Source organism: Bradyrhizobium sp., from assembly GCF_016213215.1.
Lineage (GTDB): Bacteria > Pseudomonadota > Alphaproteobacteria > Rhizobiales > Xanthobacteraceae > Bradyrhizobium.
This window is the reverse complement of sequence record NZ_JACRAW010000080.1, coordinates 1-50313: the sequence shown is the minus strand read 5'-3', so window position 1 is coordinate 50313 and position 50313 is coordinate 1. Positions and strand designations below refer to the sequence as shown.

Below are 50313 nucleotides of genomic sequence, written 5' to 3'. Positions count from 1 at the left end.
CATGGCGTCGATCAGGTCGACGGCCTGCTCCTTGCCGTGCAGCTTGACCTTGCCGGCCTCCATCGGTCCGCCCGACACAAAGACCGAGGGAATGTTGAGCCGCAGCGCGGCCATCATCATGCCCGGCGTGATCTTGTCGCAATTGGAAATGCACACCAGTCCGTCGACGCAATGCGCGTTCGCCATGTACTCGACGCTGTCGGCAATCAGTTCTCGCGACGGCAGGCTGTACAGCATGCCGTCGTGGCCCATGGCGATGCCGTCGTCGACCGCGATGGTGTTGAACTCTTTCGCGACGCCGCCCGCCTTCTCGATCTCGCGCGCCACCAGCTGGCCGAGATCCTTCAGGTGGACGTGTCCCGGAACAAACTGCGTGAACGAGTTGACGACAGCGATGATCGGCTTTCCGAAATCCGAATCCTTCATGCCCGTTGCGCGCCACAGGCCACGCGCACCCGCCATGTTGCGTCCGTGGGTGGAGGTTCGGGATCGGTAGGCTGGCATGGCTCAACTCCCTTTCGCGTCCGGCAACGCGGCGCTCAGCTCGGATTTTTTGCGGATATTTCAGACGCTTGCCGTCTGAACGACCTCACCGGAGCCATAGTGCAGAACCGGCCCTTTCTCAATAGGCATCAGGCATCAGCGGAGGGGCCATCTGCGGATCCGGCCCGGAAGGAACCAGTCGGCGTCAATGGTCCTCCCGAAATGCGCGTGAGATCGTCCCGGCATGGCGCTGGCGCGAGCTTGAACCGCGTTAGATGACGCTGATAGTTTCGCGAACTCACCGAATACGAACCGGAGCAACTGCATGTCCTTCACCCCGGCCTCCCAGGCGCTCGCGCGTTTCAAGGTTCTGGACCTCACGCGGGTTCGCGCCGGCCCGACGGCAGCGCGGCAGCTGGCGGACTGGGGCGCCGACGTCATCAAGATCGAAATGCCGGCGGGACTGGAGGAAGGCGATATGGGCGGTCCACGCCATGGGCCGGACTTCCAGAACCTTCACCGCAACAAGCGGAGCATCACGCTCAACCTGAAGGAAAAGGACGGCATCGCGATCTTCAGGAAGATGGTGGAGACGGCCGACGTCGTGATCGAGAACTACCGTCCCGACGTCAAGTTTCGCCTCGGCATAGACTATGAGATCCTGCGCGCGATCAACAGGCGCCTCGTCTACGGCTCGATCTCCGGCTTCGGCGAGGACGGTCCCTACCGCGAGCGGCCGGGCTTCGACCAGATCGCGCAAGGCATGGGCGGGCTGATGTCGATCACCGGCCTGCCCGGTCAGGGTCCGGTCCGCGTCGGCATTCCCGTTGCCGATCTCGGCGCCGGGATCTTCTGCGCGATGGGCATTCTGATCGCGCTGCTGGAGCGCGAAGTGTCCGGCGAGGGCCAGTGGGTGCAATCCTCGCTGCTGGGCGCGCAGATCTCGCTACTGGATTTCCAGGCCGCACGCTGGCTGATCGCGAAGGAAGTGCCTGGGCAGGCCGGCAACGACCATCCGACCAGCATCCCCACCGGCGTATTTCCGACGCGCGATGGTCACATCAACATCGCCGCTTCCGGCGCGCACATTTTTTCGCGTTTTTGCCAGGCGCTGAAGCTCGACGAACTGCTTACCGATCCGCAGTTTGCCATCGATTCGGCCCGCTCCGCCAACCGGGTTGCCCTCAATCGCAGGATCGCGGAGGTCACGATAGAGCACACCAGTGCCGAGCTGATCGATCTGCTCAACAAGGCCGGCGTCCCCTGCGGTCCGATCAACAGGATGGATGAGGTGTTCGCCGATCCGCAGGTCCAGCATCTCGCCATGGCGGCACCGGTCCGCTCCGGCAAGCTCGGCGACATTGCGGTTGTCAATCAGCCTGTCCGGCTGAGCCGGACGGGCAACCGCATTGCGCGCGCCACCCCCGAAAAGGGCGAGCACACCGCGGAGGTGCTCCGCGAATACGGCTACGACGACGAGACGATTGCCGAGTTTCACGCGCGCAAGATCGTCTAAAGGGAGATTGGTTTGAATTGTGGCCGCATCTACGGTCCACCTCTCCCTTCGGGAGAGGTCGGCGCGGAGCGCCGGGTGAGGGGCGCAGTCTCTCGTGGGACCTGAGGCCCCTCACCCGATTTGCTGCGCAAATCGACCTCTCCCCGTCGGGGAGAGGTGACCGGTTTCGCGGCCGACGAAAACTCACTCACGCTCAAGCTGCAATAAAGCCGCAAGCAAGCACCTGGGAGGGCCCCGTGAAGACAAGCACCGAGCGAATGATTGCCAGGAAGGAGGGAGCGGTCGGCTGGATGCAGTTCAACAATCCCGCCCGACACAATGCCGTGTCCGTCGACATGTGGAGAGCCGTCCCCGAAGTACTGGCCGAGTTCGAAAGGGACGACGAGATCCGGGCAGTCGTCCTCAGCGGTGCCGGCGGAAAGGCATTCGTCTCCGGCGCCGACATTTCGGAATTCGAAGAGAAGCGCTCCTCGCGCGAGGCCGTCCTCGAGTACAACAGGATCGCCGGAGCAGCGAATGCAGCCATCATCGGCTTCTCCAAGCCGACCATCGCGATGATTCAAGGCTACTGCTTTGGTGGCGGGGTCGGCGTCGCGCTGTGCTGCGACCTACGGATCGCGACGGACAACTCCAGCTTTGCCGTTCCCGCCGCGAAGCTCGGACTGGGCTACGGATATGACGGTCTCAAGCGCCTCGTCGACGTCGTCGGCCCCTCCTTCGCCAAGGAGATCTTCTATACGGCCCGCCGCTTCGACTCTTCGGAAGCCCTCGCGATGGGACTGGTCAACCGCGTTGTCCCCGCTTCGGATATTGAGACCTATGTGCGGGACTACGCCGCGATGATCGGCGGCAACGCGCCGCTGACCATCCGCGCCGCCAAGATCTGCGTCAACGAAGCCACCAAGGATCCCGCCGACCGAGACCTCGCCGCCGCCCAAGCGGCCGTAGACGCCTGCTTCGCCTCCGAGGACTATATCGAAGGACGGAGCGCGTTCAGCGAGAAGCGCAAGCCCAACTTTCGTGGACGGTAATCCGCGTCAGGCAATCTGGAAAGTTCACGCTACCTGCGCTACGCAAGCCGCGATCAGCAAGGGGGGTGCCCAGATGTCGACGAAGTCGCTGCAGCTTATTCTGGCCTCCGTGTTCTTCGTCCTCGGCGGCTGGTGCGTCATCGCACCTGGCAGCGTGATGGCGCTGGGTGTTCGGCCCGAATACCATTCGGATGCGCCAATCGTCCCTTTCCTGGTGGCCTGCTTCGGAGCGCAGGCGCTGATCTCGGGCCTGTTCGCGGCGACAGCGCAGTTCACCCGCATCACTTTCCTGGCCTACGGCATCGCGCTGCTGCCGTTCTTTGCCTTTGATGTGTACTTCTACGCGGTCAGGCCTGTCTTGACCGAAGTCGGCCTGCTCGACCTCGTCGGCAACATCGTTATGCTGGCGATCTGCTGGCTTGGCTGGCGACGAGCGCCTGCTGCAGCGTGAGCGCCGCAACGTCTTTTCCGCCAAGTATGTTGTTGCCGATGTTGCGTCTGATCGTAATGACGCGCCATTTTCCTGGGTCGACAGGGCTGCATTAACGGAGGCGTTCGAGCTCGTCTGTCGCCTTGGGCCCAGCTTTGTCGCCTTCGAATTGCCTGCGCTTGTCGAAGATTTCGAATTGTCCCAGTTTGGCATAGCCTTGCCATATGTCGTCGAACACAGCCAGCGCGTCGAGAACATGCGCCTCGTAGGCCGATGCATCTTTCTCTGGATCGAGAAAATAGGAATGGTTCTCTGGACCGAGCCCCATCACGGAGATGGTTCTCTCGCCATTCCCCCACAGATAGTTGTGCACCAGGGCAAATCCGGATTGACGATCGCGCAGATATCCGGCGAGCCCGCGTGCCACGGCAAAAAAGAACACGATGTCGTTGAGGTTCTCCGAGAAAGTGAGGGTCCCGAAAGTGAACCGACCAGTCGCCTCATCATAGGAGCATCGGCCAAGCGCAGGCGCCTCGGATGGCTCCAACACCCCACGCACCGCGTGCCGGTAGGAGTCTCCAAGCCACGAGTCCACCCTGGCGAACACTTTCGGAAGATCCGATTCCCACGAGAATCCGTGCCAGCGGCCTGCGATCCTGTTCCAGTCGTCCCATTGGGACGCCGCTCGCGGCCGCGCATCGAGATATCGTATCAGCGCAGGTCGTTCGATTGTGACCTGCGCCAGGGCAGCGAATGGCTCGGACATGTTTAACTCTCAAATGACGGTTCGCCGTGCTAAATCGACCCGCCCTGTATAGTCGCATAGGCCTGCGGGTCCGTTCAAACAGCGAGCGGAGTCAAGCAAATCAAGAATGTCAGGAAACCGGGATCGAAACACGCCGCCGCGTCGTCGCGCGTCATAGCGCGCCGACCGCTCCCCGATTCATTTGCTGAAGCACCAGGAAGACCCTTGCCGAGAGGGGGCCGTCCATAAATGACGCGGGGCTGCGTTGGTCAGCGCCCGCTGAAGCGGGCGGGCCGCTTCTCGCGAAGGGCGGCAACTCCTTCGGCGAAATCGTCAGTCCCGAACGCCGCCGCCTGCGCAAGAGCCTCGGTCTGAAGGAACTGTTCAAGGGGCGTATCGTGGGCGCGCCGCAGCAGCTCCCGGGCAAGTCCCATCGCCGCCGTCGGCCCCGACGCCAGTGCTTCGGCCGCACGCATGGCCTCCGGCTGCAGCTCGTCCGCCGGAACGATGCGCGCCACCAATCCGATCCTTTCGGCCTCTTCCGCCTTCACGACACGGTTGGTCAGGATGATGTCGCTCGCGCGCTGGAATCCGACGGCCCGCGGCAGGGTGAAGGCAAGACCGAGGTCGGGCACGGCCCCAAGGCCGAGGAAGGCGCTGCGGAATACCGCAGCGTCAGACGCGATCACAATGTCGCCGAGCAGCGCAATCGCCAACCCGGCACCGACCGCAAGCCCGTTCACGGCGGTAACGACCGGTTTGCCACCGTTGAGCAGCTGTCGCATCCAGCCGTGGTGCGTCTCGACCAGGGCTCGCACCGCGCCAGGACGGCGATCATCCATGGCGCGAACGTCGCCGCCGGCACAGAACGCCCTCCCCGTCCCGGTGAGCAGGATGCAGCGCACCGCGGCATCCTCCACCGCGGCGGCAACGGCCCGGGACAGTTCCTTGGTCAATTGAGAGCTCAACGCGTTGAGCGTGTCCGGCTCATTGAGCTCGAGCCGCATAACGGCCCCGACACGCTCCGCGATTAAGGCAGGCATCCCCGTCCTCCAGCCTTCACTGTGCCGCGCTGTCCTGGCCGTATCGCTCGACCAGCAGGAACTTCTGCACCTTGCCGGTGGGCGTGCGCGGCAGAGCCTGGGTGTCGAAGATCACCGTGCGCGGGATCTTGAAGCCGGCGAGCCGCTCGCGGCAGTAGGCCTGGAGCGCCTCGACGGTCGGCACTTCGCGCGCCGCGTCGACAACGACGAGCGCTGCTACCCGCTCGCCCCACATCTCGTCGGGAAGCCCGAACACCGCGCAATCGGTCACGCCGGGGAATGTCAGGACCGTTTCTTCGATCTCGGCGGCATGGACGTTCTGGCCGCCCGAAATGATCATGTCCTTGAGGCGTCCACGGATGAACAGGAAGCCCTCCTCATCGATCATGCCGAGATCGCCGGTATGGACCCAGCCGCCCGCAAAGGTCTCGGCGGACTTCGCCGGATTGTCGTAGTAATGGGTGACTGCCGTCGGCGACCTCGCGACGATCTCGCCAAGCTCTCCCGGCGCGGCCGTGCTGCCGTCGCTGCGCTCGATGCGAAGCTCCACGAACGGAAGCGGCAGGCCGATCGAGTCCTCCCTCACCGCGCGGTCCGCGGGCGTCGACGTGGTGAGCGCGCCGGTCTCCTGCATGCCGTAATATTCGTAGATGCCCGGGCACAGTCGCGCGGCGATGCGCTCGCGCAAGGGCGCGGGAAACATCGAACCGGCAAAGACCAATCCGCGAAGCGAGCTCAAATCGGCCTTCGCAAGCGTGGGCTCGGCCAGCAGCATCGCCCCCATGGTCGCGACCAGGTTCATGATCGTGACCCGCTCCTGGCCGATCAGACGCAGCACCTCGGCCGGGTTGAAGTCCATCAGGACGTTGCGGGCCCCGAACTGAAGCCCAGCGGCGATCCAGCCGTAGCCGACCCGGCCGAAGGCCGGGAACACCGTCATGAACACATCGTTCGACGTCGTGTCGAACGACTCGAACATCGGACCCATCGCCGCATTGTTGAAATGGGTCAGGGTGTAGCACTTGGGCAGCCCGGTCGTGCCTGAGGTGAGGTTGTAGTAGAACGCATCGTGCTCCTCGACTTCTGCCTCGGGCTCGGCGGTCGAGGACCTGGCGAGCAGGTCCTCATAGCCCATCGCCCAGTCCGGCCGGCCGTCGCCGATCGCGATGAAGGACTTCACCGCCGGCAGGCTGGAGCGAACCTGTTCGGCGGCGCCGGCAAATCGCGTCTCGAACAGCAGCGCCTGCGCCCCCATCGCCCGCGTCAGCTCGACGATTTCCGCCGGCGCCAGACGGTAGTTCAGCGGGATCCCGATCAGCCCGAGCTTGGCGATCGCGAAATAGATGTCCATGAGCTCGGCGCGATTGTTGCAGAGGAACGCGACGACCGTCGGCTTCTTCAAGCCCAGTCCGTCCAGCGCGTTCGCCAGCCGGTTGCAGCGCTCGTTGCACTGACGATAGGTGAACCTGCGCCCGGTGCCGACGCAGTAGATCGCCTCGCGATCACGAAAGCGCTTGGCCGCCGACGTGATCAGGGTGCCGACCACCATCTTGCCAAGTGCGCGCTGCGGTTCGTTGCCTTGCTGTCCCGACATGCCGTTTCCCCTTCAAGCTGCTCCGTTGGCCCGGCCGGCGAGGCCGCCGGCCGGCTCCTTATTGATGCTGCTCAACGCCCGACGATCAAGTCGCCGATCATGTCCCAGCTCTTGCCATTGAAACGCATCATCTGCATCGCCTTGAGCGGGCCATGATCGTCCTTCGAGATGCTAGCCTTGACGCCCGGCAGCAGCATCGGAATCTCGAGATCGCGGATGCTCTCGACTGCCGCCATCAGGGATTCGCGATTGAGCTTGGGACCCGCCTTCTCCAGCGCCTTGTGCATGCCGTACGCGATGCCATAGGCATACGCGTTGAGGTAGTCGTTCTTCGAGCCCGACGGATAGTATTTGTCCATGAAGGCGTTCCAGGCCTTGAAGTCGGCGGAGTCCTTCCACTGCGGATCGCTCGGCTGCTTGGTGTAGGAGCACGAGATGATGCCGACCGACTTGTCGAGCCCGGCTCCATTGAGCACCGGATCGATCGAGCTCGAGACGCTCGGCAGAATGAACAGCGCCTTCCATTGCAGCGAATCCACGATCTGAATCGACTGCGCGGCAAATTTCGGGGTCGTGGCGCTGATGAAGACATTGGCGCCGCTGGCCTTCAGCTTGGCCATCTGCGAGGTGATGGTCGGGTCCGACAGCTCGTAGCTCGCAGTGTCCACCAGCAGGGAAATCTTGTCGCCCAGCCCCTCTTTCAATCCGGCGAGAATATCCTTGCCGTAGTCGTCGTTCTGATAAAGGATCGCGATCTTGGGATCCTTGACGTTGGCGATGATGTATTTGGCGTAGATGCGCCCCTCGGTCGGATAGTCGACATTCCAGCCCACGGTATATGGAAACTTCTTCGGCTGATTCCACTTCGATGCCCCGGACGAAATGAGCAGCTGCGGGACTTTCTTGCCATTGAGATAGACCTGCGTCGCCGAAGACGTCGGCGTGCCGATCGGCATGAACATGGCAAGCACTTCCTCGCTCTCCACCAGCTTGCGCGTCTGCTCGATGGTCTTCGGAGGCGAGAACGCGTCATCGAGGCTGATGATCTCGACCTTCCGGCCGTGAATGCCGCCCTGTTGATTGACCATGTCGAAATAGGCGATTGCGGACTTTGCGATCGTGCCGTAGGCCGATGCGGGCCCACTATAAGGGGCGGTATTGCCCAGCTTGATCGATGTTGCGGTCACCCCGGGACCGATGTCCTCGGCTTTCGCCTGAGGACTGAGAGCCAGGACAGCGGCTACGGCCAACACCAGCGCGGATTTCGACACGGCATTCCTCCAAGATAGTTACTGTAAAGCCTTCCCTCTCGCCCGCCCCTCACAGGTGGCGTGCGATGATTTCCTTCATGATCTCGTTGGTTCCGGCATAGATGCGCTGGCCTCTCGCGTCGGCGAAGGCGCGCGCTACCGGATAATCAAGCATGTAGCCGTAGCCGCCGTGCATCTGGACGCATTGATCGACCACCCGGCCCTCGAGTTCGGTGAGCCAGTACTTGCACATGGCCGCCTCGTCGGCGCCGAGCTGCCCGGCGTTGAACTTCTCGACGCAGCGCTCGAGAAAGGCGCGCCCGACGGTGATCTCGGTCTTGATCTCGGCGAGCTTGAAGCGCAGGTGCTGAAAGTCTGCGATGGGCTGGCCGAAGGCATTGCGCGTTCGCGTATAGGCGAGCGTCTCGGTGAATGCCGCCCCGGCACCCGCGACCGCCCCCATCGCCACCATCAGCCGCTCGCGCGGGAGCTGCGCCATCAGGTACTTCAGCCCCTCGCCCCGCCGTCCGAGCAGGTTCTCGGCCGGAATTCGCACCTCGTCGAAGAACAGTTCAACGGTGTCCTGCGCCTTCTGCCCGACCTTCTCCAGAACGCGGCCGCGCGAGAAGCCCTCCCGAGTGGCCTCTACCAGGAACAGCGACTTGCGCCCCGGCTCGGTGTCGTCGGCATTGGCAAACACGATGATCAGGTCCGCATGCAGGCCGTTCGAGATGAAGGTCTTCTGCCCGCTGATCACATATTCGTCGCCGTCGCGGCGAGCGGTGGTGCGCGTCGCTCTCAGATCGCTGCCGGCGCCCGGCTCGGTCATCGCAACCGAAAGCACGGTGTCCCCGCTGATGCAGCCCGGCAGCCATTTCTGCTTCTGGACCTCGCTGCCGTAATGCAGGATGTACGGCGCGATGATCTCCGAATGCGTATAGAAGCCCGGCAGGGCCACGAACGCCTTGGCGAACTCCTCGATGATGACGAGGCACGTTTCGATCTTCGCGCCGATCCCGCCATAGACCTCCGGCATCGAGGTGCAGAGCAGGCCCGCCGCTCCCATCTTGCGCCACAGGTTGCGCGGGACCGCGCCGGCACGCTCCCAGTCGCGATAATGCGGCGCGATTTCCTTCTCGATGAAACGACGCGTCGTCTCGCGCACCGCGCTGAGTTCGGCTTCGAGGCCAGGATCTGTTTCGCTCGACATGTATTCCTTGCCTTGGCTCAAGCGCCGCCATACGCCGTCCAGCCGCCATCGACGGCCACCACGACGCCGGTGACATAGGAGGCGGCGTCCGACGCCAGGAACGCCACCGTGTTCGCGACCTCCTCGGCTCTGCCGAGGCGCCGCGCCGGAAGGCGCTGTTCGATCCTGGTCCGGTCCACACGCTCGTCGGCAAACATGTCGTGAGCCATCGGCGCGTCGATGAATCCGGGCGCGACGCAATTGACGCGAATGCCGCCTGACGCCCATTCGCACGCCATGCTCTTGGTCAGGTGGATGATCGCCGACTTGGAGACGCCGTAGGCGTTCGAGCTCGGAATCGCTCCGATGCCCGCAACCGAGGCGATATTGACGATGGCGCCGCCGGCCTTGCGCGCGAGCATGTGGCGACCGACGTCGCGGCTCATCAGGTACGACCCACGCAGGTTGATGTCGATCACGCGCTGCCAGTCATCGAGCCGCTGGTCGATCGTGCGCGCGATCGGCTCCGGAATGCCGGCGTTATTGACCACGACGTCGATCGCACCAAGCAGGCCGACGGCCTTGTCGACCAGAGCGGCGACGCCCTCTTCGCCCGAAATATCGCCCACCAGTCCGAACGCGCCGCTGCCGAGGCGCGCAGCTGCGGCCGCGACGCGCTCCGCGGCAATGTCGGCCAGCACGACCTGCGCGCCAAGGCCAACCAGCCGTTCCGCGATCGCGTAGCCAATGCCGCCGGCCGCGCCGGTGACCAGCGCGCGCCGCCCCTCGAACGTGACGAACGGATCTCCCATCGTTCTTCAGCGACCTTGCGACTTGGCGCGGAAGCGCTCGACGAGAAGCTGATGATCGCGGCTGACGTTGGTCAGCGCCTCATAGGCAAGGCCCGCATCCATGATGCTGGATGCAAGCTGCTTCAGCGCGAGATTGACGGTGACCTTGGTAAACCGGATCGCCTTGGTCGCGCCCGCGACCATTCGATCGGCAAAGGCATCGACAGTTGCCGACAACTCCTCGGCCGGTATCGCGCGATTGATCAAACCGATCTCGGCGGCGCGCCTGGCATCGATGCGGTCGCCCGTGAAAAGGAATTCCTTGGCGCGGGCGAAGCCGATCAGTTGCGGCCAGATCACCGCGCCGCCGTCGCCGGCGACCATTCCGATCGAGACATGCGGGTCGGACAGATAGGCGTTCTCGGCCGCGAAGCTGATATCGCAGAACAGGGCAAGCGTCGCCCCGAGCCCGACGGCGGGTCCGTTGATCCTGGAAATGGTGGGCTTCGGACAATCCAGCAGCGAGAAGATGATGGACTTGGCTTCGGCCATCGTCACTTCGAAACTATCGGGATTATCGATTGCATCCTGCATCCAGCCGACGTCGCCGCCGGCGCAGAACGCGCGGCCGGCGCCGGTCAGCACGATGACATCGGAGTCGGGATCATTCGCCGCGTCGACGAAGATGCGCGAGAGCTCCGTGTGGAGTTGGGCATCGACGGCGTTGAGCCGCTCGGGGCGGTTCATGGTCAGGGTCAGCACGCGACCGCGTCGTGTGACGGCAATCGCTTCGTAGTCACCGAGCTTCAAACTCGCCCTCCTGTCCGGACCTGAACAGGCCATGCGGCCGCCGCCGCGCCTTCGGCCTGAAGGCACCGTTTCCTGATGTTTCCTTGGGTAGCGGACGGTTTGGCCGCCCTGCCTGCAGATGCCGGAAACGAACCGGATCTGCATTTTCGATTGTCGATTCACTAGTCGGTTTTCTTGACGGGGCCAAGAGATTTCTTTCAAGTCCCTCCCAGAACCCGGTGGATTGAGCGGCGCCGGTCTTGCTTTACCAGCCTGCCCGCTTTCCCAATGCCGGGACGTCAACTCTTGACGTCATTCCTGGAGCCAACCTTGAAGACCGAACGGCCGACCGGACGAAAAATGCAGAGAAAGCCGACGCCGGCAGAGCCGCGCCCCCGCAAGTTGCCCGGCGCAGACGCAGCCTCGCGCAAACCGACTTCGCTGCGCGCACGAAAGCCCAAGCTGACGCGGATCGAGAAATCCGAGCGCACGCGCCAGTTGATCTGCCAGGCCGCGGCGGAGATCATCGGCGAATACGGCTATGCCGAGGCTTCGGTCGCCCGCATCATGGAGCGCGCCGGGCTCGGCCACGGCACGTTCTACGCCTATTTCGACAGCCGCGCCGAACTGTTCGATCAGTTGCTGCCGATGAAGGGCATCGAGGTGCTCGATATCCTGCACGAGCGCGTCAAGGGGTCGGCCGACATCGTCGAGATGGAATACCGCGGCTTTCTCGGCTTCCTGGAATACGCCAACTCCCACCCCTGGTTCTTCCGCCTCCTGCACGAAGCCGAAGTCGCCGCGCCGAAGGGCTATCGCGAACACATCGACAACATCATGGCGCGCTATCGACGGGCGCTGCAGAGAAGCTTCGCGCGAGGCGAACTCCCCGGCTATGAAGAAAAGGAGCTCGACACCCTCGCCTATCTCCTGATCTCGGCGCGCGACTACGTTTACGCCCAGCACGTCTCCCGCAGCGCCGACAGTCCCTCGGCGCTGAGCGAGGCCGTCGAGACGTTCCGCAAATTCATTACCTTCGGGCTGCGAGGCAGCCCGAAGGAGCGGAGCGGCTAACGGTCCCCGAGGATATGCCCGCCGGGACAGATCAGTTTTCACCTGCCCGGCTCGGGGGAGCGCGGCGAGAATGCGGGCGCGTCACGCACCCTGCTGCTTGATGACCGCCTCCTCTGCCAGCCCGCTGTGCATGAAGAGGTGCATCAGCGAACAAGCGAGGACGGGCAGCCAGACGAGAAGACCCCAGCACATGGGCCCCGTGCTCGGTGAAGAGCAGAGATGGGAAATAGGCACGGCCGGCGTGCGATCAGATGTTAGCTCTTTGTCTTCACTTGACGTTAACGCGCCCGGTCATGCCGTACTCCCGATGGTCCGGTATCAGGCAGGAATATTCGAAAGTTCCCGTCTTCGTGAACTTCCAAAGGATCTCGGCCGTCTTCTTCGGGGCGACCCGGACCCCATTCGGCTCATCGTGCTCCATGTGCGGATGCTTCTTCATCACCTCGGCGTGCTTCAGGTTTTCCTTTGTGGTGGCCAGGAGGAATTCGTGGTCTTCGATTCCGACGTTGCGCAGCACGAACCGGATCTGCTCGCCCCGCTTCACCTCGATCCTGATCGGTTCGTAGGTCATCTCGCTCATCTCGATCTCGACGGTGCGGGACGGCTTGGAAGGATCGCCTGGCTCTCCTGCCGAATACGATTCGTGGCGTCCGCCTTCGTGAGCGACGACTGGAAGCGCGCTCGACAGAATCGCAACGATCGACGCCATGACCATAGGGCCTGTCTTATTCAAGCAGCGTATCTCCTATCTGTTGTGGTGCTGTTGCGCCTTCGTCTCGTTCGAGTAACCGCGCATCTCGGCGTAATTCGCCAATTGGGCCTTGTCGAGAATGGCAGACGTCAGCAGGTGATATTTGAGGTGTGCCTCCCGAAGCTCGCCCAGTGTCTTCGAGATGGCGGAAATGGCCAGCTTGAGACTCTCCAAACTCACGGTGCGGTTCGCGAACTCCCGGTCCAGGTGGGTCTCCTGGTCGATCAGCCTGGTACCGATCGGAGTCGTCTCGGATTTCATCGCCGCAAACATCTCCTGAACCTTGCCCCGCTGCTCGGCGCTCAATCCCAACCGGTCGGCGAGTTCCAGTACGTGTGATGGTCCCGGATATCCATTGAGTTCGGCGGCGAGCGCGAACCCCATGCCACGTCCGGCCTGCAGGTCGGAGATCTGCTGGTCCGACAGGGCCTTTATGTGCCGGGACTGCATGCCGGAATATGGCGTCTGCGCGGAAGCGAACGCCGGGACGAGCATTGCGATCGAGAGGACGACAAGCTTCATTGGCTCTCTACTATCAGGTTGGCGGAACAGAACCAGTCTACCCTGCCCGCCGAATTGCGGAACATTCATTCTTCTCACAGTTCCGTAAGCGCTTGCCACCGCTCCCCAGCAGTCCGGAGACTGTCGCGGCACCGCAGCACATCCGAGCCGCAGATCAGATGAAGGCGAAGCAAATCTCCGGATTTGTCGCGGTTCACAGGCTCATCCAGGCGAGAGTCCTGTTGCGCTCCGTGAACTTAGAGCACGGATCACAGTTCTTTGTGTTGCGACAATGAAGGCGTGATCGCTCCTATCGAGGATTCGCCAACAGGAGAAATCACATGATTACCACGAAACTCCTCGCCGCGGCCCTCGCCGCGAGCTTCGTTTCGCTGCCTGCGATGGCACAGACCAGTTCGAAGACCGAAAAGAGCGGCCATCATTATTCAGGCGGACCAAAGACCGAGACCATCCACCACATGGGCAAGAAGGACACGGTTGGCGTTGCTACCAAACGCAAGTCAGGAGGCCACCACTATACGGGCGGACCGAAGTCTGAGCCTCACCACATGGGCGACAAGAAGTAGGTCTCACTAAACGCTTTGGATATTCGTGCGATGGTCTCGACGACCCCTCGCACGAATGTTTTGCCGATCTGTAGCAATCGGCCCGGGCTCCGAAGCCTGTTGGGTCGTCAGACGCGTCGGCAGGTGGACCACACCGTCTCGCTCGCGGCGTGACCGCACTATTCCCATTCTGCGACCCGGCCTTTTCGCCGCTCGCCTGCGCGGGCCCCGATCAGCCGATCGCCTGCTCGCGGACAAAGCGCATGAATGGCCGCTGCCCATCCGCTCCAAACAGGATGACCGTGTACGGCTGTGCGGGCTCGCCTTCCATGCCCGGCGACCCGACCGGCATGCCCGGCACGGCGATGCCTCTTGCGTTGGGCCGCTCGGCCAGCAGGCGCCGCACGGCCAGTGCTGGGACATGCCCCTCGATCAGGTAGCCGTGCATCTCCGCCGTGTGACATGCCGCAAGTTCCGGCGGAACGCCGAGACGGGATCGCACCTGTTCGAGATCAGAGGTTTCTTCGACTTCAACCGCAAATCCAGCGTCCCGCAGATGCTGTACCCAACCGGTGCAGCAGCCGCAGTTCGGATCCTTGTGAACCTTGATCACCGGTTCGGCGGCCAGGATTGGCCGGCTCGCCTGTCCCAGGGCGAGCGCCACGACAAGGCCGAGAACCGATCTTCGATGCAAGCGATGCGCGTCACCCGTCATGTTCGGCTCCCTCCTTCGAGGAGCGATTCAGTTGTACCGCCGCACAGACATGGCAATCCATCACAATGTCTTGCAAGAGCACCGGCGCCGGACCGCCGTTTTCCATCGTGATCGTCGACTGCTTGCCCCAAGCGCTTATCGCCTGCATGGCAGAGGTATTCCATCGCGCCATCGCGCCATCGCGCCCTCGCAACCGCCCTAAGGTCCTCTGCGAGCATTCTCGATGAGGGTGTGGAAGTGATGCAAAATTCCGACCCAACGCGCCCCGTCGGCCCGCATCGGAAGCCCGGCCGGACCCACAGCAACGGCGTCTCTGTACGCCAGCGCTTCTGACCCAACCGATCCGAATCACTTTTCATGCGAACCCATACTTGACACGCGCCGGCGACCATCCATATGCCATCCAAGCAGATGGTACCCGGATGGCAGAAGATCATGTCTGACAATGTGCGCGAGCTCCGACCAAAGCCCACTGACACCGAAAAAATCACAATCAATCTTGGCTATGTCGATCTCGGTCACGTCGACCTGATGGTGCAGGAAGGATTCTACTCGAACCGCACCGATTTCATTCGAACGGCAATCCGCAACCAGCTCGAACGTCACGCAGACGTGCTCAAGCGCTCCACGGCCCGAAAGGGTCTGGATCTCGGCCTGCGGAACTTCAGCCGCGAGGAGCTGGAAGCGGCGCGGCGCGCGGGTGAGATGCTGCACATCAATGTTCTGGGCCTTGCCACTATCGCCCAAGACGTCACGCCCGAGCTTGCAAGGGCCACAATTGCCTCTGTCAGCGTGCTGGGGGCTTTGCATGCGAGTCCCGCCGTCAAGGCTGCACTAGCCGACAGGACACGGTGAGGGGCGAACCGGAATTGGATCACGACGAAATCCCGGAGTTTCAAAGCAAACGAAAGTTGTGGAGACAAACGACATGCTGAACCAGGACGTAATGCGCGAAGCCACACGCCTGACGCGCGCGGGCCAACTCGTCGAGGCCACCGCGCTCCTTCAGCGCATGTTTCGCAGTGAGTGCGCGCCGGATGCGGTATCGCGGACCGGTCGTATCGGACGAGAGCCGCCAATCATTGACGCGAAGGCCAATACTATCCGGGAGACGGATGATCCGCACCTGGCGCGGGCGACGTCGGCACCACGGCGTATGTTCCGCGACTTGCTCGATCGCACCAAGGAGCGCTCTGGGTTAGGACTGAAAGGTGTGAGCAAGCGCGCCCGGCCGTCTACTCCGGACGTGGTGCCGGAGGGCGCAAGATTCATCGAAGGTACCCACAGCAATCCGGCGGGGACGCGTGCCTACCGGCTCTTCATCCCCAGCCGCTATCAGGGCCAACCGCTTCCTTTGGTCGTGATGCTGCACGGCTGCACCCAGTCCCCGGAAGATTTCGCCGCCGGCACGAGGATGAACTTCATTGCAGAAGAGCACACCTGCTTTGTTGCCTATCCGGCACAGCACAGCCAGGCAAACCAGGCGAAATGCTGGAACTGGTTTCGCGCAGCCGACCAGGAGCGGGGCAGAGGTGAACCTTCGCTTATCGCGGGACTCACTCGCCAAATCATGCGCGACTATTCAGTTGATCCAAAGCGAGTCTATGTTGGTGGACTATCGGCCGGAGCGGCGGCGGCTGCTGTCATGGGGGCAACGTACAATGATCTGTACGCGGCAATCGGCGTACATTCCGGCCTCGCCTGTGGGGCCGCGATTGACCTTCCCTCCGCGTTTGTCGCCATGCGACAAGGTGGTGGCGGGTCCGATGGCAGGGCAGTTTCAGGCGACGGGCCACCTGTCCCGGCCATCGTTTTTCACGGCGATCGCGACGTGACGGTGCATCCGAACAACGCCGATCAGATTCTTGATCAGTTCATGAAAACGACGAGCACAACAAGGAAGGTGCATCGCGGGCAGGTACCTGGAGGACATGCCTATACCCGCACTATCCATACCGACGCGAGCGGCCGCGGAATCCTTGAGCACTGGAACATCCACGGAGCTGGACACGCATGGTCGGGAGGCAGCCCTGCGGGCTCCTACACTGATCCGCGAGGACCGGATGCAACGAGGGAAATGCTGCGCTTCTTCCTCGAGCATTCGCTCCATCAGCCAGGTTAGAGTCAGTCCGTTTGTGGCCCATTGGCGAGCTCAGCAAATTGGCGGTTGTCAGCTTCGCACGGCGGGAGTCGAACGGAGCGATCTGGCCCGGCGGGCAAATCAGCTGAAAACCCGTCAAGCCCTCGCGGCAAAAATATTTCGCTTTTACCGAATTCGGAATTGGCGTATACGCGACCTATCTCACCCGGCACGAGGGGCGGTCGTACGTCGTCACGGATCGCGGGTTTGGGATGCGGTGGACGCGGCAGCGTCGGGCGTGGATGGCGATCGCAGGGCTGGCCAGTAAGGCTTGTGAGCGATCTGCCGGCGCGCGGACGAACGGCGCTGAAGAGCGTCTTCGCTTGGCTTCGAGGGTGAGCACACGCCAGCCGTCGAAAGCCGGGCGAGGACGTCCGCGGACGGCCAAATCGTGTGGTCCTGGCGCCCGAAGCTGGCGTCAAGCGGCGCGGAGGCGTTTCACCCCGACCGGGGAGAGGCGCCGGAAGAAATCCGCGCGGCGACGGTGGCAATAGAGCTCGTCTCACCGGGGAGATCACGACATAAGTCGTTGAAACCATCCGCGCAGGGAAGGCCGGGATGTCTCGGCTGCCCTGTGGTCCAGCCCGTGTGCGTTCTGCGCACGGACCGCGGGTGCCAGCCGGCACCCGGCCTTCCCTGCGCCCTCGGTTCTCAAGAGGGCGAAGAACGACAGCAAACCTCGGGCGCATCGCGCCGCGAGAACGTGGACCTATGTCTCGTGCGTCATTGCGAGGAGCGACAGCGACGGAGCAATCCAGACTCTCTCCGCGGAGATACTCTGGATTGGATTGCTTCGCTTTCGCTCGCAACGCCCATCGTCAAAGAAGGATCACGCCGGATGTCACATGCCGATGTCGAACACGGCCGGGAGTTGCTGCGCCAGCGGCAGCGCCGTGACGCCCAGGAACGTCGCTACCATCGCCGTAAGCCGGCGGTTATTGAGCTGCTTGCCGCGCATCTTTCCGGCGACCCATTCCAGCACCTTGGCGTCGACCTTGCTGGTGTAGCCGGGCGCCCAGCTCTCGATGTCGGTGTGGGGCGCCAGCGCGACCGAGCGCGGCGGCACCGGCAGACCGGACTCCGCCGCCGCATGGTGCGCAATCGCCTTGGCGAGCAGGTCGTCGAAATGCCCGCCATCGCTGCGTTCGGTGGCGGCCTCGTTGATCTCGAACAGCGCTTCCGCCTCTTCGCGGCTCACCGGCAATTGTTCAAGCGCCGAAGCGGTGAGAATGCGCGCGCACCAGGCGGCATCGATCGCGTCGAGCGACCGGGAGAAATGCACCCTGCCCTTCGTGGTGGGACCTTCGCCCGTGATGACGCTGTCGCGCACGATCGAGAGCGCGTGCGCTGCGGTGTCGCAACTGGAAGGCTCGAGCAGTTCGGGCGGATCGACGGAATTGGACGCTGAGGCAGACATTTTCACTTCTCAAACTTCTTGCTTCTTGTTCTCGGCCAGCAATTTCATGCGGGCGTAAACGTGTGGTTAAGGATTGGCTATGCGGATCGCGACTTTTCTAGATTGGTTGCCAATTGGTCGCTGTGCGGTCCGTCACGGTTCCATCCAGCGACTTCGGGCCGCGCGTCATGGCGGCGATAAACGGCAACATCTGGGCAAGCCGCACTGTTGTGCGTCGATGGAGTCATTTCGCCGCAGGGGCGCGCGCCGAAATCAGGATTTCGTGACACCGCGGAAAGATAGAATGATCTACTCTTGTTGGCCGGCCCCGTTCACTCAAAACGGGCGATCCTCTATATTTGGTAGAACAAATTCACCCTTCACTTGAAGAAGATGAGGTCGAAACATGGCACTCCAGATTGGCGCTGTGGCCCCCGATTTCGAGGCCCAAACCACCGAAGGCAAAATCAAATTCCACGACTGGATCGGAAATAGCTGGGCGCTGCTGTTCTCGCACCCCAAGGATTTCACCCCGGTCTGCACCACCGAGCTCGGTGCGCTGGCCAAGCTCAAGCCGGAATTCGACAGGCGCGGCGTCAAGCTGATCGGCCTTTCGGTCGATCCCGTCGACAACCACGCCAAGTGGGCCGAGGACATCAAGGAGACGCAGGGCGCCGCACCGAACTACCCGATCATCGGCGACACCGACTACAACGTATCCAAGCTCTACGACATGCTGCCGGCCGCTACTTCCGGCGATCCGTCCAAGCGTACGCCTGCCGACAATCAGACCGTCCGCAACGTCTTCATCATCGGCCCGGACAAGAAGATCAAGCTCATGCTGGTCTATCCCATGACCACCGGGCGCAACTTCCAGGAAATTCTCCGCGTCATCGACTCGCTGCAGCTGACAGCCAAGCATCGTGTTGCCACCCCCGCCGACTGGAAGCAGGGCGAGGACGTCATCATCGCCGGCTCGGTCTCCGATGACGAGGCCAAGACGATCTACCCGCAGGGCTGGAAGGCGCCGAGGCCGTACCTGCGGATCGTACCGCAGCCGAAGTGAGGCCTCGCCTCATCAAAATGCGTGGCGGGCGCTCTGAAACCAACCAGGCTGCCCGCACGCCGTTGAGGAAGCACATCGGAAAGCATGACCGCCGCGCAGCCGATCCTCGTCTGGTTTCGCGATGATCTGCGCCTTTCGGATCACCCTGCCCTGCATGCCGCGGCCGGCACGGGGCGTCCGGTCATCTGCCTCTATGTGCTCGATGAGGCGGCCGGGCGGCCGTTAGGCGGGGCCGCGCGCTGGTGGCTGGCGCAGTCCCTGCGTTCGCTTCGAGAGGGCCTCAGTGCGATCGGCGCATCGCTGGTACTGCGCCGAGGAGCGGCGGTGCGAATCATTCCCGAGCTCGCCCGCGAAACCGCAGCGCACGGCATTTACTGGAACGAGATCGCTCAGGCCGCGCAGGAGGCGATCGCCGGACAGCTCGAAACCGCGCTCGCCAACATCGGCGTCGGCGCGGAGAGCTTCCCGGGCGATCTCCTCGCCGCGCCATCGGCGATCCGCACCAGGGACGGCCGAGGCCTGCGGGTATTCACCCCCTTCTGGCGACGCCTGCGCGCGTTGGGCGATCCACCCAAGCCCCTCCCCGCGCCCAAGGCGCTGCGCCCGGGACCGGATCTCGTCAGCGAGACGGTCGAAAGCTTCCAACTCGAGCCGACCAGCCCGGATTGGGCCCGCGGGCTGCGCGAGAACTGGAAGCCCGGTGAGCCTTCCGCCACGGACCGGCTGCGCGCGTTCCTTGCAGAGGGAATAGAGGGCTACGCCACCGCGCGCGACCGCCTCGACCGGGCGGGCACCTCACGCCTGTCGCCGCACCTGCGCTTCGGCGAGATCAGCCCGCGCCAAGTCTGGCACGCCGCACGCTTTGCGGCAGCCGAGCGCGCCGGCCTCGGCCCCGACGTCGACAAGTTCCTGAGCGAACTGGGCTGGCGGGAATTCTGCCGCCACCTCCTCCACGACGAACCCGAGCTCGCAACCAAAAACCTGCAGTCTTCGTTTGATGCCTTCCCCTGGAAGCACGATGCGGAGGCACTCGGTGCCTGGCAGCGCGGCCGGACCGGCTACCCGATCGTCGACGCCGGCTTGCGCGAGCTCTGGCACACCGGCGTCATGCACAACCGGGTGCGGATGGTAGCGGCGTCGTTCCTGGTCAAGCACCTCCTGATCGACTGGCGCGAGGGAGAGCGCTGGTTCTGGGACACGCTGGTCGATCCGGATGCGGGAAGCAATCCCGCCAATTGGCAATGGGTCGCAGGCTGCGGCGCCGACGCTGCACCTTATTTCCGGGTGTTCAACCCGGTGCTTCAGGGGGAGAAGTTCGATCCCGAGGGCAGCTATGTCCGGCGCTGGGTGCCGGAGCTCGCTCGATTGGCGGCAAATCTGATTCATCAACCCTGGCGCGCAGGCCCGCTCGATCTGGCGAGCGCCGGCATCAAACTCGGCAGCACCTATCCCACGCCCATCATCGATCACGTCAAAGGGCGCGAGCGCGCGCTCGCCGCTTATGCGAAAATCCGCGCAAATTGATCTGGTCGTTTTGACAGGCGTCGGAATCCCGCTATCGTCACCGCCGCGTTAAAACCCTGGGGGACGATATGGACGACGACAAGCCGGTAATTGAACAGACGCCGGAGCTGACAACCACCGCGGCCGACGCGACCAACCAAGTCGCAAAGCCAACCGTCAAGAAGGCGAGGAAGGTCAAGAAGAAGGTCGCGAAGAAAGCACCGCCGAAGAAGAAGGCCGCCAAGAAAGCAAAGAAGGCCAAGAAGGCGAAGAAGTCAGCCAAGAAGGCGACCAAGAAATCAGCCAAGAAAGCGGCAAAGAAATCAGCCAAGAAAGCGACCAAGAAAGTCGCCAAGAAGAAAAAGAAGGCCAAGAAGTCCAGGCGCTGATCCAACATCGGCAGCAAGCCTCCGCATGACCAGTCTGGAGGCTTGCTCTTCCTGCCCCTCTCCTGCGTCGGATCGACCCGCCTGTTCGTATTTCGCCGGGCGCCCCCTCGCGAAGCGCCCGGGCGCTAGCGCCGCCGATTGACGAGGAACACCGCGGCCGCGCAGATCGCCATGCCTGCGACTGCGATCGCATCGAGTCGCTCTCCAAACAGCACAAATGCCATCACCGCGGTAACGGCCGGCACGAGATAAAACAGGCTGGCGACTGACGTCGTCGCCGAATGCCTGATCAGCCAGTACAACAGTCCGATCGACCCGATCGAAAGCACGACCGCCAGCCAGGCCAGCGCCAGCACGAACTCCCGCGTCCAGTGCACCACCCTGTCCTCGAAGACGAAGGCGCCAACCGCAAACAAGATCGCGACCGCCCCATATTGCACGACGTTGCCGGCGCGCCAGTCGATATGGACGCAGAAGCGGCGCTGATAGAGCGTGCCCAGGGTGATGCTGATCAACGATACCCCTGAAGCCAGCCAGCCCCAGCCCGCCTCCCCTGTCATCGGACGGTTGTGCAGGATCAGAACCACCCCTGCCAGGCCGAGCAACAATCCGGCCCATTGCAGCGAGGTCACGCGTTCGCCGAGCCAGCGGTTAGCCAGGGTCGAGATCAGCACCGGCTGCAGGCCCGGAATGAGCGCGGAAAGACCGGCCGGAACCGAGTGCGCTATCGCGAGCGCGGTTCCGCCGAGATAGAACCCATGCACCAGGATGCCGGCGGCTGCGCTATGAACGATCCCGATCCGGTCCGGCCATTTGGGCCGCGTGATGCCTGCGATGATCAGCATCAAGACGACGACGATGGCCATGCGGATGGCCAGATAGGTCAGCGGGTCGGCATTGTTGATGACATACTTGGTACCGATAAAGCCGGTACTCCACAGCACGACGAAAATCGCCGGCGCCGCGCGCGCGGCGAATGTGTTCACGTCGTGATTCATTTACCGCTCTCATGCCCCAGACGGGGGGCGGCGGCAATGTCAATCTCCGCAGATGCTGCCCGGTACGGGGCCTCGGTCCGGCGAACGGCTCCCCTGTCGGCCTATCGCAGCCAGGAGCGTTGACATCAGTTTAGGTTCAAGCGGCAACGCCGCTACCACTCGTCCGGACAGGGATCGACGATCTTCCAGAGATCGATGCCGTTTTTGATCTTCTTCATTTCGGTGGTCAGCCCCCCGTTACGGCGAATCCAGTCCTTCACCGTATCCGGATAATAGGACATCAGGTCGGAGGTGCCCTCCATGCTGGTGACCTTGATGCCGAAGGTGAAAGCCTTGTCGTAATAGGCCTGGTGGAAGCCGAGGCTGGCGCGCGGAGTCACGCAGATCTTCTTCATCGGTACCATGCCCAGCACCAGCGTGCAGGCGGAATTGCAGATGCCGTCGATGATGACGCGTTCGCCCTTGTCGCGAATGCGCTTGTACTTCGCCTTGTACTCCTCGACATATCCGCCGTGGTCACGCGTGATGCGCAGATCGGCGCGCGCCGGCGCCGCGGCGATCAACGGGAGCAACAACAGGCTGAGGGCGGTGATGCGCATAAAGGGCTGGCGGCAAGCCTTTTGTGACGAACGGACCGGCAGCAGATAGCGAGCCGACCGGGGGACTCTGGCTGTACTGTGTTGGCAATTCGTTAAGCATCTGGAAAAGGCCAAAAATTGGCAGGAATTGAGGCGGAATCGGCCGATCCCGAAGCCATTCCGCCCGAACTGGGCTCCATTGAGCTGGCCGAGGCGGTATCCCGAGGCCTCGAAATTACGATAAGATAGCTAACCGTTAGCGGGTTTTCCGGAGAATCGAGATGAGCAAGTCCAAGCTGTTTGGGGCCGCCGCCATCCTGCTGGCCGCCAGCCTTGTCCCCAGCCTGTCGGAGGCGCGAGTCCGGCACCGCCATCACCATTACAACGCACACGCCATTCAGCTGCCCTATGGCATCAGCTATCTGCACAACTACGGCCCAGGCGCCGTACCCGGCACCTTTGCCTATTACGACGGGCCTTCGACCAATCACTGCTATCAGGGCGCGGCCAACTATATCGGCCAGGACGGGCGTCGGCACCCCTGTTTCTAGAACGCGAGATCTCGCGCTCCAGCTTTTCTTCGAGCATGACCTCCGCAAACGCTTCGTGTTTGTCGCGTCTCCGCACTTCCCGATCATGCTCAGGGCGCCGGGCGCCTGCGCGCTATCGATTCACGCCAGAAGCTGTTTCTCGATCTCGTAGACCGGCAGCTTGACGAGGTCTTTGCCCAATTCCGCCTGCAGAGCCTTGCGCACCGCAGCTGAATAGTCCGCACGAATCATGCCGAGCGCGCGCGGCGACGCCACCATCGTAACCGCCGTGGTCTCGCCCGACGTGACCGCCGTGTCGAGACGATCGGCCAGGGCCTTCAGGAAGGCCCGCTCGGACTCATCATGCCAGTCCGTCTGCTCCACTGCGCTCCGCGCTCCTGTGGCGTGTTGGACCTTGCCTGGAACGTCGCCTCCCTGAGATCTCGTCGAGGAATCCTCATGTTGGCGCACCTCCTTGGTGTGGAGATTCGGAAACACCCGGTCACCGGTGTTCTCGAGGATGAGCGCCTTGCGGCCGTCGCAGACAACGAGCCAGTCACCTTTGTCGAGCTTCATCTTGTTCATTTGCATTTACTCCAGGGAATTGCGTTCGGGCGCGGACAAGTCGTCGCCCGTGGACACGAGGCAGGAATCGGAGGGATCAGAGATGCTCTTCGAATTCTTCGAATGACTTCCCGAACTGGGACATCGCTTCCTCTAGATAGTCCGCCAGCATGGGCGTGCCGATCAGGTAGGAAGCGGTGCGCTTGTTGTGGGCCTGAACGGCCTGCGCGCGCAGTTCGCGCCAATTACTGAGATCGCCGTCACCGCGGCCGAGCCACATCAGCGCGACCAGATCGATCTGCTCGTCCACGTTCAGATCGCGGATGAAGCCGGCGAGCTCGGAGCGATCGGTATCTTCGCCACGGCCGCCGCGTCCGTAGCTCATATCGTCATCACCCGAATCCCCAATTATCCCTCCTCCCGCGGCCTCGCTGTCCGATTGCCGTGATTTGGAGATGACGAAGAAAACCTTCTCCGGCGAGATCGATAGATCCGGAATCTTCCGCATGGTCCCTTACCTCTCGGGGAGCCGCGCAGCGCGTCTCCCAACTGTTACAAGCTAGAGGTCCCAGACGAGCCGCGTATTGCGCGAGATCAAGGGCACGAGCGAGCCAGCAAAACCGTCATCCTTTTCGCAGTGCAGCGAATCGAACGCCCGCGAATCGCAAGCCCCCTCTCCCCCAGACGTTGGCTAAGGATTCATTCATGAGAAATACGTTTTTTGAGCTGCCACAATTGAGCAGAACCTGCTCGAAATCTATTTCGGTGGTTGAAGGATAGGATCATGAACCTCAGGATTGGACTCGTCGCGTCGGGCCCCTTTTCCATTGGTCCATCGCGCACTGCCGAAACAATCCCAATTACGAGCCGACACTCCCGCTATAGTGCTTGCGAATAGATTACACTCGCTTGGAGCGAGCGCCGGCATGCACAAAATCACGTCGGCCAATTGATTTAAATCAAAGATACGAGAGTTTCCTCCGGCCAGCCTTGGATATGGCTGATTTCATAGTCTTCCGATGCCCGGACACGGGCATGAATGTGCAGACTCATCTAGAAAAGCAACAGCGGAGCGAACGCCGAAGCTTCGAGGCCTTCGCGTGTCCGGCCTGCACAAAAGTCCATTTTATCGATACTGCGACGGGCAAACCACTAGCGCGCGAGCGCTGAGACATCACGGAAAACCACCCGGGGCGGTCGCGATTGTGTCAGCAGCTTGCTGATTGCGCTCGCACCACGTGTCAGCGATCTCGGGCGCAGCTATGAGGTGGGGCGTTTCGAGACGAGGCTTCGAAATTCGGCCAGAAGAACGAGCTCTTGCCGTTATTGCCGCTGGACCAGAGGAAAAAAGCCCATTTACGGAATCAGCGTGTTTGGCCATTGATATGGTAGTCATCATGTTTTCGAGTGGCAGATGCCGCTGAAGAGACTTGCGCCGTCTTCTGTCCTGCAGATAACGAGCTTTTCCGACATCGACGCGTTTCGACCGTACGAACTGGTCGAGGACGCGCGCAGCATCGCACTTGACCCTGCCCACTTCTCGACCGCACGAGCAGTCATCCGCCTGCCATCGTGCCGTGTCGTTGTGCATCGATCATTCGCACGCATACTTGATGCCACCTACTTTGCACCGGGCGGGCTTTTGATCATGCCACTTGAGGAGACTCTGCAGGCCACCGCCAACGGCATGCCCCTCGATGCGCATTGTCTCATCGCTGTACGGGGCACCGACGACTGTCGATTCATCGAGCCTCGGGCAAACCTGCACGCGATGATCATCTTTCATCCCGGGCTGGCAGATCGCGGCTGGTTCGATGTCGAAGACCGATTGCAGGCCTTGCCGTGCGATCGCAACGCGCTCATCAAAGCGCGCGACGCGGTCTTCGCGATCTTGCAGGCGGCCTCTTCCGAGCCGCATGTGTTCGATGTCGCCGGCGTTGCGGAAGGCCTTCAGGAACTCCTGCTGTCGGCCATCGACGACCTGTTTAGCCTTGGAGGGGGGCGTGAAGGACGCACTGAGATCTCGGGCGGGCGATCCGCGCAGCTGGTGCGGTTGGTCGACGATTATATCGACGCGCATCCGACATTGCCTATCTATACCGCGCAGCTGGCCACCGAACTCAGCGTCTCGATGCGAACACTCGGTAACGCCATCACAAAGGTCCGGGGCATGAGTCTGCACCAGTACATACGGCTTAAACGGCTTTGGGCGACTCGCGCGCATCTCTTGAAGGGGGGCGCGACCACGATTGCCGCCAGCGCCCGCGCTCATGGCTTCCATCACATGGGCGAATTCGCCGCGCTGTACCGCGCCACGTTCAACGAAACGCCGTCAGCCACCCGCGCTTACCGCAGGCAGCCACCAAAGCCGCACTGGTAAGCGCGAACAGGTAATTGGATGCCTATCCGCTAAACAGACCGCCTTCATCGATCACAAGCCGGCCAGAATTGTGCAACATCTGATGCTTGCATCGAGGGCTGGTGATTTACATGGCGATCCACGACATCCTTCTGACCGTCTCGTTGGTTACTCAATTGCAGGCTGGAAATCCGGTCGGGACAGCGAGCGGCTTCTTCTATGAAGACGGCGATCGGCTGTTCTTTGTCACGAACGTGCACGTGGTGAAAGGCGACGAAGTCGCGCCTGATACCTTGCGCCTGCGTCTTCACACCGATGCGAAGGATGCATCAAAGAACGAGAACTACGACATCGCGCTATACGATTCCGGCAACGCACCAGCCTGGAAGACCGATCCAGCCTCGCCCGACGCGGACGTCGCCGTCCTGAAGCTCGATCGAAAGCAGATTACTTCGAAGTTCGTCATCAGGACCTGGAGCAAGCAGGACTTCCTGCCTTCCAGGTACGCAATGCTCCCTGGCGAGGACATTTTCAGCATCGGATATCCACTCGGCGTGGCCGACTATCAGAACAATCTGCCGGTCCTTAAAGGCGGCATGGTCGCCAGCGCCTACGGCATTCCGTTCCAAGGTGGTCCGCTGTTTCTTACGGACATTCAACTGCACCCCGGCATCAGCGGCAGCCCTGTGGTGGCAAAACCGAAGGCCGTTTGGGTCAATCAGGAGGATGGAGGCACCGAGATCACGCCCGTTCGATACTACTTGCTCGGTGTCCATTCAGGCTCGCTCGATGTGAAGAACCCCAAGAACGGCCTGAGGATAGGCTTGGGCGCCGCTTGGTATGTTTCCATCGTTCAGAACATTGCCGAGCAGTTCAAATAGCCCCGGCCCCTGCGCTTCGCGTTGCAGCGCCGTGGAACTTTGGCGCCTCGAGCCGCCTCATTGATTTCTGCGTCCACGCTCCGCGAGCGGGTGGACCTTCGTGCCGATTACGTCGCTGGTGCGATCGGAAGGTCTGTGCTAACTGCCGCAGCGGAAGGCATCATCGTCGTTCCAGTGGTCTCCTAGCTCAACTGGATAGAGCATTGGATTTCGATTCCAAGGGTTGGGGGTTCGAATCCCTCGGAGACCGCCAGCGCCAAATGCCTGGCGCCCGCCCAAATAACGCTATTCCTAATAAACTCAGATATTTAGCACGCAAGTCTTCAGATGCCGAAGAAGTTCTTCTGACTGGCGGTAGAACCGCGGCAGCGACGGCCGCAGCCGTTCACCGCCAGGTGTAGAAGGGCCCGAAATGCGGCTGCTGGGCCACCAGCATGATCGGCGGTCCGGGACGGGCCTTGGCGACCTTCCGTTTCGGCGCCTGCTGCGACCTGATCTCCGCCCTGTTCGAAGCAGCGCTTGCTGCCTTCGACGGCGACGGGACGAACTGGGCGAAGCTCTCTCGCACGCGTGCCTTGGCGGACATCTCAGCCGGACCCGGCCGTAGGGGAGCGACTGTCTCAGCCGCGATCGTTAACGGCGGCGAGATGGTTGGCTGCGTCGTGTCGAGGACGACCCGCGCCGGCAATTTGTGCTCCGAATGGATCCGGATGGAGGGCAAATCACTGCTGGAGACCACGGTGTCGGTGGCGGGCGCCGTCGGAAACGCGGCGCTCACGACAAGCAACAGTGCAAGCAGAGCTCCACCGACAAAAACGAAGTACCGCAAGAGGGGCATGGGACATCGCTCCACCCGCCGAGCGGGAGAATAACCGGCGATCTTGCGATTCGTTCCTGTCGCGGTGCGTCAGGTTCAACGGCGAAGCTCAACTTCCTGGTGATCGAGAGTTGATGGTAACTTTTCCGCTACCAGCCGGAAGTGAGCAGTATCGCACGCATCTGTTAGAGCCGCCTTGCAGCGACCGGCGAACATTTCGCCTGATTTGCGTTGATGTTGACGAAACCGACATGGACGCGTGAAAACGTCTTCCGGCTCTTCATGTTCACCGTGTCGGGCAGCACGCGCTTGCGGTCGGTCAGATGAGTTCCATCCCTGCGGCTGAAGGAGCAGAAGATCTCGACATCCTTAACGGCGTAGTCATTGTCGTTGCGCAGCGTAAACGTCACCAGCGCTCTGGATCCGAATCCCCTCTCCGCCAGGATTGAGAGGAAATCCTTAACCCTCCGATCGCCCCCGGGTCCGGCTGCACGGCCGCCCCGCCGGCGCCGGCCGGCGGCGCCTCGTGGGCCGAAGGGCGCTGCACCGCCGCCACACCGAAATGAGCCGGCTCGCTTGCGGCAATTTCACCCTTGAGGGGCCGCAGCACCAGCCACATCGCGACACCAGCCGCCAAGGTGGCGGCGAGCAGCAAGAGACCCGGTCTGAAGTGAAAAAGCGTCTTCGGCGACCATTGGCATGCCAGCCTGGTAAACCCGGGAAGATCGATGCGGTGCAGCCCTGCGCTCATCGTCACATCACCGAATGTCGCGCGAATCGCTACTGATGCGTCCACGCGTAACAAACCGATGCGGCCGTGCTACGGCGAGCAAACGCTCGCTCGCTAACGCCCCCATCAAGGCTTCCAATCACAAAGCCTGACACAGTCGACAATACCTGAAAATGTTCCGACAAACCACGGGCACGATCGCGGGATGGCGATCACGAAACGCTGCAGGTAACATCACCCAGCAACGCAAGCGTCCGCGGACATCTGCTCACGTATGGGGAGGAATTTGGAATGCCTGAAGTCACCTGGGATCACGTCCACCTGCGCAGCCCTGATCCGGACGCAACGGCAACCTGGCTTCGCGATGTGCTCGGCGGCGAGATCGTGCGCGGGCCGGGACGAATCGACGTGAAGCTCGGCGGCGCCAACATCTTCATCGCGGAGGTCACGTCCGGTGACGCCGTCAACCCGCCGCCGCCACACCCTCATGAGGGGCTCGACCATATTGGATTGACGGTGAAGGACATCGATGCAGTGGCCGCCGAGATCAGGGCAAAGGGCGTCGAGTTCACCCGGGAGCCGACCACGATACGGCCCGGCGTGCGCGTCTGCTTCATCCGCGGCCCACAGGGCATCTCCGTCGAGCTGTTGGAGCGCGACAAGAAATACACATGAGCGAGCCGGCCCGGATCCGGTCATACCCTTGCGACCTCGCTGGCTTCTTGCGCGCTACTCGGCGGCCTGCTCGACGGGCGCGACACGCGGCAGGATGATCTGGATACGCGTACCCTTGCCGGGTTCGGAATCGAGGTCCAGCCGGCCGCCCAGCCGGTTGGTGACGATGCTGTAGACGATGTGCAGTCCCAGCCCGGTGCCGCCCTGATCGCGCCGGGTCGTGAAGAACGGGTCGAAAGCGCGGCGCCGCACGTCGAGACTCATGCCGCAGCCGTTGTCGGAGAAGATGATCTCGACATTGTCCTTATCCGATGCCCGCGCGTTCAGCTCGATGACGCCGGTCCGGCCGTCGGGAAACGCGTGCGCCACGGCATTGAGGAACAGATTGGTCAGCACCTGCCCGTACGGCCCCGGGTAGCTGTTCATGATCAGGTTCGGCTCACAGTCGACATTGAGCGTCAGATTGTGCTTGCGCAGGCCGGGGCGCAGGCTCATCACCACCTGCTCTGTCAGATCGCCGAGATCGAAGGTGCGCTGGTCGGAGTAGTTGCGATCGGCCGCCACCTGCTTGAAGGACTGGATCAGTTCGGCGGCGCGGTTGAGATTGGCGACGAGCTGGCCGCACGCATCGCGGCTGGTCGTGAGGTATTCGTTGAGCGTGGAGCGCCGCAGATGGCCGCGTTCGAGTTCGGCGGCAAAGATCGCCGTCTTGCGATCCAGCGCCGAGGCGACGGTCAGGCTGATGCCGACGGGATTGTTGACCTCGTGGGCGACGCCCGCGACCAGCCGTCCGAGCGCGGCGAGCTTTTCGGCCTCGATCAGGGAGGCCTGGGTCTCGCGTAGATTGCGCAGTGCGGTCTCCGCGGCCTCCTTGGCCTTGCGCATTTCCTGCTCGCCGCGCTTGCGCTCGCCGATATCGAGCGCGACCGTGACGATCTTGTCGATCTCCCCGTCGGCATCGAGCAGCGGCAGCTTGTTGACCAGCCAATGCCGCATGTTGCCGGCGGAATCCTGGTATTCCTCCTCGTAAAAGCCCAATCCCGTGCGCAGCTGCAACACGCGCTTGTCGTTCTCGTCGGTCTTCTGCGCGCCGTAGCGCGACATCAGGTCGCCCGTGGTGTGTCCGAGCGCCTCGCCCGGTTCGATTCCGAAGATTCCGGCCATGTAGCGGTTCATCAGCACATAGCGCAGTTCGCGATCCTTGACGTTGATGACCGCCGGAACGGTATCGATGACCTGCTGCAACAGGCGCCTGCCTTCGGCGATTGCCTCCTCCGCCCGCCTCTGGTCGGTGATGTCGCGCAGCATGCCTTCATAGCGGATGATCTCGCCGCGCTCGTCCCGCACGGCGGTGGCGCTGTCCGATAGCCAGAGAATGTCGCCGTTGCGCCGGCGCACCTGGTACTCGTACTCGCGCACCATGCCGTCGCGCTCCATCAGGCGCTGGTACTCGGCCCGCGCTTCCGGGTGCAGGTAGATCGTATGCGCGATGTCGCTGACGCTCTCGATCAGTTGCTGCGGAGTGTCGTAGCCCATCATCCGCGCCAGTGCCGGATTGGCATTGAGCAGTTCGCCGGCCGGCGTGGTCACGTAGATGCCGTCGACCGATCCCTCGAACAGCTTGCGATAGCTTTCCTCAGCCAGCCGCTGCTCGGCCAACGCATGAACGGCGGCCTCGCGCGCCGCGTCCGCCTCCTCCAGCGTGCGTCGGAACACTTCGGCGGCGCGGGCGATGTCGCCGATCTCGTTGTCGACGTCGGTTGCCGGAATGGAGGCCTGCTTGTTGCCGGCGGCAAGCGCGCGAATCGAGCTCGCGATGGACGCCAGCGGCCGAACGGTACGACGCACCACGAACAGTGCCGCCGCAATCCCGATCAGAACCCCGATCGTGCCTAAAACGATGCTCTGCCACTTGGCCTCGGCCAGCGTCCGGGCAAAGTCGCGCGACAGCACGCGACCGCGCCGCGCGCTGACCTGGCGCAGCAGTTCCGTCACGCGACCGATCGATCGCCCCTCGGCGCCGAGCACTTCGCGATCGATATCGGCGATCTGCGCTTCGGTAACCGCGACCGCGATGATCTCGCCGGCATAGCTGTCGACCACCGATTTCAGCTTCGGATCGGTGATGGTCATGGCACTCATGCTTCGCGCCGCCTGCTCCGCGGCGGAAGGATTGCGGTCTAGCAAGGCAACCGCGATCCGGCTCTGCGCCTCGGACAGGCCGGCCACGGCGGCACGATCGGTGGTCGCTGCCACCGCCGCGTCGAACTGCTCGCGCAGCGGCGCCAATGCCAGCATCAGTTGTGCATGGCGGTCGATCAACGCCGAAATGCGCTCGAGCCCGCTCCGGTAGGTCGCGAGGCGTTCGGTGACGCCGTCGATCATGTCGCGCTGCTCGGGGGCGAGTTCGAGGCGGGTCTTCTTGAGGATTTCGTTCAGCGTGTTCGCGGCTTCGCCGACCTGCCTGAATTGAACGCCCGCGCCGGGATCGGTGACGAGATCGCGCGCCGTGAACCGCAGTTCGTTCATGCGGCGATCGATATCCTCGGCAATGTCCCCCAGGCTCTGCAAGCGCTGCAGCTCGGCAAAGGTCGCGTCGATGTGGCGAATCGCGATCACGCTGGCGGTCGAGGTGATGATGATCACCGCGAGCACCAAGAGGAAGCTGCCGAACGTCATCTGACCGATCGAAAGCGAGAACGATCGTGTCTTGTCGGGGTTCGGCGCTTTTTCGCGGGACATGCAATCGGGACCGGGCTCTACCGGGCGCAATATACGACGTATTCCGGCTTCGGGGGAACATGCCGGAAACGCGGAATAGTCGCAAAAAACGAAGTGATACCCAAGGGTTAACGCTATTCGCCTGGACCGTCGGCCGGCAGCCGAACGGTCCCAGGCCCTCCGTCAGTTAACCGGCCGCCCCCACTTCAAATGCCTCGCCGTCGTAGCCAGCCTCGGGGGGAATGCGCAACACGCGCCCTTTGTCGGTCTTGGTCATGACCGGCAACACCGTCACCACCGGCTTGCCGCGGGCGTCGCCCAGCGCGGCCTTCACGCTTTCCTGCTTGCCGAGCTTGATCAGGTTGCGCGTCGTCGGGAACGGCAATTTGAACCGGCCGCTTTCGCCGCCCTCAACCGCTTCGCGCGGCGACACCCAGATCGAGTCGGTCGATTCCTTGCCGTCATGGGCGCCGACCTGGTCCGGCGGCGCTTCGGCGAGGAAGAACCAGGTATCGAAGCGTTTGGGCAAGGGCTCCGGCGTGATCCAGTGCGCATAGGGCACGAGTTCGTCCAGCGCCAGCCACAAGCCGTGCTCGGCCAGCACCTTGGCAAAGGTCGTCTTGTGCTCGCAGAGCGCGGTGCGGTGCGCCGCTTCGATTTCGCCGGCGCGCCTGGCGTCGATCAGATGCGTCGATCCCTCGGGTCGCGCCAGCAGGATGCCGCTCTCCTCGAAGGTCTCCCGGATTGCCGCGATCCGAAAGCCCAGCTGGCCTTCGTCGATCCCATCGCCGCCCGAGTAGAGTTCGGGATGGGCCAGGACCTCCCTGTCGCCGGCATCGACGCTGCCGCCGGGAAATACCAGCGCACCGGACTGGAACTCGATTTGATGGTGGCGCACCATCATGAATACTTCGATCTCCTTCCTGGCTGCACTATCGCGCAGCAGGAGGATGGTCGAAGCAGGACGCGGCGTAACGATCTCGGCCATGGATTTAACCTGCTGCTGTTGATTGTGGTTGCAGGTTGGCGCGGCGGTCGACCCGCGCAACCCGCGACAAGAGATAGTCCACCTCGGCCCTTGCGGTCGGGGTAATCGTCGATCCCGGCTTGCGCTGGGCGCTCGAGGCAATGATGCCGCGCTTCTGCAGCACATATTTGCGCACGGCGAGACCCGCGCCCGGCTGCTGCTCGTAGCGGATCAGCGGCAGGTGCGCATCGAACAGGTCGTGCGCGGCGTCGCGGCGCCCTTCCCGTGACAGACGGACAACGTCGATCAACAGTTCGGGGAAGGCGTAGCCGGTCATGGCACCGTCGGCGCCCCGCTCCATCTCGAAGTCGAGGAACAAGCCGCCATTGCCGCACAGGATCGACAGCGCGCGCAGCGAGCCGTCCTTCTGGAAGGCGCGCAGCGTCGAGATCTTCTCCAGCCCCGGCCAATCCTCATGCTTGAGCATGACGCAGTTCGGGTTGTCCATGACGATCCTGCGGATCACGGCTGGCGTGAACACCACCGACAAGGTGAGCGGATAGTCCTGCAACACCCAGGGCACGTCCGGCCCGATCGCCTCCGCGGCCTGCTTGAAATACCCGACGATCTGGTCGTCGGTGCGCAGTTGCGGCGGCGGAGCGATCATCACGCCGGCCGCGCCCGCGTCCATCGAGGCGCGCGCCAGCGAACGCATCGAGGCAAAGCCCGGCGCCGAGACACCGACGATGACCTGCATCTTTGTGGCGCGCTTGACGAAGCGGATCGCCACCTGCTCGGCCTCCGCCGCATCGAGCTTCGGCGCTTCGCCGAGGATACCCAGCACGGTCACGCCATCGCAGCCTACCTCTTCATAAAAGTCGGTCAGCCGGTCGATCGACCGCTCGTCGACGCGGCCGTCGTCGTGGAACGGCGTCGGCGCAATCGCAAACGTTCCCTTGGCTTCGGCGGTGAGTTTCATGGGTGCCTCTCTTTCTCCACCGTCATTCCGGGATGCGCCGCAAGGCGCAGGCCCGGAATCCATAACCACAGGCTGGGGTTATGGATTCCGGGCTCACGCTTCGCGTGCCCCGGAATGACGGCAATCATCAGAACCTCCGCGCCGACTTTTTGATTTCTTCCTCGGTGAAGAAGATCTCCCGGGCATGTTCGACAATGTCCTGCGCCTTCCAGCCCGTATGCGGCGGCTTCCAGCCTTCCATCTCCATCATCCGCATTTCGCGTACGCCGCGAGGCCCGGATACGCCCAGCACCTTGCCGGTCTGATCGCCCGACAAATCGCTGACCATGTATAGCACGGCCGGCGCGATGCCATCCGGCCCCAGCGCCGCCCCGGGGTTCTCCTTGTAGCGGGGCAGGTCTGCGGTCATGCGGGTCAGCGCCCCCGGCGCCAGCGTCCAGATCCGGATGTTGTACTTGCGGCCTTCGATGGCCAGCACGTTGGAAAAGCCCCAGATGCCGCCCTTGGCCGCGCCGTAATTGGACTGGCCGAAATTGCCGATCAGGCCCGATGTCGAGGACGTGTTGACGATCACGCCGCCGCCGTTCTCGCGCATCCAGCGGAACACCGGCAACGTGCAGCAGAACGTGCCCTTCAGGTGCACCTTGATCACCCTGTCCCAGTCCGCTTCGCTCGCTTTGGCAAAGGTCTGGTCGCGCAGGATGCCGGCATTGTTGACCAGGATGTCGGCGCGGCCGAAATGCCTGATGGCATCGTCGAACACCGACTGCCCGCCTTCGATGGTGGAGATATCGGCGCCGTTGGCGACCGCGCGGCCGCCCTCGGCCTTGATCGCCTCCACCACCTTCTCCGCCATCGACTTGTCGGTACCCGACCCATCACGCGGCCCGCCCAGGTCGTTGACGACGACCGCGGCCCCCTCGCGCGCGAACAGCCTGGCGTAGGCTTCCCCCAGCCCGCCGCCGGCGCCGGTGATCAGCGCAACCTTGCCGTCGAGCAGTCCCATCGTGTTTCTCCCTGTTTGTTCTTCGTCACCTCGCCCCGCTTGCGGGGAGAGGTCGATCGCGAAGCGATCGGGTGAGGGGGACTGTCCGCAAACTCAACTATCAGACCCCCTGGAGACTCCCCCTCACCCACCCCTCCAAGAGCGAGCTTCGCTCGTCTCGATCTCGCAAACGGGGAGAGGGAGTGAATGTGCTCGCGTGCTAACCCAGCACCGTCTTGCCGCTCTTGATGACGGTGACGCCGCGCGCCTTCACCTTGGCCTCAAACGAGATCACGTTGCCGTCCTTCCACAGATCCATGGTCACGGTCTCGCCGGGATAGACGGGTGAGGAAAACCGCACGGCGTGCTGCCTGAATGCCAAAGGATCGTAATCGGCATAGGTCTGCAGCACGCCGCGGCAGGTAATGCCATAGGTGCACATGCCGTGCAGGATCGGCCGAGGGAAGCCCGCGCGCCGGGCAAATTCGGGATCCGAATGCAGCGGATTGCGGTCGCCGCAAAGCCGGTAGATGAGCGCCTGGTCCGGACGGGTGGAGATGTCGATCGTCCTATCCGGCGCACGCTCCGGCATCTTGTGCGGTTCCGGCTGCGTCAGGTTCGGCCCGCCGAACCCGCCATCGCCCCGGGCAAAACGCGAGGCGACGATCGTCGCCAGCTTCTCGCCCTTGTCATCCTTCAGCACGGTCTGGTGGCTGATCACCACGCCCTTGTCCTTGCCCTTGTCGTAAACCTCGAGCACCGAGGAATCGGCCGTGATGTGAGCCGCGGTCGCGAAAGGCTTGTGGAAGGTGATGTCGCGCTCGCCATCCACCACCAGCACACGGTTGAGGTTCATCTCGCCGGGCCCCGCGCCCCACGCTGCCACCGATGCAAAGGTCGGCACAACCTTCAGGGGGCGCGGCACGGCGCAGGCCTCGTTGACGAAAGCGAGTTCCTTCTCGTCCATGGGGTCGGCCCCCATGCCGATGCCGTAGGCGTAGAGCATCACCTCGCGATCGGTGTAGCTGTATTTCTGACCGAGGTTCTTCAGTCCCATCAGCTCATCGTATCTGGCCGACATTCCGTCTCCTTCGATTCTTCCCTGCCAGTTACGGTGCCCTCTCCCCCTGTGGGAGAGGGCCTGCACGGCAGAGCCACAAACTCGATCGGGTGACGGATTGGCGCCGCAGAGAGTCTTTTCGCGGACAGAGACCCCTCACCCGCCTTCGCTGCGCGAAGGCACCCTCTCCCGCAAGGGGAGAGGGTCAGAACTACACCGGCGTGAAGAACGGCAGCGGCGCGCCGTCGGTCGGCTTGAACACCACCTTCACCTTCTGGCCGATCTTCAGCTTGTCGAGGTCGCAGTCGACGAAGTTGGTCTGCAGCGAGGGGCCTTCCTTGAGCGTGACGTAGCCGATCGCATAGGGCCCGGTCGGCGATTTTCGCATCAGGCTGAAGGTGTAGATGGTCCCCTCGCCGGAAGCTTCCTCCCACACCGTCTTATCGGAGAAGCAGAACGGGCAGATCGAGCGCGGGAAGTAGTGCGCCTCGCCGCAAGCCGTGCAGCGCTTGATCATGAACTTGCCCGCTTTCGCAGCTTCCCAGAACGGCATCGTCTCGGGATTGGTCACCGGGGCCGGATATTTCTTCGCCTCTGCCATCACACGCGCTCCAGAATTGCAGTCGAGGCGGCATGGCGCACCCCTAACAGTCCGCCGGTGCCATGCGCGATGGCGAGGTCGCAATTGGGCACCTGCACTTTCGGATGCGCCTCGCCGCGCAATTGCCGCACCGCCTCGATGATCTTGGTCATGCCGCCGCGGTTGACAGGATGGTTGCTGCACAGCCCGCCGCCGTCGGTGTTGAACGGCAGCTTGCCGACGCCGGAGATCAGGTTGCCGTCGGCCACGAACTTGCCGCCCTCGCCCTTCTTGCAGAAGCCGAGGTCTTCGATCTGCATCAGGACGGTGATGGTGAAGCTGTCGTAGATGGAAGCGTATTTGATGTCCTTCGGCGTGACGCCCGCCTCCTCGAAGGCGCGCGGACCGGACCACACGCCGGCGGAATAAGTGAGGTCGAGATCCTTGCCACCGCGAGGGCCCTTCATCGCTTCGCCATGGCCGATCAGGCGCACCAGCGGCTTCTTCAACCTTTTGGCGATCTCGGGCGTGGTGACGATCAACGCACCGCCGCCATCGGTGACGACGCAGCAGTCCATGCGATGCAGCGGATCGGAAATCATCGGCGAGTTCACGACGTCCTCGACGGTGACGACGGCGCGCAGCAGCGCATGCGGGTTGTATTGCGCATGATGCGAGGCGGCGACCTTGATCCAGGCGAGTTGTTCGCTGGTAGTGCCGTAGTCGTGCATGTGGCGCATGGCACACATGCCGTAGGCATTGTGGGTCGTCGCGCCATAAGCCGCCTCGAAATCGACCTCGGCACCGGCCGCGCGCGGCGGCATCGGGCCGGTCCGTGGCTTGCCCGCCAGCGTGATCAGCGCAACAGAGCACTTGCCGGCGGCGATCGCCTGGGCCGCATGGCCGAGATGAATGATGTAGGAACAGCCGCCGGTCTCGGTGGAATCGACATGGCGGACTTTGTTGAGACCGAGATAATCGACCATCGGCCAGAGGCCGCCTGGGGCGTCGCCAGCGCAGAAATAACCGTCGATATCGTCCTTGCTGAGGCCGGCATCCTCGACGGCGCCCTTGGCGACCTCGGCATGGAGCTGTGCGGTGGATTTGTCCGGTGCATGCCGGGTCGGGTGTTCGTAGATCCCGGCAATGTAGGCCTTGCCCTTGATAGTCAAGTCGTTCTCCGCTGACGTTTCTGTCCCCGCCGTTTTTCTGGCGTGTTGGACCAGTCTTGGCAAGCGCGGAAATATTCCGCGGGGTGAGACCGTAGCGCCTAGACTCAAGTCGTTTCGTAGGGGGTTAGCCGAAGGCGTAACCCACCATCGTCCATCCTCGTGGAAGCGAAGCGGTGGGTTACGCTGCGCTAACCCACCCTACGATCTAGCAGCACCTCGTCCTGAGGAGACCGCGAAGCGGTCGCCTCGAAGGATGAGGCCCGCCGTTGCCCCTCGTGCTTCGAGACGGCCGCTGCGCGGCCTCCTCAGCATGAGGGAGATGGAGAGCACGCGGCATTCCCACTCCGTCATTGCAAAGCAATCCAGAATGCACACGCGGTGGCACTCTGGATTGCTTCGTCGCGTTCGCTCCTCGCAATGACGGCGTAGAGACATTCGGTCCAATCAAACATGTCAACGCCTTCTCGCGACGCGATGCGCCCGAGGTTTGCTGCATTTCGCCCTCTTTCAAACAGAGGGCGCAGGGAAGACCGGGTGCCCGCTGCACCCGCGGTCTCGTGTGCGTATTGCGCAAAGAAGCTGCACACGAGCATACAGGTACAGCCGACGACACCCGGCCTTCCCTGCGCAGTGGTTTGACGGCTTATGCCGTGGGCTCCCCGGTGAGACGAGCTCTGTTGCCACCGTCGCCTTGCGGATCGCTGATGCAGAGCACCCGGTTGGGCCGATGCACCACCACAAGACTTGGCGCCAGCTTCGGGCGCCAGGACCACGCGGTTTTGCCGTACGCGAATTGCGTCGATCGTTCCGCGCGATGCATTTCGCTCACAGGCCGAGGCCCGCCCTGCGATTGCCTTCGCGCGCGACGCATTCGCGTCCACCGCTCGCCGCACTCCGCGTATCGTGACGACGCGTACGCCCCTCTTCGATGAGGCGGGATGGCGCGAGAGAAGACAACAATTTCGGAAAAGGAAAAGCGGAATCATTTTCGCGTCGGATCTGGACCGCCCAAATCACGTTGAAACGGCTCGTGAAATTCGCTTGCGCGCGCGAAGCGTTTCAGTGCTTTTTGGACCATCGCCGCCGAGTTGACGGACCGATCCTGGCTAGACGGGCAAATCAGCAGCCCCAAGCGTGTCGGCTGGGTTAGCCGCAGGCGTAACCCACCGGGCCGCGATGACGGAAGCGAAACGGGCGCTTCGCTAACCAACCCTACGGCGCGGCCTCGAGCCGTTTCGGACATGGTCATTTGCCGGATACGAAGTTGGGGACGCGGACGCATACGACCTATACTTTGGATCGTCTGTCGGAATGCGCGCCCGCTATCCGTCCTCTGGGCGCGGCCAAACACGCAAGCCCGGCCTCTGAAACTCGTCCGCGAGCACGCATCAACGCCCTTGCGCATAGACCGCAAGTTACGGCCGCGATGGACTTCATCCTCACCGCCAAGGAGGAGGACCTCATGACCAGTAAAGCGACTTTCACTTTCCCGAATGAATCCAAGGCCTACCGCGCCGCTCGCGATCGGCTGCTTGCCCAGGAGATCGAGCTGCGCCGCAGCATGGAGGCCTTGGCTGCTGCGCGACGGGCGTTGCCGCCCGGCGGTCAGGTTCCTGAGGACTATGTTTTCCACGGGCTGCGGCCGGATGGCGCGCCCGGCGACGTGCGGTTGTCGGAGTTGTTCGCGCCCGGCAGGGACTCGCTCGTCGTCTACAGCATGATGTTCCCGCGCTACCCGACAGACGATCGTCCTGGGCCTGCCACCGGCTCGACAGCTCGACTGCCCCTCTCCGAAGGGCCGTGCCCGTCCTGCGCGGCGCTGGTGGATCAGCTTGACGGTACGGCGCCGCACGTCGAGCCACGGGTGAACATCGTCATTGTCGCCAAGGCGCCGCTGCCGCGGCTCCTGGCATTCGCTGAGGAGCGGGGCTGGTACCACCTGCGCTTCCTCTCCTCGGCCGCCAACAACTTCAACCGCGACTATGGCGGCGAGACTGACGACGGTCACCAACAGCCGATGCTGAACGTGTTCCATCGCGAGGGCGACATCATCCGGCACTTCTGGGGCTCGGAAATGCTGTTCGCTCCCACTGACCCGGGCCAGGATCCACGTCATGTCGGCACCATCGAGCCGCTCTGGAACGTCTTCGACCTGGTTCCCGAGGGGCGTGGCGGCGATTGGCAGGAACAGCTCGCCTATCCCTGCTGCCCGCGCGAACCGGCAGCGTAGTTGAGGCGCATCATGGGCGCCTGCGGGCGACCTCGCCGGGCGCAAGCGATACAGCACCGTCGCCTTGCCCCCGCCGTCATCGCCTAAGCTGGGGATGGGGAAATGGGGACGCCCGCGTTGCTCCGGCGATGCGACCGCTATGCCTATTCGTCCTCACCTTACGATGGCGTGAAGTGAGGCAAGTTTTCCCACGTCATAAACGCGAGAGTCTTCGGTTGTGGTTCGATGTACATTCTTTTCACCGGGTAGCCGGGGCGGCAACAGGTAAAGCGTTATGGCGAAGATCAGGTACACCATCAGTACCAGCACGCCGACAAACCACGCCGAGCGCCCGCTGTTCGTCACCAGAGACGCGGTCATGGTTGCGATGAGCATCATGACCACCGCGCCCGGCCAGAATTCCAGGCTCATCGGCGCCGGGCCCATGACGTAGCTGAGCAGTACCAGCACAGGAGCAACGAAAAGCGCGATTTGCGACGCGCTCCCCAGCGCGATGCCGACGCTCAGGTCCAACCGGTTCTTGCGCGCCCCGGAAAACGCCGAAGCCATCTCCGCCGCGCCACCCACCAGCGCCACCACGATGAAGCCCACGAATGCGGCAGTCATTCCAAACGCGACCGCTGCCTGTTGCACCGATTCGACAAACACCTCGCTCACCAGCGCGACCAGTACGGTGACGCCGGCCAGCGTTGCCAAGGCTAGGCCCATTGGCCACGGCGCTTCGCCGGTCTCCGCGTGCTGCGCGCCGCCGAATAGTTCGCGATGCGTCTTGAGCGAAAACAACAGGCCAAGTCCGTAGGCAGCGATGAGCAGCACAGACAGGGCAACGCTCAATTGTTCGCCAAAAGCCGACCCCGCCGCGGAATCCGCTTCAGAGACCGCCGAGGGTACCAGGATCGCGATCGTGGCCAGAAAGAGCAGACTCGCTTGCAGGCGTGCGCTGATCCTGTCGTACTCCTGCACGTGGTGTCTGAGTCCGCCGAGCAAGAACGACGCGCCCAGCATGAACAATGTGTTGGTGACGATGGCCCCGGCGATGGATGCCTTTACGAGGGTATACTGCCCGGCACGCAACGCGGCCAGCGCGATAACAAGTTCGGTCAGATTTCCGAGGGTGGCGTTGAGCAGGCCACCCACTGTATCGCCCGTCTTGGCCGCCACGGATTCAGTGGCGTGACTCAGCAATGCGGCCAGGGGGACGATGGCGAGCACCGAAAGGACGAAAAGCAACGTGTGCGCTTCTGGCTCGAGCTTCTGGGCGACGAAGAGCACGGGCACAAAAGCCAGCAACCACAACAGGGGATTGCGACGGATTTCTTTAAGCAGCAGATTCATGGAGTAATCCGGAAGCAGCGTTACATTCGCATTCCATCTTATTGCCTCGATGATCTTGCTTTAACGCTCCGAAAATTGTGCATCAGCGCTGTTGATGCGATGAACTGCCTGAGAGACAAGCCGTGATCGTAGCATGGCGGCGGGCCCTGCGAAACGATCGCCTCGTTGCAGATTAGGTCTGCCCACAATTGAAGTCGAGCCTGCATTGGGCGGTTCACCGCCCAGCGCACCTCTGATGCAATAACCAGCTTTCAAGAGACAGCATGCTGCATCTGACCGCAAGGGGGCAGGTCTGCTGACCTTCCAAAGCAGGCGAGATTTTCTCGCACTGATTTCTAAACAGCGTTCGACACAAGTCAGGTCATCGGCCAGGTCACGCGGATGTTATGGAAGCCAGCTCGTCACGCGCTTCGTTTTCGATGTTTCGCCGCATTCCTGTGCAACCTAGTTCAGGCCAAGACCGAACGCGGGAGCAGCCCTGCATTCTGAGCAGTACGAACTGGCTTGGGGCTAGAGTCGACCAGGCACAGCGCTCGCCGGAACGGTGCGGTCTTCCGATGACTTCCTCGACCATTCTCACAGGAGAACGCAATGGCACGGCTGCCAGTAATTGCTGCAGCAGTTCTCGCGATTGCTGCATCTGCCCCGGTGATTTGTACAACAACAAGCCCAGCATCAGCTGAAGGATTGCGCGACAGAGATGGCGACATGGACCGCGATCTGCGCGATCTCCTCAGGGACAGGATACGAACGCGGCATGATCTGCGGGATCTCATCCACGATCTTATTCACGACCGGCACGATATGCGGGGTCGCCTCCGCGAGCGGGTCAGCCACTGGCGAGACCGAGATGACGAGGAGGATGACGGAAGCTGGCGCCGCGGGCGCCTGCGCGAGCGGATCGCCGAGCGTGTAGCCGAGCGGCGCCGTGGAGGCGACGACGAAAATTGCTATTTCCTCACCCGGAGCTTGCGGGACGAGGACGGGGATCTCCTCGTCGTCGTCCGCCGGCGCGTGTGTCGCGACTGAGCATGGCCCGAAACAGCAGGCTCTGATTGGCAGGGCTCGGCGCTGGTGTTTGGAAAGATCATGCTCCTGCAATGAGCCAGAGCCGGTGATGATCCGATCAGGTCATCACGCTCTGGAGTGGTGCTATCAACTTGCTCAAAAGTGGAGGCCTCGGATGAACAGGGCTTTTGTCGCCACCGCTGTGCTCTTGCTCAGTCCCTTCCCCGCCTTCAGCCAGACCGCCCCCGGCGGCGAGGGGCGCGACTCTTCCTACTCCCGAAGGGATCGTGATCTGGAGGATATCCTCCGAGGGATCGGCGACCACGGTCGCGAGGGGCTGCGCCGCGGCGGCGCGGCCTTCTATTTGCGCAGCGGCGACGCGACGGTGGCCGTGCGTTGCGACCCTCAGGACTCCATGAAGTCATGCGTAGATGCCACTCTCACGCTCCTGGACCGGGCCCGATCGATGCAGCCGCCAGGCGCGGCGCCGGGCGGCACTCCCGGGGGACAGCCTCCGTCCCGATGACGGTCTGGACTCGTCTTCATACAAAGGCCTAGTCCAGCGCAGCAGGGATGGCAGGCGGACGCGGTGCCGGGAGGCGTCGTTGTTCTGCGATGGACGTTCAAATGTCCAGTTTCGGGAACGTTACTGCTCCGGAGCCTCCCTACTCCGCCGCGATCTGGCGCGGTGCGGGCGGCGGGCTCACGAGATCGGCGGTGAGCTCGGCGTAGCGCGCCTTGGCGTCCTGCACGGCCTTCTCCTTCACAGGGCCGTAGCCGCGGATGCGGTCGGGCAGTGACAGCAATTCGACCGCGGTGTCGATCGTGGCCGGCGACAACAGGCCGAGCACGGTGGCGACATCCTTCTCGTAGCCGGCGATCAGGTCGCGCTCGAGCTTTCGGTCGGCGCTGTAGCTGAAGATGTCGAACGGCGTGCCGCGTAGGAAGCGCAGTTTGGCCAGCACGCGGAACACCGAGAGCATCCAGGGCCCGAAGGCGCGCTTCTTCGGCCGGCCCAGCGCATCGACGCCGCGGCTGAGGATCGGCGGGGCAAGATTGAAGTTGAACTTAGACTCACCCTCGAACTGCTCGCGCAGCTGCTGCTCGAACCTGCCGTCGGCATAGAGCCGCGCGACCTCATACTCGTCCTTGTAGGCGAGCAGTTTTGCATAATTGATCGCAACGGCACGTGGCAGCGCCTCGCCATAGCCGCCCCTGGTGGCCGCATCGCGCACCTGGTTCACCAGTTTGCGATAGCGCCTGGCGAGCCTTGCGTTCTGATACGCGGTCAGATGCGCGCTGCGATGGGCGATGATCTCGTCCAAGGTCATCGCCTCCTGCGTCTTCGGCACGGCAACCTCGTCCTGGCCCTTCATCATCGCGACCAGCCGCTCGGGATCGGCGACCGCCAGACGCCCGAGCCTAAAGGCTTCCTGGTTCATCTTGATCGAGACGCCGTTGACCTCGATCGCCTTTTCGATCGCCTCGGCCGAAAGCGGCAGCAGCCCTCTCTGGTACGCAAAGCCGAGCATCATGATGTTGGTGGCGATGGCATCGCCCATCAGGCTCTCGGCGGGACCGGTGAAATCAAAGAAGTCGGAGTCCTTGCGCAGCGCGTTCTCCAGCACCGCGTTGACCTTGCGGCTCTGGAAGTTGAAATCGCGGTTGAGGATGAAATCGGCGGTGGGAATGACGTGGTTGTTGATGATGCCGTGGGTGCGGCTGGATTCGCACAGCGTGATCGTCTCTTTCGAAGCCGCCACCACTTCGTCCGCGGCGAGCACGAGATCGGCGGTGCCGGTCACGATGCGCGAACAGGTGACCTCGGCGGGATGATCCGACAGCCGGACGTGGCTCAGCACCGCCCCGCCCTTCTGCGCCAGGCCGGACATGTCGAGGATCATGCTGGCCTTGCCCTCGATATGGGCGGCCATGCCGAGCAGCGCGCCGATCGTCAGCACGCCCGTGCCGCCGACGCCGCCGACGGCGATGTTGTAGGGCCGATCCAGCGAGGGACGCGAGGCCGGCTCCGGCAGCGCGCCGATGTCGCCGAGTTCGCTTGGGGCGCGGCGCCGCGGCCTGCCGCCATCGATGGTGACGAACGACGGGCAGAAGCCCTTCAGGCAGGAATAGTCCTTGTTGCAGCTCGACTGGTTGATGGTGCGCTTGCGCCCGAACTCGGTCTCCAGCGGCTCGACCGAGATGCAGTTCGACTGCACCGAGCAATCGCCGCAGCCCTCGCAGACGGCGGGATTGATCATCACCCGCCGCGGCGGATCTTCCATGAGACCGCGCTTGCGGCGGCGGCGCTTTTCGGCGGCGCAGGTCTGCACGAACACGATCGCGGACGCGCCCTTGATCTGGCGGCACTCCTTCATCACCGCATCGAGGTCGTCGCGATGGGCGGTCTTCACCCCCGGCGCAATGGTGTCCGGCGGATAGGCGGCAGGATTTTCGGAGACGAGATAGATGTCGCGAATGCCCTCGGCATGCAGCTGGAAGGTGATCTGCTGCGGCGACAGATCGCCGTCATGACGCTGGCCGCCGGTCATGGCGACGGCGTCGTTGTAGAGGATCTTGTAGGTGATGTTGGCCTTCGAGGCGATCGACTGGCGGATGGCAAGAATGCCGGAATGGAAATAGGTGCCGTCGCCGAGATTGGCGAAGATGTGCTCTTCCTTGGTGAAGGGCGCAATGCCGACCCACGGTACGCCCTCGCCGCCCATATGCGTGAAGGTCTCGGTCGAGCGGTTCATCCACAGCGCCATGAAGTGGCAGCCGATGCCGGCCATGGCGCGGCTGCCTTCGGGCACCTTGGTCGAGGTGTTGTGCGGGCAGCCCGAGCAGAAATACGGCGTGCGGGTGACCGGCGAGATCGGCACCATCTGCGTCGCCTGCCGGCCGTTGAACCAGTCGGCCTTGGCGCGCAGCATGCTCGCGATTTCGGGATTGAGGTTGAGCCGGAGCAGCCGCTCGGTCAGCGAGGTCGCGAGCGAGGCGACGCCGAGTTCCTCGGCGAAGGGGAGGAAGCGCTTGTCGTGCTCGTCCATCTTGCCGACGATGCGCGGACGAACGTCGTCGCGCCAGTTGAACAATTCCTGCTTGACCTGGTTCTCGACGATCTCGCGCCGTTCCTCGGCAATGAAGATCTCCTCGAGGCCGACCGCGAACTGCCGCACGCCTTCCGGCTCGAGCGGCCATGGCATGCCGATCTTGTAAAGTCGCAAGCCGATCCTGGCGGCGACCTCCTCGGTGATACCGAGTTCGCGCAGCGCCTGGCGCACGTCCTCATAGCTCTTGCCCGACGCCATGATGCCGTAGCGGGCATTCGGGCTATCCATGGTGATGCGGTTGACCTTGTTGGCGCGGGCAAAGGCGATGGCGGCAAAGCCCTTGTAGTCCTGCAGGCGCCGGTCCTGGGCGAAGCGGTCATCCGGCCAGCGCAAATTGAGCCCGTCGGGCGGCAGCTCGAAATCGGTCGGGATGACGAACGGCTTCATCTCGTCAGTGAGATCGATCTCCGCGGTCGTCTCCACCGTCTCGGTGATGACCTTCATCCCGACCCAGCAGCCCGAATAGCGCGACATCGCGATGCCGAGCAGCCCCATCTCGATCATCTCGTGGATGCTCGAAGGGTAGAGATACGGCATCAAGGCCGAGATGAAGGCGTGGTCGGACTGGTGCGGGAGCGTGGAGGATTTCGCGCCGTGGTCGTCGCCGGCCAGGCACAGCACGCCGCCGTTCTTGGCCGAACCCGCCGCATTGCCGTGGCGGAAGACGTCGCCGCAGCGGTCGACGCCCGGACCCTTGCCGTACCAGATGCCGACCACGCCGTCGTACTGGGCGCCGGGCGAGAGGTTGAGCTGCTGCGAGCCCCAGATGGCGGTCGCCGCCAGATCCTCGTTCACGCCGGGCTGGAACTTGATGTTGTATTGCTCGAGATGCTTGCGGGCGGCGAAAAGCTGCTGGTCGTAACCGCCGAGCGGCGAGCCGCGATAGCCGGAGATAAAACCCGCAGTGTTGAGCCCAGCGGCACGGTCGCGGCGGATCTGCGCCATGGGCAGGCGGACAAGCGCCTGGATGCCCGTCAGGAAGACGTGGCCGGTCGATTGGGTGTATTTCTGATCGAGACTGATCGGACCCTGATTGATGCCCATTCCGCCCTCTTAAGCCTTTGTCCCTGCCCGTTCTTTTTTAGCTAGGTCACACAGATCACGATTGCCACTCTACGTCGGTATTTCCTAAGCGCGCATCACAAATCTGGAGGGAAAGGGAGCCCCGCCCGCAAATCGCAATTTCGTGCCGGAAAGGGACGAGGCGCTTTTCGATTTGTGTCGCGCGGGCGGGCAGCCACGAAACGAGATAACTTATCTGGAATGCGTTCCGCCGATCGACTTTGGGAAAGATATCGACGCATGCGCACGATTCTGGCTTTCCTGATTTCTTTATTGGTTTTGTGCAGTGCAATTTCCGCCGCGCGGGCTGAAGCCGAGCCGTCGTCCGAGACGATCGCGCGGGGCAAGGCGCTCAGCGAAGCCGGCGGCTGCGCCGGCTGCCACACCGCCGATCCCGACAAGCCGTTCGCCGGGGGCAAGCGCATCGAGACGCCCTTTGGCTCCATCTACGCCCCAAACCTGACGCCCGATCGCGAGACCGGCATCGGCACCTGGAGCGATGCCGATTTCACGCGCGCCCTGCGCTACGGCGTGGCGCCGAACGGCTCTCATTACTATCCCGCCTTCCCCTATCCCTATTTCACGAAAATGACGAAGCCCGACACGCTGGCGATCCGCGCCTATCTCGCCACGCTGACGCCGTTCCGAAACAGCGTGAAGTCGCCGGAGGTGCCCTGGCCGCTGAATTATCGGGTCGTGATGCGCCTGTGGAATTACCTGTTCTTCCGCCCCGGCCTGTTCGAGCCGGACCAGCTCAAGAGCGCACAGTGGAATCGCGGCGGTTATCTCGTCACGGGACTTGGGCATTGCGGCGGCTGTCACACGCCGAAAAACTATCTCGGCGCCGACAGGCGCGGCCTTGCCTTTGCCGGCGGAAACGTCGCGGGCTGGTTCGCGCCTCGGCTCGATGGCGCCGAGCGCAGCGGCCTCAAATCGTGGAGCGTCGACGACATCGCCGAATATCTGCAGAGCGGCCGCAACGCGAAGAGCCACGCTGGCGGGCCGATGGCCGAGGTGATCGTGAACTCGACGTCAAGGATGAGCGATACCGACGTCCGCGCCATCGCGGTCTACCTCAAGGGCCTGCCCGCCGGCGCGCCGGAGCCTGCGGTCACCGCGCCGCTTGATACGGAAATGAAAGCGGGACAGGCCGTCTACGCGCGCCTCTGCATTGCCTGCCATGAGGCCGACGGTTCAGGCGCGCCGCGCATCTATCCGCCGCTGCCCGGCAATGCGCTGCTGCAATCGGCCGACCCTTCCTCGACCCTGCGCGTCATCCTCGACGGCGCACAGACCGTAACCACGCCGCGTGCGCCCAACAGCGGCTCGATGCCGGCCTATGCGAAGCAATTGTCGGACGAGCAGATCGCCGCCGTCAGCAACTACATGCGCAATTCCTGGGGCAATGCGGCACCGCTGGTGACCGCGGCCCAGGTCGCCAAGGCGCGGCAACGTAACTAGCGATCCTCGCCGCTGAACACGAATTTCGGCATCTCCCATTTGTAGCGGATCGCCAGGAGACGAAACGAAAAGCCTAAAACGAAGGTAAGCGCCGTCCACACCTGGTCGTTCAACTGCAGTGCGAATGCCGTCGCATAGAACAGCCCCGTCACAACGGAGACGCTGGCGTAGAGCTCGGAGCGGAACAACAGCGGCACGTCGTTGCAGAGGATATCGCGCAGCACCCCGCCCGCGCAGCCGGTGACCATTCCAGAGATGATCACGATCGGCAGCGATTGATTCATCTGCCAGGCGACGTCGCAGCCCGCCATCGTGAAGACCACGAGCCCGATGGCATCGAGCACGAGGAAGGCCACGTTCAAGCGATGCACCAGCCGCGCGATCAGGATGGTCATGAAAGCCGCCCCGCCGGTCAGCGCGAGATAGGACGGATTCTGCACCCAGGCGAGCGGATAATGCCCGAGCATGAGATCGCGCAGAGTCCCGCCGCCGAGCGCGGTGATACAGCCGAGGAAGCAGACTCCCATCCAGTCCATGCTGCGCCGACCTGCGGCGAGCGCCGCCGTCATCGCCTGTGCCGCCAGCGCGACCAGCGACAACAGGTGCAGCACGCTATCGCTCGGTGGCAGGCTCCACATCGCTTCCTCATCGGTTCGGATAGCGGAACTTACGACGGCGGTTCCAGGTTGAACAGGTTCCACTATCCATCTTGGGTGCTCAGATCGGAACGGAAGACCGCTGCCGTCGGTTGTCGCCCCAGGCTATTGATGCAGGAGACACATTCGATGCCCAACGAACGCTTTCCCAACGACCCCTATCCTGAAGACGACTTTGCCCGTGCCGCTCGTCGCGACGCGAATCTGCAGCCGGACCCGGAATTGGCGGAAGGTCCCGCCAGCCCCGGGAGGATCGCCTTGTACGCGATTGCGATCGCACTGGTCCTGGGTGCCGTATTCTACGGGCTGAACCAATCGAACGTTGAGCAGGCCAGCACCGCACCGCCTGCTCAAACTGCGCAGCAGCAGTCGGCAAAGCCGGCCGCGCCCGGGACCAGCAACACCCAGCCGGGTACGACTACCGGTTCGGCGCCGAGCGGGGCGCAACCGGCCTCGCCGCCGTCGAACAGCGGCCCGAACCCGACCAAGTAAAAGCCGAGTCATTGCTGCGGCGGGCGCATCGCCCGCCGCGTTTCTGGCGCTAGCTGAACATCCCGTTCAATTCGCCGCCCGGATAGCCGCTTGCCAGCTCCGTGAACGTCCCGTGCTCAGCCATTTCCTTCGCCGCCCGCATGAAGCCGGCCCAGGCCGCACGCGCCAATGAGCCGCCGACGCTGATCCGGCGCACGCCGAGGTCGGCCGCCTCGCTGAGCGAAAGTCCGGACGCGCCGATCAACAGATTGACCGGCTTGGGGCTCAGCGCTTTGACCACGGCCGAAATCTCCTCCCTGGTTTTGATGCCCGGCGCATAGAGGCAGTCGGCGCCGGCCTCCGAATAGGCGGTCAGCCGGTCGATCACGAGCTTCAAATCACTCTGCCCCCACAGGAAGGCTTCGCAGCGCCCGACCAGGAGCACGCCGCTATTGTCCGCATCGATCGCCGCGCGCGCGGCCTTGATGCGCGCGATCGCGAGCGCGCGGTCGTACAAGGGGCTTGCCTTGTCGCCCGTGGAGTCCTCGATCGACAGCCCCGCCACGCCGGTCTTGACGCCGCGCGCGACATTGGCAGCCACCTGCTCCGGCTCGCGCGCGAAGCCGCCTTCGAAGTCGGCATTGACCGGCAGATCGACCGCCGTGCACAGCGCAGTGAGATGGTCGCACACCTCCTCGACAGTGACGCGGTTGTCCGCCTTGCCGATCGACCAGGCAAACCCCGCGCTGGTCGATGCAATCGCCTTGAACCCCAGATGCTGCAGCGCCTTTGCGGTCCCGACGTCGAACGGGTTGGGCAGCACGAAGCAGCCGCTTTCATGGAGTCTGCGAAAGTTCGCGCGCTTCTCCGCGGTTGTGACCGGCATGGTTGTCCTCCCTGTTCTCGTGTCTTGCGCGAAGATAGAACCGATAGCCCGCGTGCGAAAGGCGGCTTACGGTTCCACCTTACGGAGGAAGGTGCGCTCCTCGGCGAGAATGAGCTTGTTCTCTTCGGCAAAGCTGAAGTTCGCGCTGCCTTCCTCGTCCCTGCGAAGGCGCGCGCGATAGCTCTCGTAGGCCGCGAGGCTCTCGAACGAGATCAGTGCGAAGGCGATGTTGTTGGTGCCCTCATGCGGCATGAAATAGCCGACGAGTTTGCCGCCGCAGCGCGGAATGATGGAAAGCCAGCGCCTGGAATATTCCTCGAACATGGCGCGCTTGAAGGGATCGAGCTGATAGCGGATGAAGACGGTGACGGACACGGCAAGTCTCCCTACTTGCCGTCATGTATGGACGGCCCCCTCTCGGCAAGGGTCTTCTTGGTGGTTCAGCAAGTGAATCGGGGAGCGGTCATGTATACGGCCTCGAGAAGCGGCCATTGACCGCGGGCCCTGATGGAGATCGCGGACCGAATTCCAAT

Annotated in this window: 49 protein-coding genes, 1 tRNA gene and 1 pseudogene; 19 read left to right on the top strand and 32 right to left on the bottom strand. The window is 63.0% G+C overall.

All coding sequences use genetic code 11. The features are described 5' to 3' along the window. Positions 1-504: dihydroxy-acid dehydratase (locus HY852_RS14695; protein WP_291605488.1), on the bottom strand; the 504-nt coding region annotated here is incomplete at its 3' end. A 304-nt stretch (positions 505-808) separates the two neighbouring features. On the opposite strand from HY852_RS14695, the gene HY852_RS14690 reads away from it, so the two are divergent. From HY852_RS14690 to HY852_RS14680, 3 genes are all read left to right on the top strand, one after another. Beyond that, a complete protein-coding gene (locus HY852_RS14690) occupies positions 809-1999 on the top strand; it encodes a CoA transferase (protein WP_291605487.1) in 1191 nt (396 codons plus the stop codon). Positions 2000-2235: 236 nt separating this feature from the next. Next, positions 2236-3030: an enoyl-CoA hydratase gene (locus HY852_RS14685; RefSeq protein ID WP_291605486.1), complete on the top strand. Its 795-nt coding sequence runs from the start codon at positions 2236-2238 to the stop codon at positions 3028-3030. A gap of 73 nt (positions 3031-3103) precedes the next feature. Continuing rightward, positions 3104-3481, top strand: a complete 378-nt coding sequence (locus HY852_RS14680) for a hypothetical protein (protein ID WP_291605485.1) — start codon at positions 3104-3106, stop codon at positions 3479-3481. 91 nt (positions 3482-3572) lie between these two features. Here the strand turns inward: HY852_RS14680 and HY852_RS14675 are convergent, their stop codons facing one another. The 7 genes from HY852_RS14675 to HY852_RS14645 form a co-directional block, all read right to left on the bottom strand. Then, positions 3573-4226: a hypothetical protein gene (locus HY852_RS14675; RefSeq protein ID WP_291605484.1), complete on the bottom strand. Its 654-nt coding sequence runs from the start codon at positions 4224-4226 to the stop codon at positions 3573-3575. Between the two features lie 248 nt (positions 4227-4474). Beyond that, on the bottom strand, positions 4475-5248 hold the full coding sequence (locus HY852_RS14670; protein WP_291605483.1) for an enoyl-CoA hydratase-related protein: 774 nt from the start codon (positions 5246-5248) through the stop codon (positions 4475-4477). Between the two features lie 16 nt (positions 5249-5264). After that, complete coding sequence (locus tag HY852_RS14665) at positions 5265-6842, bottom strand: class I adenylate-forming enzyme family protein (RefSeq protein WP_291605482.1); 1578 nt, start codon at positions 6840-6842, stop codon at positions 5265-5267. 71 nt (positions 6843-6913) lie between these two features. After that, positions 6914-8113 (bottom strand): ABC transporter substrate-binding protein, encoded by a 1200-nt coding sequence (locus HY852_RS14660; RefSeq protein WP_291605481.1) that lies wholly within the window; start codon positions 8111-8113, stop codon positions 6914-6916. A 49-nt stretch (positions 8114-8162) separates the two neighbouring features. Then, a complete protein-coding gene (locus tag HY852_RS14655) occupies positions 8163-9302 on the bottom strand; it encodes an acyl-CoA dehydrogenase family protein (protein WP_291605480.1) in 1140 nt (379 codons plus the stop codon). Between the two features lie 17 nt (positions 9303-9319). Further along, entirely contained in the window at positions 9320-10093 is a 774-nt protein-coding gene (locus tag HY852_RS14650) for an SDR family NAD(P)-dependent oxidoreductase (protein ID WP_291605479.1), read from the bottom strand. Positions 10094-10099: 6 nt separating this feature from the next. Continuing rightward, positions 10100-10882 carry an enoyl-CoA hydratase/isomerase family protein gene (locus tag HY852_RS14645; protein ID WP_291605478.1) on the bottom strand — a complete coding sequence of 261 codons (783 nt, stop codon included), beginning with the start codon at positions 10880-10882 and terminating at the stop codon, positions 10100-10102. A gap of 309 nt (positions 10883-11191) precedes the next feature. Between HY852_RS14645 and HY852_RS14640 the strand changes: the two genes are divergently transcribed. Then, on the top strand, positions 11192-11935 hold the full coding sequence (locus HY852_RS14640) for a TetR/AcrR family transcriptional regulator (protein ID WP_291605477.1): 744 nt from the start codon (positions 11192-11194) through the stop codon (positions 11933-11935). A gap of 81 nt (positions 11936-12016) precedes the next feature. On the opposite strand, the pseudogene HY852_RS14635 reads toward HY852_RS14640, so the two are convergent. From HY852_RS14635 to HY852_RS14625, 3 genes and pseudogenes are all read right to left on the bottom strand, one after another. After that, positions 12017-12155: pseudogene (locus HY852_RS14635) on the bottom strand (DUF2933 domain-containing protein); the annotation flags it as partial. A gap of 48 nt (positions 12156-12203) precedes the next feature. Further along, positions 12204-12650, bottom strand: coding sequence for a cupredoxin family protein (locus HY852_RS14630; protein ID WP_291605490.1), 447 nt, complete (start codon positions 12648-12650; stop codon positions 12204-12206). A gap of 30 nt (positions 12651-12680) precedes the next feature. Then, positions 12681-13208 (bottom strand): hypothetical protein, encoded by a 528-nt coding sequence (locus HY852_RS14625; RefSeq protein WP_291605476.1) that lies wholly within the window; start codon positions 13206-13208, stop codon positions 12681-12683. 320 nt (positions 13209-13528) lie between these two features. Here HY852_RS14625 and HY852_RS14620 point away from each other — a divergent pair, with 320 nt between their 5' ends. Beyond that, positions 13529-13774: a hypothetical protein gene (locus tag HY852_RS14620; RefSeq protein ID WP_291605475.1), complete on the top strand. Its 246-nt coding sequence runs from the start codon at positions 13529-13531 to the stop codon at positions 13772-13774. A 211-nt stretch (positions 13775-13985) separates the two neighbouring features. On the opposite strand, the gene HY852_RS14615 is transcribed toward HY852_RS14620, so the two are convergent. Further along, complete coding sequence (locus HY852_RS14615; protein WP_291605474.1) at positions 13986-14468, bottom strand: DUF411 domain-containing protein; 483 nt, start codon at positions 14466-14468, stop codon at positions 13986-13988. 435 nt (positions 14469-14903) lie between these two features. Between HY852_RS14615 and HY852_RS14610 the strand changes: the two genes are divergently transcribed. After that, positions 14904-15323, top strand: a complete 420-nt coding sequence (locus HY852_RS14610; protein ID WP_291605489.1) for a CopG family transcriptional regulator — start codon at positions 14904-14906, stop codon at positions 15321-15323. Positions 15324-15396: 73 nt separating this feature from the next. Continuing rightward, entirely contained in the window at positions 15397-16590 is a 1194-nt protein-coding gene (locus HY852_RS14605; protein ID WP_291605473.1) for a PHB depolymerase family esterase, read from the top strand. An 859-nt stretch (positions 16591-17449) separates the two neighbouring features. Here HY852_RS14605 and HY852_RS14600 read toward each other — a convergent pair. Further along, positions 17450-18025, bottom strand: a complete 576-nt coding sequence (locus HY852_RS14600) for a hypothetical protein (RefSeq protein ID WP_291605472.1) — start codon at positions 18023-18025, stop codon at positions 17450-17452. A gap of 385 nt (positions 18026-18410) precedes the next feature. On the opposite strand from HY852_RS14600, the gene HY852_RS14595 reads away from it, so the two are divergent. The 3 genes from HY852_RS14595 (at position 18411) to HY852_RS14585 (ending at position 20962) form a co-directional block, all read left to right on the top strand. Beyond that, a complete protein-coding gene (locus HY852_RS14595; RefSeq protein WP_291605471.1) occupies positions 18411-19070 on the top strand; it encodes a peroxiredoxin in 660 nt (219 codons plus the stop codon). Positions 19071-19154: 84 nt separating this feature from the next. Beyond that, a complete protein-coding gene (locus HY852_RS14590) occupies positions 19155-20594 on the top strand; it encodes a deoxyribodipyrimidine photo-lyase (protein WP_291605470.1) in 1440 nt (479 codons plus the stop codon). A gap of 68 nt (positions 20595-20662) precedes the next feature. Then, complete coding sequence (locus tag HY852_RS14585; protein ID WP_291605469.1) at positions 20663-20962, top strand: histone; 300 nt, start codon at positions 20663-20665, stop codon at positions 20960-20962. Positions 20963-21087: 125 nt separating this feature from the next. Here the strand turns inward: HY852_RS14585 and HY852_RS14580 are convergent, their stop codons facing one another. Both HY852_RS14580 and HY852_RS14575 read right to left on the bottom strand, forming a co-directional pair. Continuing rightward, positions 21088-21960, bottom strand: a complete 873-nt coding sequence (locus HY852_RS14580; RefSeq protein WP_291605468.1) for a DMT family transporter — start codon at positions 21958-21960, stop codon at positions 21088-21090. 152 nt (positions 21961-22112) lie between these two features. Then, positions 22113-22559 carry a hypothetical protein gene (locus HY852_RS14575; protein WP_291605467.1) on the bottom strand — a complete coding sequence of 149 codons (447 nt, stop codon included), beginning with the start codon at positions 22557-22559 and terminating at the stop codon, positions 22113-22115. Between the two features lie 260 nt (positions 22560-22819). Here HY852_RS14575 and HY852_RS14570 point away from each other — a divergent pair, with 260 nt between their 5' ends. Next, positions 22820-23089, top strand: coding sequence for a hypothetical protein (locus HY852_RS14570; RefSeq protein ID WP_291605466.1), 270 nt, complete (start codon positions 22820-22822; stop codon positions 23087-23089). 120 nt (positions 23090-23209) lie between these two features. On the opposite strand, the gene HY852_RS14565 is transcribed toward HY852_RS14570, so the two are convergent. Beyond that, positions 23210-23653 carry a host attachment protein gene (locus tag HY852_RS14565; protein ID WP_291605465.1) on the bottom strand — a complete coding sequence of 148 codons (444 nt, stop codon included), beginning with the start codon at positions 23651-23653 and terminating at the stop codon, positions 23210-23212. Between the two features lie 76 nt (positions 23654-23729). Further along, positions 23730-24140, bottom strand: a complete 411-nt coding sequence (locus HY852_RS14560; RefSeq protein ID WP_291605464.1) for a DUF3775 domain-containing protein — start codon at positions 24138-24140, stop codon at positions 23730-23732. A 906-nt stretch (positions 24141-25046) separates the two neighbouring features. Between HY852_RS14560 and HY852_RS14555 the strand changes: the two genes are divergently transcribed. From HY852_RS14555 to HY852_RS14545, 3 genes are all read left to right on the top strand, one after another. Further along, positions 25047-26012, top strand: a complete 966-nt coding sequence (locus HY852_RS14555; protein WP_291605463.1) for an AraC family transcriptional regulator — start codon at positions 25047-25049, stop codon at positions 26010-26012. 110 nt (positions 26013-26122) lie between these two features. Then, positions 26123-26872: a serine protease gene (locus HY852_RS14550; RefSeq protein ID WP_291605462.1), complete on the top strand. Its 750-nt coding sequence runs from the start codon at positions 26123-26125 to the stop codon at positions 26870-26872. 176 nt (positions 26873-27048) lie between these two features. Continuing rightward, a tRNA-Arg gene (locus HY852_RS14545) sits at positions 27049-27125 on the top strand. 132 nt (positions 27126-27257) lie between these two features. On the opposite strand, the gene HY852_RS14540 is transcribed toward HY852_RS14545, so the two are convergent. The 3 genes from HY852_RS14540 to HY852_RS27925 all read right to left on the bottom strand — a co-directional run bounded on the left by HY852_RS14540 (position 27258) and on the right by HY852_RS27925 (position 28440). Then, a complete protein-coding gene (locus tag HY852_RS14540; protein ID WP_291605461.1) occupies positions 27258-27710 on the bottom strand; it encodes a hypothetical protein in 453 nt (150 codons plus the stop codon). A 164-nt stretch (positions 27711-27874) separates the two neighbouring features. After that, positions 27875-28099, bottom strand: a complete 225-nt coding sequence (locus tag HY852_RS27930; protein WP_367116364.1) for a hypothetical protein — start codon at positions 28097-28099, stop codon at positions 27875-27877. Further along, positions 28096-28440, bottom strand: a complete 345-nt coding sequence (locus tag HY852_RS27925; RefSeq protein WP_367116363.1) for a hypothetical protein — start codon at positions 28438-28440, stop codon at positions 28096-28098. The genes HY852_RS27930 and HY852_RS27925 overlap by 4 nt, the downstream gene beginning before the upstream one ends. A gap of 270 nt (positions 28441-28710) precedes the next feature. On the opposite strand from HY852_RS27925, the gene HY852_RS14530 reads away from it, so the two are divergent. Then, positions 28711-29094 carry a VOC family protein gene (locus HY852_RS14530; protein WP_291605460.1) on the top strand — a complete coding sequence of 128 codons (384 nt, stop codon included), beginning with the start codon at positions 28711-28713 and terminating at the stop codon, positions 29092-29094. A gap of 54 nt (positions 29095-29148) precedes the next feature. Here HY852_RS14530 and HY852_RS14525 read toward each other — a convergent pair whose 3' ends face one another. From HY852_RS14525 to HY852_RS14495, 7 genes are all read right to left on the bottom strand, one after another. Further along, the gene (locus HY852_RS14525; RefSeq protein WP_291605458.1) at positions 29149-31836 is read right to left on the bottom strand and encodes a PAS domain S-box protein; all 2688 of its coding nucleotides are present in this window, start codon (positions 31834-31836) and stop codon (positions 29149-29151) included. Positions 31837-32002: 166 nt separating this feature from the next. Continuing rightward, complete coding sequence (locus HY852_RS14520; protein WP_291605456.1) at positions 32003-32803, bottom strand: NUDIX domain-containing protein; 801 nt, start codon at positions 32801-32803, stop codon at positions 32003-32005. A 4-nt stretch (positions 32804-32807) separates the two neighbouring features. Further along, the gene (locus tag HY852_RS14515) at positions 32808-33761 is read right to left on the bottom strand and encodes a dihydrodipicolinate synthase family protein (protein ID WP_291605455.1); all 954 of its coding nucleotides are present in this window, start codon (positions 33759-33761) and stop codon (positions 32808-32810) included. Between the two features lie 127 nt (positions 33762-33888). Continuing rightward, positions 33889-34767 (bottom strand): SDR family oxidoreductase, encoded by an 879-nt coding sequence (locus HY852_RS14510; RefSeq protein ID WP_291605454.1) that lies wholly within the window; start codon positions 34765-34767, stop codon positions 33889-33891. Between the two features lie 199 nt (positions 34768-34966). Beyond that, complete coding sequence (locus HY852_RS14505; protein WP_291605453.1) at positions 34967-35827, bottom strand: MaoC family dehydratase; 861 nt, start codon at positions 35825-35827, stop codon at positions 34967-34969. A 190-nt stretch (positions 35828-36017) separates the two neighbouring features. Beyond that, positions 36018-36407, bottom strand: a complete 390-nt coding sequence (locus tag HY852_RS14500) for an OB-fold domain-containing protein (protein ID WP_291605452.1) — start codon at positions 36405-36407, stop codon at positions 36018-36020. Further along, entirely contained in the window at positions 36407-37558 is a 1152-nt protein-coding gene (locus HY852_RS14495) for a thiolase domain-containing protein (protein WP_291605450.1), read from the bottom strand. Before HY852_RS14495 ends, HY852_RS14500 begins: the two co-directional genes overlap by 1 nt. A gap of 1462 nt (positions 37559-39020) precedes the next feature. On the opposite strand from HY852_RS14495, the gene HY852_RS14490 reads away from it, so the two are divergent. Then, on the top strand, positions 39021-39788 hold the full coding sequence (locus tag HY852_RS14490; protein WP_291605449.1) for a DUF899 family protein: 768 nt from the start codon (positions 39021-39023) through the stop codon (positions 39786-39788). Between the two features lie 153 nt (positions 39789-39941). Here the strand turns inward: HY852_RS14490 and cax are convergent, their stop codons facing one another. Beyond that, positions 39942-41123, bottom strand: coding sequence for a calcium/proton exchanger (gene cax / locus HY852_RS14485; RefSeq protein ID WP_291605448.1), 1182 nt, complete (start codon positions 41121-41123; stop codon positions 39942-39944). A 708-nt stretch (positions 41124-41831) separates the two neighbouring features. Between cax and HY852_RS14480 the strand changes: the two genes are divergently transcribed. Then, complete coding sequence (locus tag HY852_RS14480) at positions 41832-42152, top strand: hypothetical protein (protein ID WP_291605445.1); 321 nt, start codon at positions 41832-41834, stop codon at positions 42150-42152. Between the two features lie 644 nt (positions 42153-42796). Here HY852_RS14480 and HY852_RS14475 read toward each other — a convergent pair. Next, positions 42797-46288 carry an indolepyruvate ferredoxin oxidoreductase family protein gene (locus HY852_RS14475; protein ID WP_291605444.1) on the bottom strand — a complete coding sequence of 1164 codons (3492 nt, stop codon included), beginning with the start codon at positions 46286-46288 and terminating at the stop codon, positions 42797-42799. Positions 46289-46546: 258 nt separating this feature from the next. Between HY852_RS14475 and HY852_RS14470 the strand changes: the two genes are divergently transcribed. Continuing rightward, positions 46547-47767 carry a c-type cytochrome gene (locus tag HY852_RS14470; protein WP_291605443.1) on the top strand — a complete coding sequence of 407 codons (1221 nt, stop codon included), beginning with the start codon at positions 46547-46549 and terminating at the stop codon, positions 47765-47767. Here the strand turns inward: HY852_RS14470 and HY852_RS14465 are convergent. Beyond that, on the bottom strand, positions 47764-48405 hold the full coding sequence (locus tag HY852_RS14465) for a trimeric intracellular cation channel family protein (RefSeq protein WP_291605441.1): 642 nt from the start codon (positions 48403-48405) through the stop codon (positions 47764-47766). The genes HY852_RS14470 and HY852_RS14465 overlap by 4 nt on opposite strands. Before the next feature lie 147 nt (positions 48406-48552). Between HY852_RS14465 and HY852_RS14460 the strand changes: the two genes are divergently transcribed. Next, entirely contained in the window at positions 48553-48915 is a 363-nt protein-coding gene (locus HY852_RS14460; RefSeq protein WP_291605440.1) for a hypothetical protein, read from the top strand. Positions 48916-48964: 49 nt separating this feature from the next. Here the strand turns inward: HY852_RS14460 and HY852_RS14455 are convergent, their stop codons facing one another. Continuing rightward, entirely contained in the window at positions 48965-49780 is an 816-nt protein-coding gene (locus HY852_RS14455) for an oxaloacetate decarboxylase (RefSeq protein ID WP_291605439.1), read from the bottom strand. A gap of 66 nt (positions 49781-49846) precedes the next feature. Continuing rightward, positions 49847-50155 carry an NIPSNAP family protein gene (locus HY852_RS14450; RefSeq protein ID WP_291605438.1) on the bottom strand — a complete coding sequence of 103 codons (309 nt, stop codon included), beginning with the start codon at positions 50153-50155 and terminating at the stop codon, positions 49847-49849. Between the last annotated feature and the right edge of the window lie 158 nt (positions 50156-50313).

Excerpts from the sequence above, each read along its gene's own strand:
- HY852_RS14630 (WP_291605490.1), bottom strand. The coding sequence starts at position 12,650 with ATGGTCATGGCGTCGATCGTTGCGATTCTGTCGAGCGCGCTTCCAGTC.
- HY852_RS14600 (WP_291605472.1), bottom strand. The coding sequence starts at position 18,025 with ATGTCTGCCTCAGCGTCCAATTCCGTCGATCCGCCCGAACTGCTCGAG.
- HY852_RS14480 (WP_291605445.1), top strand. The coding sequence starts at position 41,832 with ATGGACCGCGATCTGCGCGATCTCCTCAGGGACAGGATACGAACGCGG.
- cax (WP_291605448.1), bottom strand. The coding sequence starts at position 41,123 with ATGAATCTGCTGCTTAAAGAAATCCGTCGCAATCCCCTGTTGTGGTTG.
- HY852_RS14605 (WP_291605473.1), top strand. The coding sequence starts at position 15,397 with ATGCTGAACCAGGACGTAATGCGCGAAGCCACACGCCTGACGCGCGCG.
- HY852_RS14455 (WP_291605439.1), bottom strand. The coding sequence starts at position 49,780 with ATGCCGGTCACAACCGCGGAGAAGCGCGCGAACTTTCGCAGACTCCAT.
- HY852_RS14620 (WP_291605475.1), top strand. The coding sequence starts at position 13,529 with ATGATTACCACGAAACTCCTCGCCGCGGCCCTCGCCGCGAGCTTCGTT.
- HY852_RS14590 (WP_291605470.1), top strand. The coding sequence starts at position 19,155 with ATGACCGCCGCGCAGCCGATCCTCGTCTGGTTTCGCGATGATCTGCGC.
- HY852_RS14490 (WP_291605449.1), top strand. The coding sequence starts at position 39,021 with ATGACCAGTAAAGCGACTTTCACTTTCCCGAATGAATCCAAGGCCTAC.
- HY852_RS14565 (WP_291605465.1), bottom strand. The coding sequence starts at position 23,653 with ATGAACAAGATGAAGCTCGACAAAGGTGACTGGCTCGTTGTCTGCGAC.
- HY852_RS14520 (WP_291605456.1), bottom strand. The coding sequence starts at position 32,803 with ATGGCCGAGATCGTTACGCCGCGTCCTGCTTCGACCATCCTCCTGCTG.
- HY852_RS14575 (WP_291605467.1), bottom strand. The coding sequence starts at position 22,559 with ATGCGCATCACCGCCCTCAGCCTGTTGTTGCTCCCGTTGATCGCCGCG.
- HY852_RS14530 (WP_291605460.1), top strand. The coding sequence starts at position 28,711 with ATGCCTGAAGTCACCTGGGATCACGTCCACCTGCGCAGCCCTGATCCG.
- HY852_RS14570 (WP_291605466.1), top strand. The coding sequence starts at position 22,820 with ATGAGCAAGTCCAAGCTGTTTGGGGCCGCCGCCATCCTGCTGGCCGCC.
- HY852_RS14510 (WP_291605454.1), bottom strand. The coding sequence starts at position 34,767 with ATGGGACTGCTCGACGGCAAGGTTGCGCTGATCACCGGCGCCGGCGGC.
- HY852_RS14465 (WP_291605441.1), bottom strand. The coding sequence starts at position 48,405 with ATGTGGAGCCTGCCACCGAGCGATAGCGTGCTGCACCTGTTGTCGCTG.
- HY852_RS14585 (WP_291605469.1), top strand. The coding sequence starts at position 20,663 with ATGGACGACGACAAGCCGGTAATTGAACAGACGCCGGAGCTGACAACC.
- HY852_RS14475 (WP_291605444.1), bottom strand. The coding sequence starts at position 46,288 with ATGGGCATCAATCAGGGTCCGATCAGTCTCGATCAGAAATACACCCAA.
- HY852_RS14650 (WP_291605479.1), bottom strand. The coding sequence starts at position 10,093 with ATGGGAGATCCGTTCGTCACGTTCGAGGGGCGGCGCGCGCTGGTCACC.
- HY852_RS14580 (WP_291605468.1), bottom strand. The coding sequence starts at position 21,960 with ATGAATCACGACGTGAACACATTCGCCGCGCGCGCGGCGCCGGCGATT.
- HY852_RS14595 (WP_291605471.1), top strand. The coding sequence starts at position 18,411 with ATGGCACTCCAGATTGGCGCTGTGGCCCCCGATTTCGAGGCCCAAACC.
- HY852_RS14540 (WP_291605461.1), bottom strand. The coding sequence starts at position 27,710 with ATGCCCCTCTTGCGGTACTTCGTTTTTGTCGGTGGAGCTCTGCTTGCA.
- HY852_RS14690 (WP_291605487.1), top strand. The coding sequence starts at position 809 with ATGTCCTTCACCCCGGCCTCCCAGGCGCTCGCGCGTTTCAAGGTTCTG.
- HY852_RS14670 (WP_291605483.1), bottom strand. The coding sequence starts at position 5,248 with ATGCCTGCCTTAATCGCGGAGCGTGTCGGGGCCGTTATGCGGCTCGAG.
- HY852_RS14500 (WP_291605452.1), bottom strand. The coding sequence starts at position 36,407 with ATGGCAGAGGCGAAGAAATATCCGGCCCCGGTGACCAATCCCGAGACG.
- HY852_RS14680 (WP_291605485.1), top strand. The coding sequence starts at position 3,104 with ATGTCGACGAAGTCGCTGCAGCTTATTCTGGCCTCCGTGTTCTTCGTC.
- HY852_RS14610 (WP_291605489.1), top strand. The coding sequence starts at position 14,904 with ATGTCTGACAATGTGCGCGAGCTCCGACCAAAGCCCACTGACACCGAA.
- HY852_RS14460 (WP_291605440.1), top strand. The coding sequence starts at position 48,553 with ATGCCCAACGAACGCTTTCCCAACGACCCCTATCCTGAAGACGACTTT.
- HY852_RS14550 (WP_291605462.1), top strand. The coding sequence starts at position 26,123 with ATGGCGATCCACGACATCCTTCTGACCGTCTCGTTGGTTACTCAATTG.
- HY852_RS14655 (WP_291605480.1), bottom strand. The coding sequence starts at position 9,302 with ATGTCGAGCGAAACAGATCCTGGCCTCGAAGCCGAACTCAGCGCGGTG.
- HY852_RS14675 (WP_291605484.1), bottom strand. The coding sequence starts at position 4,226 with ATGTCCGAGCCATTCGCTGCCCTGGCGCAGGTCACAATCGAACGACCT.
- HY852_RS14665 (WP_291605482.1), bottom strand. The coding sequence starts at position 6,842 with ATGTCGGGACAGCAAGGCAACGAACCGCAGCGCGCACTTGGCAAGATG.
- HY852_RS14560 (WP_291605464.1), bottom strand. The coding sequence starts at position 24,140 with ATGCGGAAGATTCCGGATCTATCGATCTCGCCGGAGAAGGTTTTCTTC.
- HY852_RS14625 (WP_291605476.1), bottom strand. The coding sequence starts at position 13,208 with ATGAAGCTTGTCGTCCTCTCGATCGCAATGCTCGTCCCGGCGTTCGCT.
- HY852_RS14505 (WP_291605453.1), bottom strand. The coding sequence starts at position 35,827 with ATGTCGGCCAGATACGATGAGCTGATGGGACTGAAGAACCTCGGTCAG.
- HY852_RS14555 (WP_291605463.1), top strand. The coding sequence starts at position 25,047 with ATGCCGCTGAAGAGACTTGCGCCGTCTTCTGTCCTGCAGATAACGAGC.
- HY852_RS14470 (WP_291605443.1), top strand. The coding sequence starts at position 46,547 with ATGCGCACGATTCTGGCTTTCCTGATTTCTTTATTGGTTTTGTGCAGT.
- HY852_RS27925 (WP_367116363.1), bottom strand. The coding sequence starts at position 28,440 with ATGAGCGCAGGGCTGCACCGCATCGATCTTCCCGGGTTTACCAGGCTG.
- HY852_RS14615 (WP_291605474.1), bottom strand. The coding sequence starts at position 14,468 with ATGACGGGTGACGCGCATCGCTTGCATCGAAGATCGGTTCTCGGCCTT.
- HY852_RS14525 (WP_291605458.1), bottom strand. The coding sequence starts at position 31,836 with ATGTCCCGCGAAAAAGCGCCGAACCCCGACAAGACACGATCGTTCTCG.
- HY852_RS14515 (WP_291605455.1), bottom strand. The coding sequence starts at position 33,761 with ATGAAACTCACCGCCGAAGCCAAGGGAACGTTTGCGATTGCGCCGACG.